This is a genomic window from Mesorhizobium sp. WSM4841 (assembly GCF_055811515.1).
Map to the genome: position 1 here is coordinate 1 of NZ_JBVVQC010000019.1, position 57671 is coordinate 57671.

The following is a 57671-nucleotide window of genomic DNA, read 5'->3' on the forward strand; positions in this document are numbered from 1 at the left end:
CCCCCGCCCCCCAAGGGGGAGGGGGACGCGCTTCGGCTCCCAAGGCTGATGCCAAATCTGTCGCGCGCCCGTCCGCAAACGTCTCCGCGCGTGAGGATGAATCTGCCATGGCGACGGAATCCCCCTCCCCCTTGTGGGGAGGGGCTAGGGGTGGGGGTACTGCGGTCGGTGGTAGTACTGCGCCCGTCGCCGCGCCGCGTCCCGAAGGCGAAAAGCCGCTGGCGTCGCCGGCCATCCGCCTCAGGGCAAAAGAGGCTGGCGTCGACCTTCGGCAGGTAGCGGGCAGCGGCCCGGCCGGACGTGTCCAGCATGAGGACATCGACGCCTTCCTGGCACGCGGACCGCAACTTGCGAAGGTCTCCGGCCTCGCCCGCAACGAGGCCGTCGAAGACATCAAGATCCTCGGGCTCAGGCGAAAGATCGCCGAGAAGATGACGCTGGCCAAGTCTCGCATCCCGCACATCACCTATGTCGAGGAGATCGACGTTACTGCGCTCGAGGATTTGCGCGCGGCGCTCAACAAGGAGAAGCGCAGCGGCGCGGAAAGGCCGAAGCTGACGCTGCTGCCGTTCCTGATGCGGGCGATGGTCAAGGCGATCGCCGACCAGCCCAATATCAACGCGCTGTTCGATGACGAGGGCGGCATCGTCCACCAGCATGGCGGCGTCCATGTCGGCATCGCCGCGCAGACGCCTTCTGGGCTGGTGGTGCCGGTGGTCAAGCACGCCGAGGCGCGCGACATCTGGGACTGCGCCGCCGAGCTCAACCGGCTCGCTGAGGCGGCCAGATCCGGCACTGCGACGCGCGACGAGCTCTCGGGATCGACCATCACCATCACCTCGCTCGGCGCCATGGGCGGCGTGGCGACGACGCCGGTGATCAATCATCCGGAAGTGGCGATCCTCGGCGTCAACAAGATGATGGTGCGGCCGGTATGGGACGGCACCCAATTTATTCCGCGCAAGATGATGAACCTGTCCTCCAGCTTCGACCACCGGGTGATCGACGGCTGGGATGCCGCAGTGTTTATTCAACGGATCAAGACGCTGCTGGAAACCCCGGCGCTGATTTTTGTGGATTGATGAGATGAGAACGGTCGCAAAGGCCCCCTCACCCGGCCTCCGCTTCGCTACGGCCACCCTCTCCCCGAGGGGAGAGGAGGTCTCCAGCGCCGGCGCCAGCCTCTTCTCCCCGGTGGGGAGAAGGTGGCCGCGAAGCGGCCGGATGACGGGGCCTTTCTTCGCCAAAAAGAGCATATCGACATGAAGGAAATATCCTGCAAGCTGCTCGTCATCGGCGCCGGGCCCGGCGGCTATGTCTGTGCCATCCGCGCCGGCCAGCTCGGCATCGATACGGTTATCGTCGAGTTCGGCAAGCCGGGCGGAACCTGCCTCAATGTCGGCTGCATTCCGTCCAAGGCGCTGATCCATGCGGCCGAAGAGTTCGAAAAGGCGTCGCACATGGCCGGCGGCAAGAGCCCGCTTGGCATTTCAGTCGCAACACCATCCATTGATCTCGAAACGACCGTCGCCTGGAAGGACGGCATTGTTAGCCGGCTGAACAGCGGCGTCGCCGGCCTGCTCAAGAGGGCCGGGGTCAAGACCGTGCATGGCTGGGCGAAATTCCGTGACGGCAAGACTGTCGAGGTCGAGACAGAGACCGGTACACAGGTCGTCCGCGCCGAGACGGTGGTGATCGCCACCGGCTCGGCGTCGGTCGAGCTGCCGTCACTGCCGTTCGGTGGGCCGGTGATCTCGTCCACCGAAGCGCTGGGGCTGAGCGAAGTGCCGGAAAGGCTTGCCGTCGTTGGTGGCGGCTATATCGGGCTCGAGCTCGGCATCGCCTTCGCCAAGATGGGCGCCAGGGTGACCGTGGTCGAGGCTTTGCCGCGCGTACTGGCGCAGTATGATGCCGAACTGACCCGGCCGGTGGTGAAACGGCTCACTGAGCTCGGCATCGAGGTGCTCGTGAACGCCAAGGCCAAGGGGTTGTCGACCAAGCGCGATGCGCTGCTGATCGAGACGGCCACCGGCAAGAATGGCAAGATCGCTGCCGACAGGATTCTGGTCACCGTCGGGCGCAAGCCGGTGATCGAAGACTGGGGGCTGGAGCAGATCGACCTCGACATGGCGGGGAAATTCATCCGCATCGACGACCAGTGCCGCACCTCGATGCGCGGCATCTTTGCCATTGGCGACGTCACCGGCGAGCCGATGCTGGCGCACCGGGCGATGGCGCAAGGCGAAATGGTCGCCGAGATCGTCGCCGGCCACAAGCGCAGCTGGGACAAACGCTGCATTCCCGCCATCTGCTTCACCGATCCGGAACTGGTCACCGCAGGCCTGTCGCCGGAGGAGGCAAAGGGGCTCGGCGGTGAGATCAAGGTCGGGCTGTTTCCTTTTGCCGCCAATGGCCGGGCAATGACCAAAATGGGTGAAGATGGATTTGTCCGGGTTGTTGCCCGCGCGGACAACCATCTGGTGCTCGGCATCCAGGCGGTCGGCCAGGGCGTGTCGGAACTGTCGGCGGCGTTCGGCCTGGCGCTGGAGATGGGCGCGCGGCTGGAGGACATCGCCGGCACCATCCATGCACATCCGACACAAGGCGAGGGTTTTCAGGAAGCCGCGCTGAAGGCGCTTGGGCACGCGCTGCATGTTTGAGGGCAGGTGATCTCCCCCCTTGAGGGGGAGATGGCCGGCAGGCCAGAGGGGGTCGGTTCGACTGGATGCGACCTCCCTTGCGACAGATGGAGGTTAGCGCTCTACGCGAGGCGACCCCCTCTGTCGCCTTCGGCGACATCTCCCCCTCGAGGGGGGAGATTACACAGCTCACCCCGCCAGCCGGCTAACCATCTCGTGCTGCGCATAGGCGTGGCCGAAGCGGTTGGCAAGGAAGGCATCGAGCGCGATGTCCTCCTGCTTGATGAAACCCTTCGCCGGCAAGGTGCCGTCGGCCAGCATGTCGAGCACCGCGCAGATGGCTGAGCCCGTGGTGATCTGGATGGCGCTACGCACCGTATCGCCGACACGCCTGGCATAGATCTTGTTGGCGTAGGTCTCCTGCAGCAGGCGGCCGTTCTTGCGGCCGCTGACGGTGACGAAGACGATGACCACGTCCTGCAGCGTTGCCGGCAGGGCGCTCTCAAAAATGTCCTTCAGCACGTCGCGGCGGTGGCGCAGGCCGAGATCGTTGAGCAGCGCCTTCATGATCGCGGCGTGGCCAGGGTAGCGGATGGTGCGATAGTTCAGCGTGCGCACCTTGCCCTTCAGCGTTTCGGCCAGAGTGCCGAGCCCTCCGGACGTGTTGAACGCCTCGTAGGTGACGCCGTCGAGCGAGAATTCCTCGCGCTCCTCCAACGGCGGCACTTCGATCAGTTCGCCTTCGACGATCGCCTCGCAAGGCTCGCAATATTCGTTGATGACGCCGTCCGTGCTCCAGGTCAGATTGTAGTTCAGCGCATTCGAGGGGTACTGCGGCAGCGCCCCAACCCGCATGCGCACGCTCTCCAGCGTGTCGAAGCGGCTGGCGAGATCGTTGGCGACGATCGAGATGAAACCCGGCGCCAGCCCGCATTGCGGGATGAAGGCGCTGTTGGCGGAGCGCGCCAGTTGCTTGACGCGTCGGGTCGCGACGACGTCCTCGGTCAGATCGAGATAATGCACGCCGGCGCTGGCCGCCGCTTCGGCGATGCGCGTGGTCAGATGGAAGGGCGCTGCGCTGAGCACCGCGAACTTGCCGGCCAGGGCCGCTTCGAGCGTTCCGGCGGCTTCGATGTCGAGTTCCAGCGTCTCGACCGTGGCAGGCAATTCGGCTGCGCTGAGCTGTGCGGCCGAGCGGTCGACGAGGGTGACCTGATAGTCGCCCGTGGACGCCAGCATCTCGGCGATGGTCGAGCCGATCTTGCCGGCGCCGACAACTATGATTTTCTTCATGACCGGTTCCCTCGCCTTACATTTGCTCAAGACGATAGAATCGCAGCTTGCCTGTCGAAAGGAAGCGTGGAATTGTTCGAAACGAAGTGTCAGATTGCTCAGTATGCCGATGAGGTTCGTCGAAAGTGCTTAGCAACGCCGAACAGGCCCTGCTCTCCCTGCTGCGCGTGAATGCGCGCGCCTCGACAGCCGAGCTGGCGCGGCGGCTGGGCGTGTCGCGGACAACGGTGCAGAGCCGGATCGAGCGGCTGGAGCAGCGCGGCATCATCACCGGCTATGGCGTCAGGCTTTCGCCGGATTACGAACAGGGACTGGTGCGGGCGCATGTCCTGCTCACCGTCACGCCCAAGCTCGCCGACAAGGTGGTGCGCAGCCTGCAGGCGCTGCCGCCGGTGCGGACGCTGCATTCGGTGAGCGGCAATTTCGACATGATCGTCATCGTCGACGCGCCGTCGATCAGGGATCTCGACACGCTTCTCGACCAGATCGGCGCGATGGACGGGGTCGAGCGGACATCGTCTTCGATCATCCTGTCGACGCGGATTGATCGGTGACTGGCTTGGCGGGAGCATTGGGCCGCTTCCCTCCCAGGGCGAAGCAAAAACTCTTAGGGTCCCTTCCAAATGCTGCTGTCGAGCGGAACCTTTCGGGGCGTCGGCGGGACAGCGCCCCGTCTGTCCTGCCGGACATCTCCCACTTGGGGGGAGATCGGCAGTTTCGGCACTCCGCTCACACCTCCGATGCTCCTGTAATAAAGCAACATGAATTCTAAAAAATGTTGCTTTCCAACACGGCCTGTATGAGAATCGCCGGGAGGCATAGCCTTCCGCCGGGAACGGGCAAACCGGCGCAGCGAAGAGCCCGCGCGGAGCTTCGCGGCGATTGCCGGACAGCACGGCAACGCACCAATGCTTTTTGAAGGAGAACAGACCTTGCCCAAGCAGTGTTTTGGAACATCGCATGTGCCGCTGTCGCCGGCAGTCCGGGCCGGCGATATGGTCTATATCTCGGGCCAGGTGCCGGTTGGCAGCGACGGCGTGGTGGTCATGGGCGGTATCGTAGAACAGACCGAGCAGGTACTTTCGAATGTGCAGGCAGCCCTGGCGCTGGCCGGCTGCACCATGGACGACGTGGTCAAGACGACAGTCTGGCTCGAGGACGCGCGCGACTTCGGCGCCTTCAATGCCGTTTATGCCAGGCATTTTGCAAAGGATCCGCCGGCGCGGACAACCGTCGAGTCGCGGCTGATGATCGACATCAAGATCGAGGTCGAGGCTGTCGCCTACAGACCGGTTTGACGAGAAGACACAACGGAGCCGGACGCCGATGCAATTTGATCTCCTCCTGAAGGGCGGCCGCCTCATCGATCCGGCGTCCGGCCTCGATGCGCAACGCGATCTGGCCATCGCCGGTGGCCGCATCGCCGCGATCGATGCCGACATTCCCTTCGATCGCGCCGCGCGCGTCATCGATGCCACCGGCTCCATCGTCGCGCCCGGCCTCATCGATCTGCACAGCCACGTCTATTGGGGCGGCACCTCGCTCGGCGTCGATGCCGACCGCCTCGCCGCAAAAAGCGGCACCACCACGTTCATCGACGCGGGAAGTGCTGGGGCCGGCAACTTCCTCGGCTTTCGCCGCCATGTCATCGAGCGCTCGAAAGTCCGCATCCTGGCCTATGTCAACATTTCCTTTGCCGGGATTTTCGGCTTCTCGCAGACCGTTTCGGTTGGCGAGTGCAGTGATCTCCGGCTCTGCGAACCGCGCGAGACGGTGGCGGCGGTGCGCGAGCACGCAGACATGATTGTCGGCGTAAAAGTCCGCTCGGGTCGCCATGCCGGCGGCAGCAGCGGCATCGCGCCGGTCGATCTGGCGCTCGAGGCCGCCGACCAGGCCGGCCTGCCGCTGATGGCGCATATCGACGAGCCGCCGCCGGGCCGCTCGGAAGTGCTGCCGCGCCTGCGCAAGGGCGATATTCTCACCCATTGCTTCCGGCCGTTTCCCAACGCGCCGATCTTCGCATCCGGCGCGGTGCGGCCCGACATGCGGCTGGCGCGCGAGCGCGGCGTCATCTTCGATATCGGCCACGGCATGGGCTCGTTCGATTTCGAGGTCGCCAAAGCGATGCTCAAGGAGGGGCTGGCGCCTGATGTGATCAGCAGCGACGTGCATCTCTACTGCGTCGACGGACCGGCCTTCGACATTCTGGTGTGCATGTCGAAACTGCTGGCGCTCGGCATGCCGCTGGTCGAGATTTTGCGCGCGGCAACACAGCGGCCGGCCGAGGCGATCGCAAGGCCCGAGCTTGGCGCGCTGGCAGTCGGTGCCGTCGGCGACATCGCGGTGCTGCGGCTGCGCCCGGGCAGTTTCACCTTCGTCGATGCGGTCGGCGCCTCGCTGGTCGCCGAGCAGAGGCTGGTCTCGGACGGCATTGTGATTGGCGGCATCTGGTGGCCGAACGAGGCGGCTAACGATTTTGGCGATACCGAACGCTTCGAAGCGCATGCGCACGAGACGCATGTCGATGTTGCTGTCCGGCATTTCGGGCGTGGGTGATCTCCCCCCTTGAGGGCCCTTGAGGGGGAGATGTTCGCCGAAGGCGACAGAGGGGGTCGGTTCGACCGGGCTCGCCTTGCAACGGATGGAGGTTGGCGCTCGACATGCGGCGACTCCCTTTGGCCTGCCCTCTTTGCCAGAACTTGGCATCTCCCCCTCAAGGGGGGAGATCGCAGCTTCACCCCGGCGCCCCATAAACCGGCGTCGCAACGCCTTCCATGCGCGCCTTGATCTGCAGCGCGACGAATTTCGAGTAAAAACGCGACAGTGCGAGATTGCCGCCGTGGAACCATAGTGTTTCCTGCGCCGTCGGCTTCCACATGTTGCGCAATTCACCTTGCCATGGGCCTGGGTCGCCTCTGGTGCCCGAGCCGAGCCCCCAGCACGGGCCGACCTTGTCGGCGACCTCGCGCGAGACGATCACCGCCACGGTCTCGTTCATCGACTGATAGCCGGTGCAGGAGATGATCGCGTCGGCCGCCAGTTCGGTGCCGTCGTCGAACAGGATCCCAGTCGGCGTCAGCGACTTGATCTCGACGCCGCTGCGGACGCCGATCTCGCCGTCGATGATCAGATCTGAGGCGCCTACGTCGATGTAGTAGCCCGAGCCGGTGCGGTAGGCCTTCATCAGCAGCCCGGTCTCGTCGTCGCCGAAATCGATGGCGAAGCCGGCGCCGCGCAAGCGGTCGTAGAAGGCCGCGTCGCGCGCCTTGATCACGCCGTAGAGCGTCCGCTGGCTTTGCGGCAGCAGCGCGAACGGCGTCGAGGCGACGATCATGTCGGCCTTCTCGGTGGTGATGCCGCGGGCCAGCGCCTTCTCCGAAAAAATCTCGAAGCCGACCTCCATCAGCGTGTCGGATTTGACCACCGTCGTCGGCGAGCGCTGGATCATGGTCACCTCAGCGCCGCTCTCCCAGAGATCGACGGCGACATCGTGGCCCGAGCTTGCCGCGCCGATGACGGCGACCGCCTTGCCACGGAATTTTTCGCCGCTGGAATACTGGCTGGAATGCAGGATCTCGCCCTGGAACGCCGTGGCGCCCGGTAGGTCGATCTGCCTCGGCGGGCCATAGGCGCCGGTTGCGAAGACGATGTGCCTGGGTTTGAGCGTGATGCGCTCGCCGGCTCGATCGACCTCGACCGTCCAGATTTTTTCGGCTTCGTCGTAGGACGCGCGGACGCATGTCGTGGAGGTCCAGTAATTGAGCTCCATGACGCGCGTGTACATTTCCAACCAGTCGCCCATCTTGTCCTTGGGCGTGAACACCGGCCAGTTTTCCGGAAACGGGATGTAGGGCAGATGGTCGTACCAGACCGGGTCGTGCAGCACGAGCGAGCGATAGCGGTTGCGCCAGGAATCGCCGGCTTGAGCGTTCTTCTCGATGACGATGGCCGGCACGCCGAGCTGCCGCAGCCGCGCACCTAGCATGATGCCGCACTGGCCGCCGCCGATGACCATGCAGTAGGGCTGCTGGCCGGCGCCGAGATCACGCATCTCGCGCGCCCTCGCCTCTGCCCAAGTCTCGCGGTCCGGATCGGCCTTGTGGCGGACACCCAGCGGCCGCGCCGGCCCCTTGCGCTCCTCAAAACCCTTAAGATCGCTCATCGCCGTGAACAGCGTCCGGCATCGGCCGTCCTGCAGGCGCATGATGCCCCGGCCCCACGCCGATGACGTCTCGAAGGTGAACCAGGCCTCGACGATGCCTTCGTCCGAGCTTGCCTCGCCACTGAGCTGCCAGGCAGTCGGCTTGGTCGTAGCCAGTGTGGCTTCCAGCATGTCGCGGATCGCCGCGCGGCCTTCCATCGTCCTGATGTTCCAGGTGAAGGTCAGCAGGTCGCGCCAGTAGCAATCCTCGACGAACAGGTTGGTCGCGGCCGCTGCGTCGCCCGTCTCGAGCGCGCGGGAGAGGGAGGAAAACCAGGTGGCCGCCTGTTTCGATGGTTCCATGTCGAGCATCTGTTTTTTCTCCTTCAAGTCGCCGCCGCCCGGTCTTCCTTCTCCCCTTGTGGGAGAAGGTGTCGCCGAAGGCGACGGATGAGGGGTATTCCAGCTTGGCGCTACGCGCCAATCCACCGCCCGGGGCGAGTCACGGGCCTCGCCCGCCCTTCACAAGGGGAGAACGAGAGCCGCGCCTCTCAGTCCCCCAGCGGCTCCATCTCTTTGCCCGTCCTGTGGATCTGGGCGTTGTATTTGATGCGGCGGACCGTTTCGCGAGCCGAGCCGTCAAGTTTGTAGGCGGCCGCCACCGCCATCAGGTCGATCGCGGCCAGAAAGGCAAACCGCGAGGCGGTCGGCTTCAGCGTGTCGGGATATTCGGGCACCGCCACCGTCAGCCTGACGTCGCAGGCGCGGGCAAGGTCGGTGTCGGGCGCGGTCACGCCGATCGCGTTGGCGCGGTAGTGCTTGGCCAGTTCGACGGCCTCGATCACTTCGCGGGTGCGTCCGGTCGCCGAAATGGCGATCACCAGATCGCTGGGCTTCAAGGTCGAGGCGGTCATCCGCATCAGATACGGGTCGCACTGGGCGCTGACGGTGATGCCGTAGCGGAACAGCCGGTACTGGGTTTCCTGCGCCAGCGCCGAGGAGCTGCCGCCGAGGCCGAACACCGTAACCTGGCGCGCCTTGGCGATGAGCTCGGCCGCCTTCACCAGCTGTGCCGGATCAAGCTGCCGTTCGGCCTCCTGCAGCGCCCGGCGTGCTTCGCCGAACACGGCATTCCAGAACGGCATGCCGTTGTCGCCGCTGGTGGGCGGCGGCTTGCTCAGATAGAGCGCGCCGACGACGAGGCTCTGCGCCAGCTTCAGCTTGAAATCGCGCACGCCCTCGCAGCCAATGGCCCGGCAGAACCGGGTCACGGTGGGTTCGCTGACCTGGGCGCGCTGGGCAAGTGCTGCGTTGGAAGCGTCGACCGCGAATCTGACATCGTCGAGCACGACATCGGCGACGCGCCGCTCCGCCGGGCGCAATTCACCGTAAGAGTCCTTGACCAGCGAGATGATGTCGGGGATGCGCCTGACATGATCGCGCCCATCGGGTTCGTCGCCCGAGGTCAATCGTACATGGCCTTCAGCTTCGGTCATGAATCTTTCCCATGCAGTTCGTAGAACTCGACCTCTACCATGTTCGCGCATCGCTTGCCTGCTCGCCTCACGCGGCCGGTTTCCGAAGTATGTAGGAAAGCAACAAGCTTTTCAAGAAATAGAAAGCTCAATTAAAACAAACACATGCTGCTGAGAATAGCGATCTTGCCAGCGAGAGCCGCGGTCGCCGCTTGGCAGTAAAGTAGGAGAGTTACAGGCTGATTTCTGCGGGATGACCGACTGGAACCGCAGACCGAAGGTGAGCTGGTAGGTAGGGCAGAGCCGCAGCGTTGCGCCGCCCCGTCTTCCCTTCTCCCCTTGTGGGAGAACGTGTCGCCGAAGGCGACGGATGAGCGACTATCTCTGATGTCAAGTTGCATTAGCGAACTCTTTGCGCGCATCGCGTGCTTTTGCATTGAGAATGACGAGCAGCTTTCTGGCGAGTGCGATGCGGATGACCATCTTTTCCTTTCCGGCGGCCTGCAACCGTTGGTGGAAGGCGCCGAGGTGAGGATCGTAGCGGGCAACGATGCGGGCAATGAGGAAGAGGATGGAGCGCGGTGCTGCGCGCCCGCCCCGCACCGGCCTTCGGCCACTGCGCTTGCCGCTGTCGTTGGCGATCGGCGCCAGGCCGGCCAGCTTGGCGATGGCCTTGTTGGAGAGCAGGCCGATCTCAGGCAGTTCGGCCATCAGCCGCGCCACGGTGCGGGAGGCCACGCCCTTGAGCGAGCGGAAGGCCTGGTCGAGGCATGCCACAGTGGATCGTCGTCGATCAGCGAGGCGATCTCGCCCTCGAGCCGGCGGCCCTGGCGCTTGAGCACGGCAATGACCTCATCGAGGCTGGCAATGGTCTCGGCATCGGCGGCAGCGCTCTTGCGCTGCTTCTGAACGGTGAGATCGTCCGTCACCTGGCAAAGCCGGGCGACCAGCGCCTTGAGCCGCTGCTGGGCCGCACTCGGCGGCGGCGTCGGCTGCAGCCGTTTGACCTGCGCATAATGGGCAATGACGGCGGCGTCGATCCTGTCGGTCTTCTCCAGATAGCCCATCGCCTCGGCGAAGCGGCGCACGCGCGCGTTGACGATGCCGCAGGGCTGATCCATCTCCCACAGAAGCAGGTAGGCAAGACGCTCGTAGCCGCCGCTCGCCTCCATGACCACGAGCTCGACGCCGTGAGACCGACAGAAGGCGGCAAGCTCGGCTATGCCTGCCGCGTCATTGCCGAAACGGCCCCACGCGCCGCTCGGCACGACATGGGCGTCGAGCCAGTCCTTCGAAATATCTATTCCACAGATGGTCTTGTTCACGGTAACCTGCCTTGTGCGTACGATTGGAGCCAAGCGACTATTCGGTCGTGCGTGACGTTGGCGAAGATCCCAAGCTCATCCACGGTTGTAACCGGAGGGGTAACGGGCGACTTCGCCGTGCCTCGGGCCGGATGGCCATCCGACCCGAGGCACAGTCGCTTCCATCGCACAAAAAACCTTCCGTGCAGATACAAGGGGTGCTCCAGCTTGGCACCGACGGCACTCCGTCCAGCACCCCTCTTCCGTCTCGGCGCTGCGCGCCGATCCACCTTCTCCCACAAGGGGAGAAGGTGGAAGGAAGCTCAGCCCGTGCGGCGCGCGGGATGCTGGTCCGAACCGCCATCCAGCCACGCGATGTCGTCAGGCGAAAGCGCAATGTCGAGCGCCTGCAGGCTGTCCTCCAGTTCGTCGAGCGTGCGTGGTCCGATCAGCGGGACGGACGGGAACGGCTGGGCCAGGACATAGGCGAGCGCGACATGGATCGGGCTCTTGCCCAACCTGTTGGCGAGCTCGATCGCCCGGTCGCGGCGGCCGAAATTTTTTTCCGAGTACCAGACCCGGACCAGCTCTTCATTGTCGCGCTGGTCGCGCCCGGCGCGACCGGTGAAGAAACCCCGGCCCTGGCTCGACCAGGCGAAATTGGGCATCTGCCGGGCGGTCAGCCAGGCCTTCCATTCATCGCTCGACGATGTGACGCAACCCGGCCAGATCGGCACCAGCATTTCGGCCAGCGAAAAATTGTTCGAAAGCGCGCCAGGCTTTTGCTTGCCGGTCCGCTCGGCATAGGCAATGGCCTCGTCCATGCGTTCCCTCGTCCAGTTCGAGCCGCCGAACGGACCGCGGATGCGGCCAGCCCTGAACTCCCTGTCCATTGCGTCGACGAATTCGTCGACCGGCACGTCCGGATCGTCGCGGTGCATGAAATAGACGTCGACATGATCGGTCTGCAGCCGGTCGAGCGACTGGGTGAGCTGCTTGCCGATCACATCGGGATAGCAGAGCGGGGTGTGCGCGCCCTTGCCGATGACCACAGATTGCTCACGCACGCCGCGGTTCTTCAACCACTGGCCGAGCAGCGTTTCGGTGTAGCCGCTGCCATAGATGAAGGCCGTGTCGAAGACGTTGCCGCCGGCTTCGAAATAGGCATCGAGCAGGATCATCCCCGAGGAGAACGTGCGAAAATCCTCGAAGCCGAGCGCCAGGCACGAGGCCGGCGGCGGCAGGCCTGGAATTTCGCGCTTCGGGATGGTGGTACCGCCGGAGCGCAGCCGCCGGCCGGAGATGGTGTTGACGCGTTTTTCGGGCTTCTCGATCTCGTATTCGAGCCCGATGGCGGCACGCCATTTGTCGAGCACGCGCAGATTGCCGAGGCTGTCGGCCCAGCCCATGCCCGGCCAGGCAAACTCCTGCTTTCCGGCCACGATCGCCTCACCGGCGGCGTCGGCCTCGAAAGCGTAGAGCCAGCGGTCTTCCCTGACCTCGATCACCTCCTCACCGCCCGGACGGATGATGCGAATCTCGCCGGTGCCGCCTTCCCTGCCGCTCGCATACCAGAAATCCGCGACCTCGATGCGGCCCTTGGTGCCAAGGATGCGCAGGACATTGTCCTGCGCCAGCGAAATGCCGCAGGAGACTTCGGCGACGATGCCGCTGGGAAAATGCAGCAGCGCCGAAGCCCATTCGTCGACGCCGGACTGACCAAGATGTGCAGCACCCGCCACCTTGTCCGGCTCGGCGAAGGGTTTTCCCAATGCTGCCCCGGCAATCAGCCGCGCCATCGAAACGGGATAGCCGCCGACATCCAGAATGCCGCCGCCGGCGAGATCGTTCGCGTAGAGCCGGTGTTCCGGCATGAAATCAGGCATGGCGAAGCCGAAGCTCGACTTCACCATGCGCACCTCGCCGATCGCGCCGGACCTGATCAGTTCGACCAGCTTTGCCGTCTGCGGATGCAGCCGGTACATGAAGGCTTCGCCGAGAAAGGTGCCGGCCTTGCGCGCTGCATGGATCATCGCGTCCGCCTCGAAGGCGGTCAGCCCCATCGGCTTTTCGCAAAGCACATGCTTTCCGGCCTCGGCCGCCCTGATCGCCCATTCGGCGTGGCTCGGGTGAGGTGTCGAAATATAGACCGCATCGACGTCCGGATCCGCGAGCAGAGCCTCGTAGCCGTCGAGGATGCGGGCACCGGGGAAGTTATCGGCAAGGCCTGATTTGCCGGGATTGCGTGCGCCGAGCGCAACCAGTGTGCCGGTATGCGAATGGGCCACACCGCCGGCAAAGGCTTTGGCGATGGTGCCGGGCCCGAGAATGCCCCAGTGGATCTTTCGTGGTTCGGACGTCATTTCAAATCTCCTTGGGGACGCCTCGGCGTCGCGAGTTGGTAAAAGAAAAATTGCGTGTCTTAGTTTTGTGCATGTCGTTGTCCCAAACCGCTGCGCATCCTCGGTTCACGCCCGAGGGCATGCTTTTGGGCGACATGCATTAGCGAATGCGTGCACCTGATTTGTCGAAGAGAAGCGACCGGCCGGCCTTGATCGACACCGCCATGTGGTCGCCATTCGCCCGCTGCCGCGATGCCTCGCGCTCGATAATCAGTTCCTCTGGCCCGGCATTGGCATAGATGTAGCTCACCGATCCGAGGTGCTCGGCGACGTCGGCCTTGACAGCAATGTCGCAATCGCCTTCGCCGGCCTCGAAGAAATGCTCCGGCCGGACGCCGAGCACGACCTCGGCACCGACCGCAGGCGGGGCACCCGAAAGCGGCTTCCGCAGTTTGGCGCCACAATGGTTGGCGAGTTCGACGGTTATTGCGCCGTCGTCGTTTCCGACCACGTTCGCCGCCATAAAATTCATCTTCGGCGAGCCGACGAAACCGGCGACGAAGCGGTTGGCGGGGTCGTCATAGAGATCGAGCGGCGCGCCGATCTGCTCGATATTGCCGGCGTTGAGCACCACGATCCTGTCGGCCAGCGTCATCGCTTCGGTCTGGTCGTGCGTCACATAGATCATGGTGACGCCGAGCTCCTTGTGCAGGCGCGAGATCTCGACCCGCATCTGCACCCTGAGCTCGGCGTCGAGATTGCTCAGCGGCTCGTCGAACAGGAACACTTGCGGCTCGCGCACGATGGCGCGGCCGATAGCGACGCGCTGGCGCTGGCCGCCCGACAATTGCCGCGGGCGCCGCTTCATCAGCTCGGCGATGCGCAGGATTTCGGAGGCCCGCTTCACCCGCCGCTCGGTGTCGGCTTTCGGGTTGCCGTTCATCCTCAGCCCGAAGCTCAGATTCTGCTCGACGCTCATATGCGGATAGAGCGCGTAGGACTGGAACACCATGGCGATGCCGCGGTCGGCCGGCTCGACATCGTTCACCAGTTTGCCGCCGATGGCGATCTCGCCGCCGCTGATGTCCTCGAGCCCGGCGATCATCCTCAGCAGCGTGGATTTTCCGCAGCCGGAAGGGCCGACGAAGACGACGAATTCGCCGTCATTGACGTCGATGTTCGCGCCGTGAACGATCTCGAAGACGCCGAAGCGCTTGACGACATTCTTGAGTGTAACCGCTGCCATGCTGATCCTATTTGATGGCGCCGGCGGCAATGCCGGCGACGAAATGGCGCTGCAAGAGCACGAACACGACGAGCATCGGCACGGTGAGCATCACTGCGCCCGCCATGATGCCGCCCCACGACACTTTGGTGAGGCCGATCAGCGTGCCGAGCGCTACCGGCGCCGTCATCGCACCGGGCTTGGAATTGATCAGCAGCGGCCAGAGGTAGTTGTTCCAGGAGGCAAGGAACAGGATGATGGCGAGCGCCGCCAGCATCGGCCGCGCCAGCGGTAGTGCTACGAACAGGAAGATCCGCCACTCCTTGACCCCCTCGACCCGAGCGGCGTCGAACAGATCGCCCGGCATCATCGAGAAGCTCTGCCGCATGAACAGCACGCCGAGCGAATTGAAGAGCGGCGGCACGATCAGCGCCACCCACGTATTGGCGAGCTTGAAGTCGCGCGCCACCATGATGAATTGCGGGATCAGCACGACCGCATAGGGAAGCGTGATGGTGCCGAGGATGATCGCGACGACCACGCCCTTGCCGAAGAACTGGTAGCGCGCCAGCGCCCAGCCGGCCATCGAGGTGAGCAGCACCGACAGGAACGTGTAGGTGACCGCCACCGACACGGAGATGCCGATGGCGCCGATGAAATTCGTGTCGCGCTGCAAATTGTTGACATTGTCGAGGAAACTGCCGTGCGGCAAAAGCTCGATGCTGGGACTGAAGATGCCTCTGTCGGGCATGGTCGAGAAGATTACCATCATCCACAGCGGAAACAGCCAGATCAGCGCCAGCGGCGTCAGGAACAGATGCAGCGCGATGCTGCGTCCCAATCTGGCGGAGGAACGGCGCGAAGAGGAACGCGAGCTCATTTCGGGTCCCTCGTCAGCCACAGTTGCACCAGCGAGATGGCGATCGCCAGCCCGGCCATGGTGTAGGCGATGGCCGAGGCGTAACCGAAATTGAGCGACCTGAAACCCTGGCGGTAAAGCAGCAGCCCGAGCGTTTCGGTGCCGCCGCCCGGTCCGCCGCGTTCGGTGATCAGGAACGGTTCGGTGAACAGCTGCATGGTGCCGATGATCGACAGCACGGCGCAGAACACGATGATCGGCTTGAGCAGCGGCAGGGTGATGTAGAAGAACTGCTTGAGCTTGCTGACGCGGTCCAGCGTCGCGGCCTCGTAGACATCCTGGGGGATGGACTGCAGGCCGGCGAGCAGGATGATGGCGTTGTAGCCGGCCCAGCGCCAGGTCACCGCGATCATGATGACCGCCATCGCCGGCGTGACGTTGGAAAACCAGTCGATACGGGGCAGGCCGACGCTGTTCAGCAGCTTGTTGATGATGCCGTAATCGAGGTTGAACATCAGCCGGAACACCGCCGAATAGGCGACTTCGCCGACCACGACAGGAGCGAAGAAGGCGAAGCGGAACAGGCCTCGGGCCTTGAGCAGCGGCGAATTGAGCAGCACGGCCATCACGATCGCCAAAGTGATCATCACCGGCACTTGGATGACGAGGATGAGCAAAGTGTTTTTCAACGCGTTGAAGAAAGCCGGGTCGCCGATCAGCCGGCCCCAGTTGAAGGTCGGCGCGAACCGCCACGGCACGGTGCGCGTCGCCTGGAAGGAGATCAGGAAGGAGCTGATGATCGGCCATAGCCAGAAAATCGAGAAGATCAGCAAATAGGGCGCGAGGAAGCGATAGGCCGTGGCGTTCTGATAGCGCATCATTGCCTCCTTCGTTTCCCGTTTCTAAGTTTACCGGCCCACTGTCGAGGTCGGCCTTGTCTTGCCTTCTCCCCTTGTGGGAGAAGGTGGATTGGCGCGCAGCGCCAAGACGGTTGAGGGGTGCTGGACGGAATGCCGTCCTGCCAAGCTGGAACACCCCTCATCCGTCGCCTTCGGCGACACCTTCTCCCACAAGGGGAGAAGGGAGAGCGGCGCTCAGCTCACTCTTCGACCGGCAGGCCGGTCGCCGAGGCGATCTGGCTTGCGGCATCGTCGAGCGCCGCCTTGGCATCGGGATAGCCGCCGCCCAGATATTTGGTCTGCACCGCGCGGACGATGATTTCCGCGTCGCTCTGGAACGGCGTGCCGCGGCTGGGGACGACCTTGGGCAAGGTGCCGAGAATATCCTTCCACACCGCCTGGCCGCCCCAATAGGGCTGGCCTTCGGAGACATAGGGGTCATCGAGGGCCGAGATCAGCGACGGCACGAGGCCAAAACCCTTCAGCATCGCTATCTGGCCCTCATTGGTCGCAAGCGAGTATTTCAGGTAGGCGTAGGCGGCCTCCTTGTTGTTGGACACCGAGGTGATGGCGAGCGAGGAGCCGCCGAGATTGGCGGCGCGCGGGCCATCGGCGGTGAGGCTCGGCATCAGATAGACGCCCCACTTGCCGCTCCCGTCGGGCGACTCGGTGCGTATGGTGCCCTCATACCAGCCGCCATACATCTGGCTGGCGACAGTACCGGCGGTGTTGTTGGTGATCTTGGTGCTCCAGTCGGCCGAGGTGATGATGCCGGCGTCATTCATCTCCTTGATCTTGGTCATCGACGCCACACAGGCCGGCTGATTGACGGTGATCGACTGCCCATCGGCGGCGAAATAGGCGCAGCCCTGCTCGTTGGCGATCATGCGGAAGAATTCGGAGTCGCCGTTGAAATCGGCATTGGTCATCTTCACACCAGGATTGGCCTCCTGGATCTTCTTGCCGGCGGCAATGAAATCGTCCCAGGTCTTGATCGAGGTTGGATCGACGCCGGCCTTCTCGTAGAAATCGCGGCGGTAGAACATCGCCACCGGGCCGGAATCCCATGGCATCGCATAGGCCTTGTCTTCCACTTCGAGTTCGGTGCGCTTGAAGTCGGGGAATTTCGCCTGGTCTTCGGCCGTATAGCCGAGCGTATGGAGGTCGACGAAGCAGTCCGGGAACTGGCTCCAGTAGTTCTCGGCCTCGCCGTTCTCGATCGTCACGATGTCAGGCAGCCCCTCGCCGCCGGCGGCGCAGCCTGCAATCGACTTGTCGTACGTCGGGTTGTTGCCGAGATCCTGGACCGTGACCTTGATATCGGGGAACTGCTTGTTGAAACCTTCTATGGTGGCCTTCAGCGACGAAGCGGCGACGTTCCAGCTCCAGATCGTGATTTCGCCGGATTGCGCAAAGGCCGGGGCAGAGCCCAGGGCAAGCGCGAGCGCGGCGCAGGTCAGTATGGTGCGCATTGAAATCCTCCCATTTCATTTGCTCTCTCATCGCGAGCGTGCCTAGACTAGGCACTGGGGAAGGCTTGTCCGCGACAAAAGGAATAAAAAATTGGCGGAAAGTAAGATGCCGGAAAGGCCGTTTTATCAGCCTGGCGCTAGCAGCGTGGAGGGTCTGCCGCTGCTGCTGCAGATGTTTCACACCCAGCCTCTGGTGATGCTGAAGCCGCATTGGCATGCCCAGGTCGAGGTGAATTTCATCGTCCGCGGCGCCGTGCACTACCGCATGGATGAGCACGAGATCTCGCTTTCGGCCTGCGACATGTGCCTGTTCTGGGGCGGCCTGCCGCACCAGATGGACGATGCGTCGGAGGACGCCGTCTATGCCGGCGCGCATCTGCCGCTGGTGCACTTCTTCCGGCTGCACCTGCCCGCGGACGTCCGCAACCGGCTGATGACGGGCGCGACACTGGTGACCAATGCCACCGACCGGTCCGACAGCGACAATTTCGAGCGCTGGAACCGCTACGTCCGGTCAGGCGATCCGGGCAAAGCCGAGCACGCCGTCAACGAACTGCTGCTGCGGCTGGAGCGGGTGCGCTTCGAACCTTACCGGCTGGTACCCGAAACTCCGATCGAGCAGGAAACAGGCAGCCCCTTCGATCAGCAATCCCTGCGCAATGTCGGGCGCATGTGCGACTTCATCGCGGAGAATTTCCTATACGACATCGACTGCGTGGACATCGCGGCGGCGGCCGACATCCATCCCAAATACGCCATGAGCATTTTTAAGAAATCGACCGGCATGACGCTCAACGAATATGTCAACCTGTTGCGGCTCAGCTACGCGCAGGCGCTGCTGATGCATCAGGACGCCAACGTGCTGCGCGTCGCCATGGACTCCGGCTTCGGCTCGCTCAGCGCCTTCAACAAGTCGTTCCGCAAACTGGCCGGCATGTCGCCTTCGGATTTTCGCAGAGGTGCAGGCGCCAGATAGTCCCAGTGAATCAGATAGTCCAAGTCAAATAGAGCCACGCCGGTCGATGCCGGCGCTACAACGCCCTGCGCCGGTTGAAATGCCGTCACGGGTTGAGCTATCAGCAGCGGATGAGGCTCAAAGAATTTTTTTACCTGCTTGGATTGAAGCCAAGAACACGCGTTTACGGCCACTCGATACAGGTCATCGATCTCCCGAAAGACGGGAAGATTGAATTCGCTCGATGGAAGAACCCGCGCGGGGCAGATCTCGATCTCGCCCAGGGCGAGGTCGATGATCTCCGGACGTTCCTGAGCGATGGCGACGTGGCGATCGATGTTGGCGCCCAGGTCGGCGACAGCACGGTACCGATAGCGCTCGCCTGCGGACCGCAGGGCCTGGTCCTCGCTTTCGAGCCGAACCCTTATACCTTCACGATCCTCGGCGCCAATGCCGCGCTCAATCCTTCCCGATTGAACATTTTTCCGATTCCCTACGCGGCAACGCCGGAAGATGGGTCGTTCGTCTTCGACTACGGCAACCCGGAGTTCGAGAACGGCGGCGACCACACCGGGGTGTCGCGGTGGCAGCACGGCAGCGCTTTCAGTATCCCGGTCGAGGGGCGGCGGATCGAACCGTTGATCCGTGCCCGGCTTGGCCAGCGCATCAAGCGCCTGCGCTACATCAAGACCGACGTGGAGTCGCACGACCTGTCGGTTTTGATCTCGATCGGCGCGCTGATCGACGAATGCCGGCCCTACATCAAGTCCGAGGTCAATCACAATCTTTCGGTGGACGAGCGGCTGCGGATGCACCGGTTCTTTGCCGACAAGGGCTACGACGTCCACCTGGCTGGGCCGACAACGCTATTCGGTCCGAAGCTCAACGAAAACGACCTCGGCAGCAGGAAGAATTTCGACATGTTCGCGGTTCCCCGCTAACGCCGCCGGTCCTTCCAGTGCGTCGCCTTGGAGGACGGTAGAGGCAGGCGCTGCGCCTCAGGTCAGCATATCCCCGCCGAGCCTGCCCGCCTCGCGAAGCCGCCTTCCGAGCCCGGCACCAAAACGGCCGCGGTTGGGGCCAGTTGAGCGCCCACGCAAAAACGCACCACCGGCCGAAGCCGGTGGCGCTCTCTGGATCAGTCTGTAGGGGCAGGACCGTCCAGGGATCCCTGAGGATCGGGCTCAAATGTCGGCTCTTCCTTGACCCAGGGCATCGGCCGAACAGATGAAAGAGCCCGCCAACGGGCTAAGAATCTCGATGGTGCGGTGCGCCGCCGCGCAGCGGACGGATTTGCAATTCTATTCGGCTGCGTCAGGAATTTCGCCGGAGGTGTCGTCGGAAGACTCTACCGGGTCATCCGCGGCCGTTCTTGCCAGGAACTTGTCCAAGGCTGCCTGCAAGGACAGGGTGGCCTGCGGCGAGGCCGGCGTCGTCGAAACGACAGCCATCGCATGGGCAATTCCCCGAGTGGACTTATCCCTGGCCGCCGCAGACGTTGCGGCTCCGTGTCCCTGCGATCCGGCCGCGGCCGAGTTGCCGCCGTTGCCGTTGCTTGCTCCGTTACCCTTCCCGCCGCCATTGCCGCCGGGGCCGGCGAGGACTGGAGACGCGACAAGGGCGAGAGCGGCGACCGTTGCGAACAGACTGGTTCGAGTTTTCATAATTCCTCCTTCGAGCCGCCCTCCCGCCAGGATGATTCCGGACTATAAATATGAGGACTCACTAATATGATGGTCCACTGCTTAGCCAGTTTGGTTTAAATGCACCTGTCCGCAAGGGACCTTGGTCCGAAATTGAAAGGCAAAGGTCCTAACTCTATTGGGGGTATTCCGAGCGGCGAACAAAGCGCCTGCAGGCCACAGGCAGCCGGCAAGCGACAAACTCGCTTCGTCTGCTGGGTGATGCCGTGCTGCCCAAAAACGAAAAAGCCGCGGCGAACCGCGGCTTTTTCGATGCTTGATTCCCCTTGGGAAATTGGAGCGGGTGAAGCGATTCGAACGCTCGACCCCAACCTTGGCAAGGCAGAAATTGCGTTGTCCGCGCAGTGGTCCGCCGTTCACTTGAGTGCGCGAGATTGCGCCGCAGAATGGATGTCGATGTTCCCCGGTTTTGAACGGCGCACGGGCCGGGTGGATTCCAGCGGATTTTCGTGCACCCTGAAGATGGTAACCGCACGGTAACCCGACGACATCAGGATGAATTGTTACTCGGGAATCCGGTCGGCGGACAATATGCCCAGAACCGCGGTACATGAAAGCGCCCAATACTCACACGCTGGCCAGCGGCTTTTTGCGCACAGCGATTGCTTTCAATGACACAGACGAATGAGGCAAATTCAAAGCCCGATGACCCCGGGGCGTCTCCAGGCAAGTTGGAGGGGCACGCGGTAGACAAGCGCTCGCAGCGCTCGGGCGGCGATCAGGGCAGTAATTCCGACAACTCACCCCAGTGCTGGTCTTGCATTCTCGAAGGTGGGCCGCACGTTGGTCGGTAGTGTCAGCAAAGTCGATGCCGCATGCGACAAAGTATTAAGTTTGGGTTCTACGGGCATTGTGCGAATGGCGATCGTCATCGCGACGGTGCTCGGGGCACTGATTGCCCTTATGACATTTATCCAAGTGATTGCGGACTTGAGCTCATTGAGAGAGGACCGCGCAGCGCGTCGCGACGAGGCCATCCAGAAAGCCTGGGAGCGGCTACTCGCACCCGCCGCAGGCAACATCGGCAAGGGTGCAGCACGGAATATTCTGTTCAATAACGGCGTGTCGCTTCTGAATGCAGATTTCTCATGCGATGTTGTCGGGGTTTGGGATTCCGCCTCCAGCACTTGTCTCAGGCGCCCCATATTTGACTCTGTAAGGTTCGCCGCTCGACCCATTGCAGTTCTGGTGCCTGGCCATTCAACAGCCTAGAGGTGATCGCCAATGCGATAACAGGGATCGACGATACTCCGCCGAGCGAGGAGTTCGGTGCTCACCTCGATGTGCAATTCGGAGATCACTTTGCGACAGTGATTGGGCGGTATGGGGTTCCAAGCCCGGGGGCAGTCAAGTTTGCTGCATCCGGGCTGGCCATGAGGGGCGTGATCTTGAACTTGCCTTTTTGGGAGGATGTATCATTTAAGGCGATTGATCTGTCGAATGCCTGGATTATTGGCGGTTGGTTGCCGTTTGATAGAATGGTTGGTCAATTTTATGGAACAAATATAGCCGACACGGATCTCTCGTCGTCTATTATTGAGGGTAGACTGAACGACATGACAGTAACACGTTCGAACGTCAGTAAGACGTTGTTCGTAAGTTACACAATGGACTCGATGCATTTGGCATTCCAACATTTGTTGACGCCTGGGCAAGGGCAGATTCACCGCCTCTAGTCGCTTTCAAGTCGGATGGAACTGCGTCAGCGGCGGTCACGAACGCCGCTATTGAGCGCCTGCCACAACTATATAGCCAGATTGTGCTGTGCGACCCCAAGGATCGAGCGTCGACAGAGGGCACCAGCGACGCGTACCTCGAACTTTTGAAGTACACTCATCGCGCAAAAATGAACAATCTTCCCGAGCCAGTGGAGCGTTGGTCGATATCTGGGGTAAGACCCAGGATGAAGGAAGTATCGAACTCCGCGGGTACCGCCGCCATAGCTTGCACGCCCATCGCCTGGGACGTGGCAGTAGACCTATACCCAGATAAATACCAGTTTCAGTTTCAGCCGCAGGTGCTGATCGAAAAAGGCCTGCAGATTGCGCCGAAGCCCCAGGCTAGCGCACCACCAGGGGAGAATCGCAATGTTTTGCGGCAGACTGCTTGCCTTCTTCAAGACCGTTCTCTGGTCAGGATCGGGAATTACACGTACTACACGCCGCGTATCTTCTATCACAAGTCTATTGGATCGGATGGTGTGCTGTACGAAGCCTAATCGTCCACACCCTGGGAAAATCATTGTTCGTCCCAAGATTCAGGCGTAGATTAGACGCAATGGGAGGAACGAAAATGAAAGTTTTTTCATTCATCGCTCTGGCCTCTCTGCTCACAATACAACCGGCCATAGCAGACGACTGCAATACCGACTGCAACTCTGAGTGTTGTACCCATATCCAAATTACCCCGTGGGATAGCAATGATGTGTGTGATCCCGGTTGTAAGCTCACCTGTGAGGCGACGAAGAGTGCCTGTACGGCGACTGGCGGAGCGATTCCCGAATTCCACCCCCCTAGCCCGATAAAGGTCGTGGTCGACGCAATGGAAGACTATTGCGCGCTCGGCTTTCAAGCCATTACGAATGGCGTCATCCTCTCCCAGGGTTCTTACTCAGCTGGTAGCGAGCAAATGCTGATACAGGCAAGGGATATATTGGTTCAGAGTGGCGCGATCCCCTCGCAAGCATTTTCCGGTGTCACTGTACGTTGGGGGCGACTGCTTGGGTGGGGGATAACAGCGGACAGAGACTTAGTTTTCTTGAACGAGAAGTACCTGCGAGACGGAAATGTGACCGGTGCCGCTATTACCCTGGCTCATGAGATGGTGCATGTGGCTCAATACCGTCGGATGGGCACTGACAGCTTCAAGTGCCAATACTCAAAGGCTTATGTCAGTTGTGGCGGATGTCAGGATATGCGCCATCCATTGGAGGCAGAGGCCATGACGTTTGAAAACCAGGTGGGACCGACGATAGCGCAGTTTGTGAATCAGATTGTGCCTCCAACAGCCTTTAGCTGTGAGACTCCGCAAGGGACGTGCCAATACCAGCACCCCGTTCAGCCTGGGGGGCTTTGTCAGTGCATGCTTTCCAGTGGCATAGCCTGGGGAACTACCCGCTAAGTCGGGGGCACATGGCGGCACGGTTGTACACAGAAGCGATCCGGTGGGGTTCCGGCGCCGGTGGTATACTTACTACCTAAGCTACTATGAACGACCAAATTCAGGATTGTTGGCGCCCGTTGGCTACCGCAGTCTGATCAGAAATCAAGCGGTGGTTTGGGCCGGAATTTAACATAACCTGCGCCACGCTCAATCTCGACCACGCCGTAGGGCACTTTTGAATCCTGCTCAAGAATGAAGGTTTTGCTGTCGAAAAGAGTTAGAGTTAGCACATACGACGCGAGGTCAGCAGGGAGAGACATCTTAACATCCTTCATCCACTCGATCTTCCCCTCGATTGTATCGCCATCAACCGTCATTTGATTTACCTTGATAAGCGGCACTGCGATTGAGCAACTTTTATCACCATCCGACTTGTGGCCAAAAGCATCAGTCTTGTGACCGTGTTGAATCCGAAATACAAACTTCTCTCTCGTTAACGTTCCCGCAACAAGGCCAACACAAGACGCGTCGTGTCCTCCGGTATCCCTAAACGTCAGCCCGGCTGCCTTTATATTGTCGGCATCAATGAGCCAACCGGCTTCCACATCAAGCGGTTCAGGCTTTATAGTGAAGTCCATGGGCTTATCCTTACCGTGACCGCCAACGGGTTTCGCGAAGGTCTTTCGTTCGGTCGTGCTGGAATTCAACTTCGTGGATATTGAGAACGTGCCCAACGTCTGCGGCAAAAGAAGAATCGTCATGTCGCGGGTGACTATGTCGCTGGCGAACCAGCTCCATGGACTCCACCACGTTGCCTGCCCCTTATCGTAGGTGATCCGCACGCTTTTGTAGACCGGTTTAGTCGGGTCAAAGGGCAACTTGGAGCGATCGAGTTGCGCGATCAACTCTACATCGCGGGCCTTGTCCAACGGGAGGAGCCCTCCTTCGTACGTCATTTCAGGCCCGCTCGCCGCGAGTCTCGGGCCTATGACATGTAACGGCACGACAGCGGGACCTTGCGAGACGAATACGCGTGGTTGATAAAGCATAACCTCGGGAGCATGGTTGGTAAAAGGTATGTTCTTGATCTGGTCGGAAATCGTTGCGGTCAACGTCGTGATGTCCGTGAGCGCGACCTTCTCACCCTCGCGAGCCTGTTCAAGTACAGTATTGATATTGTCGAAAACCTTGCTCTGGGCCTCAAGGACGGCCTGCTTGGCGTCGCCTATCGAGGCGTGCACTGATTCCCGCAAAGCCTTGATCGCCATCAGAGCCTGTTCGCCAAATGCCTTGGCGATGGCATCGCCAGCCTGTTCTGCGCGGGCAATCACGTCCTTTGCATTGTCTTCCGCCTTGTCGAGTAGGGCGTCTGTAACCGGTTCAAGTGTCCACCCAGGTACTGAAGCTGCAGCAACAAATAAAACAGCAATAAATGCGCTCAGTATCGATCGCCTCATAGTGAATACCCCCTTCTCGTAGCCCAATAAGCTGTATTCTCCGAACTATTATTTGTTTGACCACAGTTACGGCGTGAATTGTGAAATTAGAACGCGAACAAGTCGCTGCCCCGGGAAATTGGATAAATGAAGCAGCTTCAACAGAAGTGGCGGGAGCACCACAACGTTTTTGAGGTGTCATTAATATTCATCATTCCACCTATCGCTGGTAGGGAAGCCAATATCACAAGAGTCCGCGTGATCTCATTACGATGCAGACAGCTATTCTATCGGAATCGTTATCACAATTCCTGGCGCTGAGGGCGACGGAGCCTGAGAGGGATTGGTTGGACCGGTGTTAGGATTAACTCCCGGTTGCTCTGTACCGCCGACGCCGAGGCTGGGCCTGATGGTTGTATTGCTCGGAGCGGAAGATGGAGGTGGGTTGGGCGCACCGGCTGGCCGGGCCCCAGCCTCGTCAGCGAAGGCGCCATCTCCAACCAAAGACCCCATAAACGCAAAGCAGATGACAAGATATTTCATGTGCACACTCACTCTCGTTAGAGGGATTGGCCATGCTATCTGATATTCTTGTTGTCTAACTGAAGGTCCAGCGGGTTCGCATTGCGATTGCGTCGACCTGCACCTTACGAAACGTACCCTATCTGAATCAATGGCAATGGCAAGAGGATGTTCAGGTTCAAGAGATATGAGACAGGTGGTTGTTCCGCTACTGAGGTTAAGGGATACTCGGCGGGGGGGTGTCCGACGAGAGCATCTGAGCCCGTGGTGATTGTATAGGGTGGGTTAAAGTGTCCACGAAGGGCTGCAGGCGACTGGACCCTCGAAATCATCAAGCGATCCGACACCGCCAACGGCCTCGAAGTGCTTCCACGTCGATGGGTCGTGGAGCGCACCTTCGCTTGGTTCGGTCGCAACCGCCGCGTCTCGCCAAGGATTTCGAGGCCACCGTTGAAAGCTCAACAGCTTGGCTCCTCCTCGCCTCAACTCAGCTCATGACCCGGCGCCTCGCAAGCTCATGATTTCTAACAGAAACCGCACAGAATCTGTTTCCCCAAATCTCGAACGGCACCTACGGGATTTGTAGCTGCTTTGGTAACAGACTTGGCCACTTCACCTGCCGCGCGCCCAATGTCATTGTTCTTCGGGAAAGCATTCCTTGCTGCGTCACCTATGTCTCCAGCCAATTTCTTCGTCGCGTCATCGTAGTCCTTGGCCGCGGCATTGACTCTGTCCAGCAGTTTAACTATCTCGTTCTCCTTGCCTGGTCCCTGCGTTATATCTTTCCAAGCATTGCTGATGAACTTTATAATTTCATTATTTGGCCCGAATTCAAGATCCCCCACCAAAACGCGCAGAGACGGCTTCTCGGGACAGCTGGGCTTCATTGCATTGCTCCAGTACACCTTCGCGGCCATTGTTAAGCGCTGGACGCGATCTTGCAACGCCTTGACGTCTGGCACCTCGTTACTCAGGAGCAACGAGAAGTCACTGGAGAGCCGGTACTCGGCAGCAGCGGGTTCGAAACTTAGGCCAGTTGCCTCGAGCGTCAGATATAATCCGTCTTTGATGACCACCTGGTCCGTCGATATGTCCGCATCGCTCTTGGCCACAACCGGAAGCGCAACAGGGATTCCGGAAAGGATCGTCGGGTCAAGCGGGTCTGCACCAACGAGTTCCCCCGTAATTACACCGATTGAGGGGACGGTGGTCCAGCCTGAACCGAGCTTGAGCTTTCCGTCCGTCTCAACCCTTATCTCGACAGCCGCGCAGGTCAAAACCGGTGCAAGAAGCGCCACGTCATTGCCTTCAAATCTAAACGTCGAGACCCCAACTCGTGCGCTGATATTGGGATTCGTAGAGCCCTTGAGTTTCACTGTTGTGCCCACGCCACCACCAACCAGCGGGTCTACATGAACATGAATATCTGCATCCGCGGATATCGAGAGGCCCAACTTTCCCTCCAGGCCTTTCCCGGGCACGTAATTGAAGTTAGCGGTTGCGACAGTTACAGAACCATGAACGCGATCTCCGCCAGCGGCTTCAGCGTAGAAACCGCCGTCACCCAAAATTTTGTCGGACCAACGCTTGTTAAATAGACGCCCTGAAATCTCGGTGCTTGCTAAGGTGAATGATAGCGTTCGAACCGCCTCTGAAATTGCCGTCGTCACGGATGAGAGTGCGCCCGTGTTGAGGGTGATAGTAAGCTGCTTATCAGAATAGTACTTCTCGGCGCCAGGTATGCGTCCAGCAATTTTCTGCTCAAGCTCTTCTATTTGCGTTGATGGATCGGTGATCTCCTTGGATGCTTCTAGCACAAATGGCCGTGCGTCCTTCTGATCCACAGTTGCGGCGAGGAGCACTCCGCGGTCAGAGAATACCGGCGCAATCACGTGAACCCAACGCTCGATCGAGATCGGCGCATGGGACACGCGGTACTTAAAAGTGCTCTTGTTGTCATCACCAAATTTTTGTTCGAACTCCTTGTTCTCGTCGAGGGTGTATTTCAGCTCGGGCTGATACGGAGCAGAGAGAGCTAGTTTTTCGGATAACGCATTCACCACATTACCAGTAATGATATCGCTGACAAATTCCCTTCCAACAATGTTGATAAAGCCGAATGTGATCTTCGGCTTGATGGATATGGGTAGAAGCTTGAAATTCGCGCTGAAGACGATCGGCTGGTCTGGTGTTGCGGGCGGGACTTGACTCACTCCCGAAAAATATAATGCGGAATCAACGCCCAGACCAACGGAGAAGAACCTCTTGTCGCTTGCTAGGTCGAGACTCAAACTGCTGATGAGTTGTCCCATTTGGGGAGTGAACGACATGCGTTCGATGGTTGCAGTCAGCACCTCTCCCGGCAGAGAAGGATGGGTAAAGACGATTTTTTGGCCAACCAGTGCGGTGCCAATTTTCTGAAACAGAGCGGTATCCAGCGCAACCGTGATTGCGTTCTGACCTGCGCGATCTAAAGCGTCTAGCCCATTTGATGTCTGCACAAGGGAGACAAGGCGCGCACGTTCATGCTCGGCGATAAGATAATGGGATTGATACGTCGCGTAGAGGCCAATGCCGGCTGCGACAATCAAACCGAATACTAGTAAAATCACTTTGCTCCGCATAGCTGGTTTCCCCGACGTAATAGTTGAACAATTCTCCATTTTCCTGCGAGAGTCGCGTGGTCCATCGCACGCGCACCTTGGCGCCTTGTTGGAGGTCCGTCTTGGCCTTTCCGGGCCGGCCCTATGAGCGCCGCTAGCGCCGTACGATTGCGACTGCTCCTGAGTCTCCCGGCTGTCCTTGCAACCCATTCGATCCGAGCGAACCAGGACCGCCCGGTCTTCCTGGGTCTCCGCCTCCGCCGCAGTGTGATCGTCCCCCAGGATCACCGCCGGGGCTTCCATCGCCACCAATGCCCGGATCGCCGCCCTGGCCCCCGAAGCCGCCTGGTGCGGCAAGCGCAAGACGCACGGATGGATCAAGCCCCAAAGCGACCCAAGGGGCATCCAAATCGACGATGGCCGCCATCTGTTCGGTCGTGAGCTCAACGGCGTGGACGTCAGTACCGAGAGTGACCTTCAGTTGAGCACCCGCCCCCCCTTTTCCGCCAGTCCCGCCAGGGCCCCCTGGGCCGCCCGGTCCGCCATCACTGCCATTAAGCTGACTATTCTGACCATTGCAGAAGGCATCCCCACCGCGGTTGTCCCCCTTTATTCCAAGACCACCTGGACCGCCCTTGCCTCCTTGTTGGGCCTTACCACCTGTCTGGCCATTGCCCAAAACGACGAGCAAGCCATTTCCCTCGATCTGGCCGATAGTGAGCTCAATTGGATTTGCAGGGGTGCCAGTCGTCCCTCCTGCACCTGGACCTCCAACTCCGCCAACCTGCCCTTGGCGCTCGCAGAGGTTAAATTTGATCTTACCGAACGGCGTTTGTAATAGTTGGTCATGACACCCCCACGTGTTGCCTCCTGCACCGTTGGGTCCAGTGGGACCGACGCCGGCGATCACCGGCAAACTTGAAGCCGCTGGAAAAGAGTGGAAGACGGAATTCGCGTCCACTCTAACCTTGTCAGCGCGGACGATTATCCGCTTGCCGTCGAGGTTAAAGGATCCGCCGCTGAATACGAGCGTATCGTCACGTCCGATCTCGATAACGATGGTTTGATCAGTGACGTTCGAAAAGGCTGCAGCGAAGTCGATATCCGCGGCCTGTGTGGCGGTGATTTGCGCTGTCGCAAAGAGCGAAATCCAGGCGAGGGGCATAGATCTGATCATTTTCATTTTCCTCCCACCGAAATGAACTCGAGATCGATACGCTCGATCTGCGGCGCAGTGCTCCATTCATCGCGGTTGGCTACCTCAGCGTGCACCTCGTATTTCGTGAGTAGCGGCAGCATCGTGTCCTGGATCTTTGCGAGCTCCTGAACGAACAGGATCCGCTTCTGCCAGTCAGGCTCAACGTCGTTTGGAAGGCGCAGTGGCCAGTAAGCGGGTTTTAGCGCGCTGTTTTTGCGATCCCTGACGAAGTCGGTGAAGAACTCGTCGCCGCCGTTCCGAGCAAGCTTGCCGAATCTAGGATGACCCACATAGAGGGTGAATTCCCCGTCTGGCACCTTGTTGTCGGCCAATTCCAGCCTCGCGATATTGATGCCCAGCAGGAAGGCGTTGACGGTGTGTTGGGTGTCGCCCGGGTTGAAGGGGATCGGGATCGGTTGCGATTTCCCCTCCCGAATTGCGTCGGCAATGATCCTGTTTAGATCGCGCACAAAACCTTCCATGCGATCCTTATGGACCTGTGTACCGGAATTATTTTTACTGCGCGCCGATACCGTAATTGGCGACGGGATATTCCAGCGGTTCTCCTCAAGCAGTGAATCCCGCAGCCCTCGGGCATCAAGCAGCAAAGTTCGGTACGTCGCCTCCCGCTTTTTTGCGACCTGCTGGAGTTCCGCTTCGGTTTCGACAGAACCGGTGAAGAAGCCGGAAGCCGCGGTCTGAGCCTCGCCCTCCGCGTAGCCCAACAGGTCGCGCGACATATCGGAAGCCGGTGCCCCCGCGTAACGCAGCGAACGGTGCAGCAGGATCGCTTCCTTCGCTATGCTCTCGACGAGGGCGCGCCGAGCCCAATCAGCTAGCATCCTGTAGCGAGCCCGATCGTCGTCGTTCACGAGGACAAGCTGCTGCATCTCCGCAAGGATCGCCTCAAGCTCGAGAACGCGGGCGCTTTCAGCTTGAAGCTCTTGGGCCATAGCAATTTGCCTGTTGAGCAACTCGCCCTGTTCCCGAACGCGCTCATTGCGCTTGAGGATGATTCTCCTGATCTCGGGATCGTTGTTTACCGCGGCAGTCTCGTCCTTCAGTTCGGCCGATGGAGGTGAGCTTTTGAGCATGCCGGCTATCGTCTTGACCTGGTTCCCAAGCGAACTAGCACTGGCCTTCCACTGCTCCACACGCTTCTTTTCGTCTGCCGTCAGGGACTTCTTGTCAGTGACCGAACGACGCGCCAACCCAAAGTCTCCGGTTACCGAATCCCAGTCCTTGCGCAGTTGCACCGAGACCTTCATCAGCTCGGAATGGTTCTTGACGATTTCGGCTATGTTCGTCACATGGGAGGCGAAGTCGCCGTCATTGTTGCTCATTTCCATGGCTGCCGAGACGATGCCGGAGGCCACGATTAGAAACGGCGCGGCTGCGGGAAAAACGACGCTTCCGACCGCGGCTATAACGCTGACGCCCTTTGCGATGCCGTCATTGGCGCCTTTCTGCTGATTGGCCATCTCCTGTTGGGCCAGAAAAATCTTTCGGTTTTCCAGCTCTTTGTCGGCCTGCTCGATCAGTCCTTCCAGCGTTTGGAGCCGTCCGGAGATTTTCGCTCCTTCGGCCGCGATCTGGTCGAGCTGGCGGACCGCAGCTTCGCGCGTTCCGGCGACGTCTTGAAAGCGCACGGCGTCAATGCCGGCGGGATTGGCGGAAGTGATCGCAATAGTGTCCCAAGTCGAGAGCAAGGCCTCGTCGAACAAGGTCTTCACCAGTCGATCAGTGCGCTCGATCGATTGCGAGAGGCTAGACATCGGTGTGTCGTTCTCTCGAAGGCCCAGCAGGTCCGATCGATTGCCGATCGCGTTGGAAGTGCGCTGAACAGCGGCGCCGACCAGTGGCGACTGCGTGCCTCGCAGAGCGGTGAGTAGCGCCCCAACTTTGCCGCTTACAAACGCTCGGTTATTTTCGCTGTAGGGGTCGTTGCCCAGAAAGCGCTGAAGCTTCAGTGTCGAAGCCTCGGGCCATTTCGCATTTGCCAGGGTACGTTCGTACGCGCTCACTGCGGCATCGCCGAAGCTGATGTCGGGGCGAACGCCGCCCGCGTCTCCAAGCGTCTTCTGCGCGATGAATTGCGCAAACTCGTGGTTCGGAGTGGCGGTCGGCGCAAAACCCGGAGCAGATAGGCATCTGATTGTAATGCTACGGCCCTCTACGCCGGTGCTGAAGGCGAATGGAAGGCTTCGAGCCCGAGTGAAGTCGATTACCTCGGCGTTCATTGAGACTCCCTGACCGCTGCCAGGTGGCGAGACGAACCCAGCGAGACCATCGAACCCAAACTCGATCGTCTGCGCATCTATCCGCAGCCTGCCGTCCGCCATGCGAAGCGGCAAATTAAAGATCACATAGCGAGCGTCGACGTTGAGTTCAAAAGTCTTCGATAAATATTGGCCGTTATCGCGGAAGAGTGACGGGAACGTCCCAGCGGAGAGCTCGACAATATCCCCGATGATGAAGAAGCGTTGGATGCTCTCTGTCGACCGGTCGAGCACAAACACCCGCCTATCGCTGTTCCAGGCATCGGAAAGCTGCGCCGCCTCCTGCGCGCCCGCCGGGGCGGTTTGCACCAGCAGAGGCACAAGTGCCGCACCTTGCAATAGTTCAAGCACTTCCCGTCGGTTCAACATCCCCCCATCCTTCCTACCAGATGCTACTCTTCCGGGAGGACGATAACACTTCCCGTGATAGAGGCGCCCGTTAAACAGTGGTAATCGGGCGCATTTCCGAAATGATCGGCCTGCAGTCTGATCGAGAGATCTACACACTTAGGATCGTCAGTTGAGATAGCCCATTTAGGGTCGCCCCCGATCCCAACTTTGTTGTCAACCGTTACCTTGACAAACCCGACCCGTCGGTCTGGAAGGCATATCTGCATAGTCTTGTCGTGCGGCTCTACGCATTGTTGTCCAAATGCATAGGGATATAAGCCGGAGTCAATGCGCAACAGTTCCATTTTGCCGTGCCGATCACGCACGCAACGAGATATCTCGAGATACAGCCCGGACACAGTTTTGAAGATTGGAGTCTTACAATGGCCGGCAGTCAGCAGGTCGTCGTATTGGGACCTCACATAGATATAACGCTCTTCATCTTGACCTGACCTCTCCTGGGGCCTGTAGTCGTCGCGCAGAAAAACGCAGCGAGTACAACGACTTGTTTATAACTATTCACAGACCACATAGGAAGTAGAAGCTTTCTTACACGATTAAGAGTACCGCGTTCGCTTATCTCACTCAATTCCCCTCGTGACATTATTATTTCCGAACGAAACTATGCCCCGCTTGGCGAACATGCTACACTCGCATCCGGACGAGTAGACGCCATGTGTTCCAGGTTCTTTGGCCCGGTATGCTCTTAACGATACTGCGTTCACCGGGGTACTGGCGGGGCGAGAGACTCGAGACTCAGGAATTCCCGCCTGTCGCTGCTCACGAGTGTCAAGTCCCAGCAGTGACGACCGATATGTTACCGCAAAGCTCTTGGGTAGCGGAAACAGGACAGGCGCGAGGGAACCAAATGAGCAAGTATCGACAAAAGAGGGCGCTACTAGCGGTCGCCATCGTAGTATTTTTGAAATCTGAGCTTTCAGTGATGGCAGAGGACTACGACACCTTTTGGATTGAACCAGGAACCAGCGTTGACGTGTACTGGAACGTCAATCTTTCCGGCCGGGTGTATTTGGCTGCCGACATTGGCGGAGGACCCGCTTGCCTCGATTATTGGTGGATCGTTTGGCCGTTTACACAGATCAAGAATCTCGGTCGGTTCTGTGGGCGTGCGGCGTTCGATCTTCCTGGAATAAGTGACTTTGCAATCGGGGGAAAGTTGAGGGCGGGCGGCGCTACTGCGAAAACCAGATTGCGAGGAACCGCAGATGAGTCAATCGCCCACAGGTTCCCCGAAATCAACTTCTGACTTCGACCATCTGAATTGTAGATGCCATGTTGAGACACGTCGTGCGCGCCCTGTATGATATATTGTTAGATAACGGGCCACTGCAAAGGGCCATGTACTGCGCTGATATCTAACAGATCGAAAACAAGATTCCAGACTAAGAAATAATCTGTGCAACCTTTTTGAGGAGGCTACGATGAGAGGGGCTCTTACGTTACTGATTTGCATAGTTCTTGCAGGCTGCTCCGACCCGTTGGCTAAATATGTGGCCGAAAAATTCCCTCCCATTTCCCTGGACGATCAGAGGCAAAAAGCAGTCGACTCTGCGGCCGAGGCAATGCGCACCTTGAACACGCCAAATGTTGCGTTTGGTACATCTCTTTCCGCCGTTGAGGCGGTGATAAAGTCCAAAGACCTTACAGAGCAAGGAGTTACTGATGTTTCACTCTCAACCGATAGACAGTTGCTCAAAGTTGAGATCACTTTCGACAGGACGTTCGTCTCCAACGACGCTGGTCCGGCCGATCAAACCCTCCTGGGCACACTGGCACCGCATATTCGTGGCAAGATCGTCGTATACTGCGGAATCACTAGCAGCACGTTAGAAAAGGATAGCGGCAGCACCGTGCTACCGCTGCAGCTTCTCCCATATATTGGGACGGTGGAGGTCGCGTCCGTTGAAGTTGCCGGGAAATACGATGTCACTCCCGCCGGCGACCTCATCGCTCGGCTTCTGAACCGATATTCCGATAACATTTCTGGCGCTATATCCAAGATGCCGATCATGACTGTAAATATCCCGACAGTCATGGTCGATAAGTCGAATTTGTCCCGTGTGATCACCACCAATGACACCGCAGTCAACGGAAAGTTCACACTTCGGGCAGATGACATTACACCTCCGATAAAGTTGTATGGCGTCGTTTCGTTAATTGATGACTCGCAAATTATGGGCATCGCCCAGCTTGTCCCTTTGAACTTTGTTCCGGGCTCTCCAACCTCGGTTCAGTCAACTTTTGAATTCGTTAAAGAGGTATTCGGCGCTCATATCCAACGAGCCTTCGAAATTGAAAAGGCCCCCTCCGAGATCTGGGTAGCGATCCGAAAGGACATAGTTGCTTTCGCCGTAAACGACGCAATTCGGCAAGCCTCATTTTGCGTCGGCGGAGACGTAGACGTGGCGAAGCAGAGCTTTTCTCAGAAGGTAGAGTTCCCTGATGAGACGGGTGTCGACTGCACGCCAACTAGAGATTGCTCGCCGACGAGAGACTGCACGATTGCGAGGAGCCACGACGACCGGGATTGCAGTGCATGCATTCTATATCGCCCGGAGGTCAAGGTCTTCGGAAAGGTGGTAGTAAGCGGAGGCTGCGTTCAACACGGTAATGATCCCACATGCGAGTTTAATAAGGCCGCCCAGAATAAAATTTACGACGCTGACTACGCTCTTAGGAAGGCGGACTGCGAGCGGCTCAAGACCCAGGAGAGAGTGCAATGCGAAGCAGAGAAGGCGGGGGAGAGGGCGCTTTGCGAAACCGGCAAGGAGGCGCTCAAGCGAATTGCTAGAACAGGAAATTTCGCGAACTTGGATGGATCGTTTCAAGGGCGCGGCAAGTTAGGTGTATGCTTGGAGAGTTTTCAGCTGGCAAACGATCTGAGCCGAGTTGACCTTACCGTAGGCGCTACAGGACAGGTAAAAGCAGACGTTTCTCTAAAGTTCACACCGCTCGACATAGTGGGTCACCTCACTTGTCAAGCTCCGTGGACCGAGAGACAGACTTTTGACGCAACTGTTCCAAATACAAGTATTCCGATATCGTCAACAATAGAACTTAATTCCTTGGAAGGGGCCAGTACGATTGGCTTCAATGTCGCTGAGATCAAGTTCCCGCTTCAATTGAACCCAGGACCAACGGAGTTCTTGCTAAAGAGCACCAATATGACTTTGGCCTGTCAGGGCCTAAACCTGCTCAAGCCCCTGTTGATTTCGGCAACGCCATTCATTCCTGAATTAAAGGGAAACTTTGAACACGTGGAGAAGGCCCGACACCTTGACATGCATGTGGAGCTCCCGTCCCAGGAAATAGGCGGAGTCGCGATCCAAGCGAAACTCTCTACGACCCCGCCAGCATTGTTGGTTTCTGGCGGCGTCAAATAGGAGGCGAGACTGGTGTGTAAAAACTGCGAGAATAACTTCTTCGATTGCACGACGGAAGCCTTTTTCGCGCCTTCCCTGGCGCAGAACGTGAGGTCGCGTGTGAACCGGCACCACTCGACATGGTCAATGGTCCTGAAGGTTGCGTCGGGTGATCGGGCGCTCGGCGGGTAGAGGTCGCCCAAAGGCAGGTTGGAATCGCCCTGACCTGCCACGGAACTGTCATCCAGCGTCGATTAGAGCCTTGGCAGTTTCTATTACGCCATGGGGCGGCGCGGAGGAACCGGCGGAGGCGCGGAGCCTTCGATCAGCGCAGTCGGAGCCGGTTGCGGTTATGACCCCGGCATAGGCCGCTGGGATCTGGTATCCCAGCGGGGAATGCAGCCTTGCGATTTCGTGTGGCACGGTTCTTGCTTCCAACACTTCAGACATGCCGGGCGCAAGACGCTGTTCCACATCGATACCGGCGTGTGAGGTTGGGACAATGATGTCGCGTATGTTCGGCCTTCCCGCAGCGTTTTTGGCCGCCGCCCTGGGGCTAGCCTTCTGGTCGTCCGTCACCTCGTGGGAGTTTTTGACTGCGACCCAATCCGATTCGGTCTTTTGTTCAAGCGGTCCATCATCCGAGACCGTATCGGCGACGGAGTTGCGGACTTTGGCATCATGTCCGCCGGGCGTCACAGGGTCATAGGGAGCGCCTCCATGGCCGCGAGACAGTGGATGTGGTCGCGCACAGCATTTCTGAAAGATGCGGCCGCTGCCCATACGCCCTCGGTCGGCGGAACAGTCGTCGTAGCGCAGACAAATATCGGAAACGAACAGCCTCCTGCAGCGGCGTCTTGCAGTTACAGGAAACGGCTAAGAGTGACCCAAGGGAAAGATTGTGTCATGGAACATTGGGCCTTGATCACTCACTTGGCATCGGCCTTTCGCGAATTCGTTGCACCGCGCTACCGGCCGGAACTCTACTATATGCGTGGCCCCGGGCCGGCCTCCGCGCGCCGCGCGAGCACGCGTTGAAGCCGTTCAGTAAGATTACCGGCATGCCGCCTGAGATTGTTAGTCTAATCGAAGAGCCATATCTGCTGATCGTCGCCCTCTTGGTTGGCGCCTTTGCTGGTATGACCGTCGAGCGTTTCCGTTCCAAAACACGACGGCAGGCATGGCGGGAAAAGAATCGTTGGCGCTGGGAGAGGAAGCGCGATTGGAGCAAAATAGATAACGGGCCGTTGGCGCCGAAGCCTGATCCAGTCCCGCCCAAACAACCCGATGCTGCCGATCAGTTGCGCATCGTTATGGGCGCTCACTTCACGATACAGCCGCTCCTCAGCAAGAGCGAAGCGCGCGTGTTCCGGGAGCTCGACAGCATTGTGATAAGCTGCAATCCCGGATGGCAGGTGATGGCACAAGTGTCGTTAGGCGAAATTCTGCGCAGCAAGGACGCGGACGCCTACCGCTGCATCAACTCGAAACGAGTCGATTTGCTTCTAGTGAACGAGGACTGCCAGCCTCGACATGCGATCGAATACCAAGGCGCCGCCCATCACCAGGGTCTCGCCGCAGCGCGCGATGCTGTCAAGAAGGAGGCCCTACGAAGGGCAGGTATCGGTTATCACGAGGTTGTTGCCGGGCACACTACCCCTTCCGAGCTCAGGCGGCTGGTCGAGAAACTTGTAGACAAGCCAAAAGACGGCTGAAAATCTGCTACGCCACTCTGAGTAGAGCTCAACACTATGCGGGTTGGAATCGCCCCCAACGAGGTATCGGCTATTGCGCTCAGGGCCGACTTGCCGCCATGTCCAAGGGCAGCACGCCATTTCAAACGATCGCGCGTGTAACCACGGGGATAACCTCCCCGTAACCCTGTTGAGTCGGGACCCAATTCCGGGAAGTTGAAGAACCACTCGGTAGTTCGTAAGATCCGGCGGAGCAATAGGCGTATCGCCTTGCCCGGCCGCAAGCTCCTCATCTAACGACAACACCTCACAGAAGGGGCGGCAGACTTTCTTTGGAGAAGTTGGCATGGATCAAACGACGGAATTGCTCCTTACAAAGGATCCTCGTGCCTTCCTGGATGTGGTCCAAAATGATAACCCCGAAGTGCGGGTGAGGACGCTCAAGACTTTTGACGATTTGATGACCTGTGAAATTCTTCGGCACGGTATCTTCAGAAGCGAAATGGAGTTGCCAAGCCTTAAAGCGCTTTACAATGAATACTTCCTGCCGGCTCCATTAGACCGACGAAAAGAGGTTTTCGAACACGTCAAAGGGATGGTGACCGCTCTGGGCGGCGATGTCGCTTGCGCGTTCAATCCATTCATGCTCCTCGACGATGATGTTGGCATCGTTTCGACAGCTGTCATCGACTATTGCAGCTTCTCTCCGTTGATCGATGGAGATCCGATGAGTCGGCCTAAAGACGTGGCGATGATGATTAGGAGAGCCATTCCGCGTAATCCGGCGGCGGCCTTTGGGGGGTTGCTTGTGCTCGGCGATCCGAGGGTCTGCAAGCTGATCCTACCACTACGAGGGCATTTGGACGTCAACCAAGTTCAGATAGTCTCTAACTGCCACTCGGGCTTAACCTACAAGTGCAATGTGGAATTCTATCTCGATTGGCTTGAGGAGTTTGTGGACCGCGTAGACCAGGAGGGCCTGGCAATGTTCGGCCACATCGCCGCCGGGCTCTATCGTTTGAGCAACTCCCAAGTGCGCAACATCCTTGACGGTCAACGTCCCTTTCCGTTCCGCAGTGATGACGCCTCTCAATTTTTCATAGATCGCCAAGAATTTGCGAGTTCGATTTCCGCGCGACTTTATGCTCTTGAGGGGCAAGAAAACGCGCCAAAGGTAATGCCTCACGTAATCCGACTTTTCGGAATGACACCGAGGACGGCCACGAAAGACACCTTCAAAATCGATATGAACTAGTTCGTGCGCCTGTTTACGTGACCGCCTAAGCCGGAACCCAGCCAAGGGGTAGACTACAGTTCAACGCGACGTGCAATCGCTGTGTCGCACCAGTTTGGCAAGCGTAAATTGAGCCGTCTAAGCAGTTCAACAGAGTTGCCGGCAATACGGTCGGCTCCGTAAGAGTGCGCGTTCTCCGGCATTCACTGCTTTGAAGGGGGTTAAACGGGGATATCCCTTTGAAATGGAGTGAACCACAGAGAAATTGGGAAATGGTGACCGCGCGGTGACCGCAGGAGCTTAGAAGAGGACTGCTTTGCCACTGGTATCGATCCGGACTGCTGACCCAACTCTGGTATAAACCGTTGAGGTTATTGAAAATCGACCGCGTAGTTGCTGCGCGTGGCTGACGTCGAGAAGAGTGAAGGCTGCAGTCTCTGCCGGGCCTACCGCTGCAAGGCCGGGGCCAATCATCAAACCACCTACCTCCGTGAGAAAGAAGCGGTCGTGGAAATCCTCACCTCCGGGAACTTCGGACCACTCATATAGCTCCAACGTGTGTCCAGCGGGGATCATGCCATTTGTTTGGCCAGGTGCATCCCGCGCAACAATGTGATCCGGCGGGCGAGATTTATGCGTCTTGAAATGAACTCTCACAACTCTTGTTGCGGGTCCTGAAGCAGCAAGGCTTGCAAGCAGAGCCGACAGGGGTCCTATGAAGTCACCTTTCGCCAGCCGCAAATCAAAATACGGATCTACGATATCGATCTCACGGGCGACCATGGCGAGCGGAAACACGGCACCAGCAATGTTGGCGGCCGTTCTTAAGACATCCCGACTGATTGGCGCGCCGTGAACAGGCCATTGTCGTCTGAACATTCATCGGGGACAATCGAGTCAGCACATGGCTTCTCCCCCCCACTGTAGATTATAGCGCGGAACGGTTTCAGGCCGTGCTCGCGAATAGCGTTTTCGATCCAGCTTGCCTCGTGGACATATGCCCGACCAAAATCTGCAACCCTGACTTTGGTGCTGCGTAAACGTTCGACGATGCTGGCCATCCGAATATCTGGCACCCCTGCATCCTTCGCAGCTTGAATGACCTTCTTCTCCCACCTGGTCGGCAATCGCGAAATTAGCCGACCTTTATCGACCCCGAACTTCTCAATCAAAAATCGAAACGTTTCCCAGTTTGCGCCAATTGCGGCGGGTTCGACGGCGTATTCCGAGAGCATTAAAATAGCTCCTCGGCGCGCTCTTCGAAGAAGCCCCTTCGGCCAGCGGTCAAGAAACTCACCCTCGCGGTCGACGCGGAGTGGGCGGAAGCGCACGCCGTCATCGCCGCTTTCCACATAGATCACCGACAGGTCTTCTGGCGAAAGGCCAATCGCACCGGGCGGCACTTCATTCTCGGTCGTTTCGCGAATGCGCCGAAGAAGGCGCAGCATGATGTGCTCGCTATGGGTTTCAACAAGCAGGGTCTTACCCGCGCCGACGATGCTTTCGCGCGTTTGAACCGCTTGAATGAACAGATCGCCCAGGCCGACCTGAATGGCCGGATGGACGTGCAGCTCCGGTTGCTCGATTGCAAAAACGCCCTGTTGGCTTCGAAGGCAGCCCACGATCACTGGGATCATTTGCGATATGCCGACGCCCACGTCACTTGGCGCGACGATGATGCCTTTGTCAAAATCGAGCAGGGCGATTTCTGTTCGTCCGCCCAGCGTGGCGTAAAGCTCTTGCAACTCGCCAAGATCGTCTTCGGAAACCCCGCGCTCGAAAAGTTGGTGAAACCGGCCAGGAACCGGAACTTCCTTGAACTGTAATTTCTCAAGCCGATAGCCGGTCTTCAGCCTGTCTTCGCCGCCCAGCCAAGCATTGACCTCATCTAACAACTTGCCCGAATGGTCAGTATAGAGCAGGTCCCAAGCGGCCAGGCCCTGCGCCCAGCGTGATTCATCGGGCGAAAGGCGCGGGCGATACTTGCGGCTCGGAATTTCGCGCAACGGCCCGATATATGTCATGGCGTTGAGATAATCGCGCACCAGTCGCAGAGGGCCCACAATCACTTCATCCAGAAGCGCGTTCAGACCGCGCACCCGGGGCGTCTTGCTCTCCAACTCGAACTTCTTGACTTCCGGGTCCCGCAGGTCGCTCACCAGCGGCCTGTTCAAGTCCGGCAGCGCACCCAAAACTGTTTCCACACCAACGCGGTAGTCATGCGGTTGCAACTCGTTGACTCTGGACATCTGCCGCGACAGATCGAGGATCTCGTCCGCAAGGGGATACTTGGACAGCTCCTCTTCCGGGTCCGGCAGCTCATCCGCGTCGCGAAAGCGGCGGAACAGATGATGATCGAAGTTGATCTTCGATAGTATCGCCTGACCTGTCTGCGCCGGTGACGTGAGCGTGGCGACATCGTAATCGTCCATCATCACGGTGATCGCCGAAACATATGGGCCGACCAGCAAATCGCTCCACGAGATCGACAGGCTGACGCCGATGGATTGCACCACCGCGTAGTCCTTCAGGTCAGTGTTCTCACCCACAAGGTAGCGGATCGGCAGGCTTTCGAACTCCGCAGCATTTAGAGAAGCACCTGAATTCAGGGGCAGCCGCTCCGAAGCGTAACCGTCCACATCGTTGATCACTATCTTGATTATGATGGTCCGACTTAGGTCGTGCCCATGGACAAGCGTCGCAAAGCCTCCCAGATCAATCAGCCCGCCGGCGATAGTCTGATCCGGGTCGGCATTCCGACGCTCAAGGATTTCGCGTAAGTAATGCAGCGATTGCAGGATCGTGCTCTTGCCGGCGCTGTTCGGGCCGAACAGCAAAGTGATCGGTTTCAGGTCGATCATCTGCGCGGTGCCGATCCCCTTGAAGTTTTCGATCTCAATCCGGCTTAGGCGCATGTGGCGATCCTACAGTTCGCCGCGAAAGGCGCGTTGGGAGAGCGTGTCGAACAACCGTGCCGCATCCTCTTGATGCTGGGACACATTACGATGGAGAACTCGAGTTCGCCGGTAGCACTCGCCGAATTCCTTTTGAAGCGACAAGTCGGGGATCGGAACACATAATTCGAGTAGCCGCCCTTTGCCGATATTCGGCATCGACGCCGCAGCACCGCTAGCAATGCTCCGGAGCTTCGTTCTCATAGAAGGATGAACAAGCATCGCCCACAGAAACTCTTTGGTCACTTTCTTCGGATTATTCACAATTCTAAAAATCAAATCTGGCATCGCGAGATTACTGACTTCGCTTTCCACCAAAGCCGCCGCTCCGACTAGTTCGTAGGTGTTTTTCCTAGAAAACAGAAGATCACCGGCCTTTATCAGGTGGTTCGCATTCGGACTGTATCCATCAAGGACGGCTTTGTTTTCGCCTTCTCTGAAAACCGTTGAAGAAATTGAACTGACCTTCAGCACACCGTATTCCCCTCGTTCGGCTCGGCGTGCTTCACATCTTGGACTATGACCGCTATCAATGCGCGTAAGTAGTGCGGAAAAGGGCAGCATTCGAAAATTTTTCGGATTAGCTACCGGATCGCCAAACATCTCCAGAAATACCGACTTCAGAAAATCATCCGCCAGGGCGAGTGCCTGTTCGCGCTTGCGGCGGATGGCGTCCGCTTTGTCGAGGATCGTCGCGATCCGGCGTTGTTCATCCGGGCTAGGGAACGGTATCTCATAAGAGTCGAGTTCCGACTTCCTGATGTTCTTAATGCCAACCCCGGAAGAGTTTCGTGTCCAGTCACGAAACTTCGGCGTTTGGAGGTAGTGAAACAAGTATCGAGGATCACATTTACCGGCCTTGGGCCGGACCACTGCGCAGAACGCACCGAACGATCCGCTCCAATCCTGATCAGCGAACGCAGTTTTCCCGACAATCTCGGCACTACCCGAGGACGTACACATGACGATATCGCCATGACGGAGCCGCTGTCTTTCCGATACCATCTGGTCCGGGATATAGACCAAATCACTATCCACGATCAGATGTCCCTGAATGTTGCCTGCCCGCAACACAGGGGTATAGCCTTCCCTCGGCTCAGCAACTGCATCGCCCTTAGAGAAGGTGACGCCTCGAACTACGTCGGCCTTGTCGGTTAGTGGGGATGGGGCCACATCACTCATCCGAGCATTTCCTCAAGGTCGGCGAGATCGATCGCGATGTCGTCGTTCAGCTTCTTCATCCGGTCCAGAATGATCGCCGGCGCTTCGTACTCCTGTGCGACGTGCGGCCGAACCTTATACTTGCTTAGCGACAGGTCGTAGTTCGCCTCTCTGATCTCCTGCGCAGGCACGAAGAAAGCCTTCTGTGTCCGATCAGCGTCGCGTCTTGCATCCCGGTCCCGCCATGCGGCAAGACAACCAGGCAGATCGTTGGCATCTATCGGATCGCGCTTGTCATCGAGCGAATAACCGTCTGCCTCGATATCGTAGAAAAACACATCATCTGTGCGCCCGCCCTTGGTGAAGACCAGAATGCCGGTCGACACGCCGGCATATGGCTTAAACACGCCGCTTGGCAGGGAGATCACGGCTTCCAGCTGGTTCTGATCCAGCAGCAGCTTGCGCAAGGCCACGTGGGCGGTTGAGGAGCCGAACAGAACACCGTCAGGCACGATCGTCGCCGACCGCCCGCCGTTCTTCAGCATGCGTAGGATCAACACGAGGAAGAGCAGCTCCGTCTTCCTGGTCTTCACCTGACGCAGCAGCGACGCGTGGACATCCTCGAAGTCGAGGCTTCCCTTGAAAGGCGGGTTGGCCAGGATGATGTTGAAGCCTTCCGCAGCGGCTTCGGGGAATTTGTCAGTAAAGCCCGCGCTCAGCGTGTCCTGATAGTGGATGTCAGGATCGTCAACGCCGTGCAACATCAGGTTCATGGCGGCGATGCGGAGCATCGTCGCGTCGAAGTCGAACCCGTAGAACATGCCGCTGCGGATATGTTCGCGGTGCGCTTCCAGCAGATCGCCGGTGAAGATCTTTTCCGTCTTGCCGGTTTCTCGATCGGTTTCTTCCAGCACGCCCTCGGGCGATGTGTAAGTTTGCAGAAGATATTGCATCGTCTGGACAAGGAAGCCGCCCGTTCCGCAAGACGGATCGCCGATGACATCGGTGGGCTTAGGCTCAAGCATGTCTACCATCAACCGGATGATATGGCGCGGCGTGCGGAACTGGCCATTAATGCCCGCTGTCGTCAGCTTGCTCAAAAGATATTCGTAGAGATCGCCCTTCGCGTCGCCTTCGGTCAGCGGCAGCTGGTCGATCATATTGACAGCTTTCACCAGAAGGCTCGGCTTCTGGATCATCAGCTGGGCGTCCTTCATGAACTCGGCGAAGGCGGTGCCGCTGGTCGAGGCTTTCCGAAAATGCGGGAACACCTTGTCGCGCACCAAGGGCAGCATGGCATCGGAGCCGAGATGGCGGAATTGCGACCAGCGCAGGTTCAGTTCATCGTCCGAGAAACGTCGCTGGAACGACTTACCCGTCCGCTTCAAGCGGTTCTCGTCCCGCGTTTCGTTGATGTCGAGTAGGCGCGCAAACATGAGGAACGTGATCTGTTCGATCACGGTCAACGGGTTGGTGATGCCGCCCTGCCAGAATTCGGTCCAGAGGGCATCAACGCGGCGCTTCAGGTCACCCGTAATCATTGGTGTTTTGTCCTTTCAGGGATTCTTCTTTGCCCGCGCTGGTTCCTGCGGGCGGCGCGAAGACGCTTAGGATGTCGAGGAGATCATCGATCTCCTCGGGTTTTTCGAAGACGCCATCCAGGCCGTCAGCGTCCACCACGGTGAACGGCTGCTCATAAAGGCGATCCAGCGTGACCGATCCAAAGCGGGCGATGTGGTTCTGAAGCAACCCGAGGAAGCGTGTCTGCTTCGCCGTGAGGCTGGGGTGCCGGCGCGCGAATTCAGCGAACCGCGCGCCGACCGCTTCGGGATCCAGCCCAACAATTGACCGGATAGCGAAGTCCAACGGAAGCGCTGTGTCCGCGAAAAACTCTTTGAGCACGTCGCGACTCGCATTCGGGCTTTGGGTCAAAACCAGCGAAACAAGGGCCTGAATGTCGGCCTCGGATACGGCTTCGCCCGCTCGAATCTTTTTCAGCGTCGGGTTCGTATAAAAGTGCCGCGTCAGCTCGGCCTCGACGATTTGCTGGTATGCCTTCATGTCGACGGTCTTCAGGCTTGTCGCCCGGCGATTTGTTTGGAAGCCGGCTGCGTCTTCCGTCACGTCAATGATCTTCGCGGGCAGCGGCATCGCTCCCTGGCGGTCGCGGTGATGCATGATTTCGCGCAGCGGTTTGCGAACCGCCTCAAGGTCGGCGACAGTCACGCCGTTCCAGAACTCATCAGATTTGACCCGCTTGATGACTTCAGCCTTCTCGCGCACTGGGTTGAGGTGCATCTGGAGTGCGGAGAGTCGATCGAGCAGATCGATTTTGAGATCACCGACATCAGCGGACTTTCGCAGCACCGCGATTTGCGCACGAGCCATCAACAGATCCAGCGCATATGCATCGCTCAATCCGCGAACGTTTCGCCATTGCATCAGGGGTGCGATGACCTGTCGAAGCATGGCGACGGTGGCGGGCGCGAAGGCTTTGAGCGTTGCCGGAACTGAAACCGCGCGTTTCTCACGCCATTTTTCCCGCACCGACACGGACTCCTCCGGCAGTGCCTCGATGTCTTTCGCGATGAGCTCAATCACCTCATCGAAGATCGCGACTTCGCTCATGCGAAGGGCCGTCTCAGCGAGCAATACGCGTTCTTCGAATACAAGCTGGAGCAATGGCTTAGACTGGGTCGGTTCCGCCGGCCGGTAGCCCATTTCGAAGCGTTCGAAATTCCCCCAGTGATCGAATATCCGGAAGATTTTCTTGTCCTTGCCCGGGCCGAACAAGTCCGGCTTCAGGCGTGTTCCGCGCCCGATCATCTGCCAGAACTTGACAGGCGAACGGACTGGCTTTGCGAAGACAAGGTTCAGGATTTCTGGAATGTCGATGCCGGTATCGAGCATATCGACCGAGATCGCGATGGTGAGCTCGGAGTTTGCTCCATCACCCTTGAAATCGTCGATAAGCTGTTCGGCGCGCGGATCGTAATTATCGATCACTTGGCAGAAACGCCCGCCATACTGCGGATACATCTCATCGAACATCTGGCGCATGAGCACGGCATGTTGATGGTTCCTCGCGAAGATAATGCTCTTGCCCGGAAGCTGATCGGTCGCGTCACGCAGCCCGTTCTCCATCAGGTTGCGAAGGATGGCCCGGTTGGTGTCCTTGTTGTAGATGATCTTGTCGATCTGCTCTGAGGAGAAATCGTACTGAGCCGGGTCTTCGCCCTGTTCCTCAAGCTCCTGAATTTGCTCGTTGGTCAGGATGTCGAGCCTGATCCCCTCGCGCAAAAACTGCGTCGTGTGCTCGAAGACTTCGAACGGAGTCAGGAACCCGTCGTGCACCGCCTGCTCAAGATCGTAATTGGCTGTCGGCAATTGGCCTTCGCACCCGAAAAGGCTGAAGGTGTTTCGCGAGACGAAATCAATGGGCGTAGCCGTCAAGCCGATCTGCAGGCAATCGAAGTAGTGGAACATGTCACCATAGACATTGTAGATGCTGCGATGCGACTCGTCGGCGATGATCAAATCGAAGAACCCGGCATCGAAGGACTGGTAAACCTTCTGCATGGCAGGATAGGTCGCGAGGAAGACGCGTTCACTTGCCGATTGATTCACCCGCGAGCTCACGATGCGAATGGGTTCGGATAGAAAGTCACCGAAGGCGTTCTTGGCTTGCTTGCGCAGTTCGCGACGATCGCACAGGAACAGTACTCGCTTTACCCAGCCTGCGCGAATGAGCAGTTCCGCTAGGGCGATTGCGACGCGCGTCTTTCCCGTGCCAGTCGCCTGGACGATCAGCGCCTTGCGATGGCGATCGGAAAAGCGCTCCGAAACGCGCTTGATCGCCTCAATCTGATAGAGCCGGTTGATGATCTCGGCCTTCGGTTCTAGCGAGTTCAAGGCCTTCCGACTGGCGCGCTGAAAATTCACAAGATACTGAAGGCTGTCCTTTGAATAGTAGCCGAAAATCTTGCGGGGCGGATAGCCCTGGACATCGTCCCACATCCAGATGTCGTACCCATTGGTGTAGAAGATAACCGGGCGTTGCCCGTGCATCTTCTCGAGGCCATCGGCATATAGTTTTGCTTGCTGGCGACCTCGCTCAGGATCGACGGCTGTCTTTTTTGCTTCGATCACGGCCAACGGATTGCCGTTATCGTCCAAAAGCACATAGTCCGCGAAGCCGAGACCGGATGCGGTTGGCTGGTATTTGACCTCAACCTCCTTGCCCACCTCGGTTGTGCTCTGCGCTCCGAGGGCAACGTTCCAGCCGGCTGTTGCCAGCAGGCTGTCGATTATCCTGACTCTGGTTGTTGTCTCGTTGAATTCGAGCAGATTTGCCGTGGCAGCACCTGACGATGCCAACGCCCGGATCTCTTCGACCTTCTTTTCGGCCGTAGCTCTAGCTAACCGAGCCGCCTCCAGCTCACTTAGAAGCGTTTCCAGTTGAGCTTCCTGAGCAGCGAGCTTTTCAAGAACCTGCCGTTTCTCGCGCTTCAACTGGCCTTTGCTATCGTCACCCCCCTCTGGCAACGGCTGCTCGAAGGCCGGAATATCCGCGGCATTGCCTCTGCCATACTGAACAAACAGCCATCGCCCCAGATCGAATGCTTCCTGCAACAACCAAAGCGCGCTTCGGGTCGTCGCAGGCTCACCGTGCGCTGCTTTGTTGCCGTGAATTCGAAGGGCGTGGAGTTTGTCGAGAACCACCTTCGGGGTGATAGCCGCGAAGGACTGATTACCTAGCAGATCGACAAAGGTCGCGTGCTCGGGCTTAGGCAAACCTAAGTCACGATAGATGTCCTTGGTGAGGTTCTCTGCAAAGAGCCGCAGCTTTACGAGTGCACTGGCAGGGTCATTGTGAGCATACGCCTCGGCAAAGCCGCCGAGAGATGCGAGTTCTGGCCAAATACCGCGAAGGATTTCGAAGTTACGAGACTTCATCTCGTTGCCTCGGCAAGGGCGGAGTCAAACTCCTCACGATTGGTAACAACAACCGGCGTTTCTCGTGGATCACTTGAGGCCAGATCGAGGCGCAGTCGCTTGCTGAAATAATACAGCATGGCATGGCGAACCGGTACGACAACGCGCCCATTCACCATTGCAAAATCCTTCGCGATAACGCCCTGCTGACTTGGAGTCAGCTTCGGGTTGGGAACCAAGACCACTGAAAAATGAGCATTCCAAAACTGATCGGCACTAGCGACGCTCCCAGAGTCGCCAGGATTTCGGCAGTCGAGGCATCGCGACAGGATGAAGTCCTTGAACTTCTGGTCGATGTGGCAATAGGCACGCGTGTGCCAACGCAGCCCATCGCTGGCGAACGCATGAGGCGTCACCCGCCTCCAAATTGGTTCGGGGCGCGTAGCGCTCATTGACTGGTATAAGATCTCAATCGAGCGAGTTCCGCGCGCGGCTGCTAGTAGCGTCCGCAGGACGCCAGACGCGACTCGACGATGGGGGATAGGCAATTTATCTGCAAAGAGTGCGCCCTGACCGGCACTTTCCGGCGCGCCGAGTATTGCCAGTGGCCTTGGCGCCAAGCGATCAAGGTATGCGCCAGCGTCCAGTTCGATGAACTTCGGTCGAAATGCAGCGGACGCAAAGTACCGTTTCTCACTGCGATCATAGACAATGTTGTCTGGGGCCTGTTCCTGGTAAAGGGCGAGGTCCTTGGATGCCTGGGGAACAGACACCCCAAACTCTTTAACGATGTCAGACCGGTTGACGCCACCCTCCCAAAAAAGGCGGAATTCGACGAACTCGAGCCTACGCTCGATGCCCCATCGGAATCCCTTTGCGTCCGCCCCGACCATCGATTTCCGCGCCCACTGCGTCAGATGTGTTTCTTTATCCGTCGTGTTTCTATACGGATAACTAGAAGAGTGTCAAGGCACCCACCACATCTTATTTTGAGCTCGCCGGGCTATGACGTGCCTCGATGCGTCGTCTTCCGCAGCAGCGCATTCTGGGGCATGTGTGTCTGATACGCCGTGCGTCTCCATGCCAGCGCTACGCATATATCGCGCCTTTCAGCGGCGGCGCAGCTACATGGGCGCGCGAGCCTGTTTTGGCGCATCGGGTGACCACGTTCCGTGAACGCCTCCGAAACAAAGCGGGGGTGGACGGGTGACGCACGCCAGCCTAAAAGAATATCAGCAACACCGATGAGAAACGCTGACGCGCGGCTAACGCTGCCTCATGGTGTAGTGCTTCAGACGTAGCAACCAAAAGCGCAGGCCTGCTAGGCCGAAGTCGCTAGGTTGGAAAGATCTGCAGAGCGCTGCCGGTTTGCATTTTCACCCCCAGTTCAACGGGGCGGAGATGCATCGCGCAGCCGTTCTCGGCTCCGTCATCTCTGCTCCTTTTAGGAGAAACAGAGTTGGTTCCGGATTTTCCCGAAGATCGAATCCCGCACCCGAAGCGGCTGATCACCATCCACGAGGCGGCCGACGCTATCGGCGCCAAATACTGGCAAGTCCAGCGTGCCGTCCGGCGCGGCGATATTCCGAGCTATACCCCCTTCAATTCGCGGCCTTTGGTTAGGTTGTCCGAGGTGGTCGCATACATCGATTCTTGCCGTAAGGGAGGAACCGATGAGCGCTGAATTCTCCCTCAAGGATTTCATCCCCGCGTTCTGGGGTTCGCTGTTCGAGGGCGAGCTGAAGCTCTGGAGCCTGAAGACCAAAAAGACGAGTTCTTACGGGCAGGCGGAGGTCGTCCGCCTTGTACGCGATGTCGACAGGCGGAAGCACGCCGAGGATTTGTATTTCGGGCTGAGCACGCAACCAAGGGACCTCGGCCCGAACGGTCGCGGCTCGAACGAAACGGCAATCTTGCTTCCGGGTGCGTTCGCCGACATCGATTTCGCTACGGCGAAGGACAGTGTCAAACACTACCCACCCGACAGAGAAACCGCGCTCGATCTTATCCAGTCATTCGAGGCCGCGCCCTTCCTGGTCCAGCACAGCGGCAACGGTCTCCACATCCTCTATGCGTTCGACAAGCCGCTGGTGATGCGCAATCGTGAAGAAAGGCGCAGGGCACAAGCCATCTTGAGGCGGTTCTATCAAAAGCTGGCGGATCATTTCAAAAGTGCCGGCTACGAGATCGACAATGTCAGCGATCTTGCACGCGTATATCGCGTGCCGACGACCTTCAACCATAAGTCGGGCACGCCGAAGCCGGTGACGGTCATCGAGTACAATCCTCGAAATCGACTGCGGCTGGCCGATCTGGAACGCGAGCTGCCCCAGGCTGACGGCAAGTCGTCGAAGCCGATCCCGGCCAATCTCGCCGACCATTCCATGATCCAGCAAGAATGCCCATGGTATGGCCACTACACCGGTGACGGGGCCGCGTCGGCCGACGAGCCCAACTGGTACGCCACTGCTTCGATCACGGCGCGCTGTAAGGACGGCGATCGGGTCTTCCACGAATATAGCGGCCTGCATCCCAGCTATAGCGGGCGGGAGGCTGATCATAAGCTTAGGCGAGCGCTCGAGGAAGCTGGGCCACGGACCTGCGACTCGGTCAGGTCGGAGCTTGGCAATGAGCGCTTCTGTGATGGTTGCCCGCATCGTGGCAACATCACGTCGCCAATCCAGCTTGGCCTAGGTTACGACCCTGGCCCCGCCGGCCCCAGGCCGCTAGGCTTCACGAAAGAGGGTCACTACGCTCTGCTCGACCCAGTGCGGAAGATCGTCATATTGGCGTCCGCGCAGCAATTGCTGGCGGAACAATATCTGATCGGGTTGGCTGAGTCCGGATTTTGGGCGCAGCGGTTTCCGGGGAAGAAAGGAGCCACAAACTTCAAGGCTGCCGGGGAGACGCTTATAAAAGCGTGCCGCCGCGCTGGGCCCTTCAATCCCGCACGCATTCGTGGGCGCGGCATCTGGCTCGAGAACGGCAAGGTCGCCGTCAATCTCGGTCAGCCGGTTGGAAGTTCCAAGTTTCTCTACCTTTGCTTCGAGGGCATTGCGCTGGACGACGGAAAGACGTTCGACGCAAAGCGCCTCAGGGATCACTTTGGGCACTACAACTGGCGTAATCCGCAGGATGCCGGACTCGCGTTCGGTTGGCTCGCGATGGCACCGATCTGCGGCGCTCTCGTGTGGCGGCCCCATGCTTTCATCTACGGCCCCGCGCGGTCGGGTAAGACAACCATCCACACTGTCGCCTCCGTCGTGCTGAGTCCGCTTGCGATATCTGCAGATGGCCAGAGCACCGAGGCCGGTATCCGCCAGACCCTTGGGCCTGACAGCCTGCCGATCCTGCTGGACGAGTTCGAGAGCGATCAGAACGGCTCGATGCTCCGGAACATCCTCCGACTCGCCCGAAGCGCCTCGTCGGCTGACACACCGGTCTTGAAGGGCACGCCTGAGGGTAAGGCTATGAGCTTCAGCCTGCGCACCACCTTCCTGTTCAGCGCTATTAACCCGCGCGGCATGTCACCAGCCGACCAGTCGCGCATTTCGATGTTCGAATTGCTGATGCACGAGAACGACCGAGACGTGGCAAGGCGTATCGCCGAGGACGAGGCGTATTTCCGTACCACTGGCACGGCATGGTGTTCCCATATGATCGGGCTCGCCCATATGGTGCAGCCGGCCGCCGACGCAATAGATATTCACCTGACGGGGGATCGCCGGCATCGCCAGAACATGAGCATCCTGATTGGGGCGGGCTTTGTCGCCCTGAACGGCAGGATTCCCACCGATGAGGAAGCAAGGGCACTCGCGGCCGAGTATGCGCCAGCCATCGAGCGGCATGCCCTCGAGATCTACCGCGACGATGCTCAGGAATGCCTCGACCATCTCCTGTCCCATGTCGTGGACGGCTATCCCCTCGGGCACTGGCTTGCCTGCGTCCGGGATGAGCAGCAGCGGCGCAGCAACGACTTCGCGGACGCCGAGCGGATCGTCACGAACTACGGCATGCGGGTGAATGCCGAGAGCGAGGCCGAATGCTTTCATATCGCCAACGGCGCTCCCGCGATGGAAGTGGTGTTCCAGGGCACGCCATGGGCGCAGCAGGCTTGGGGGCGCGCCCTCCGCAAGCTGGAGGGTGCCTTTACCCCGCGAGATCCCGTGCAGTTCAAGGTGCTGGGGAAGAAACGGTCTTTGGGCATTCCGCTATCCTACCTTCCCGAGGAGCCGCTACCGCTCGCCCCCAAGGGGCCGTTTTGATGCCGCCCGGACGGACGGACACCTACACACTATGGGAGGGAGAGGGGTAGGTATGCCCAAGGCAGCACGCGCAGCCCCTATGCCGGTGCCGTGGGGCCGTCCGTCCGTCCCGCCGCTATGGTTGTGGAGGTCGCTCGAGACTGCGATTTCAACCTCGGTGGCCGAGGAATCCGAGATATTTGGGGCCGCGTCGTTTCGCGGCCTCGATATCCACCCACAGGCTGAGGTTACGCGTCTGGTTACAGTTCGAGCCGTTTCACGGGCTCGCTGGCCGCTCCAGCGATTACTTGTGCCGGTTACTTCCGCGTGTTTTCGTTTCCGTTTTTTTCCTTTTGGACGAGTAACGCCATGAACGACTTCACCGTTTCCATCACCACCGCGACCCGTCGCCGCAAGCTCAGGGACGGCAAGGTCGCCCTCTATCCGCAATATTACTGTGAGTATCGCGAGCCCCTCACCCGGAAGCGTCGCCGCCGTGCTTTCAATCGCAAGAAGGACGCTGAGGCGTTCCGCAACTCCCTGTTGCTCAAGGTCGCGGGAGGCGCCTATGTGGACGAGCGTACCGCTCCTACCGTTGCGCAGGCCATCGAGCATTGGCTGGCGACGAAGGATGGCAACGTGAAGCCTTCGACGCTGATGGGCTACAAGGTGGTGGTATATGGTGCAATCCGGGGGCCACTGTTGATAGGAAGCCGGCAGGAACGTGCCGACTACACCGAGACCGGCAAACAGCCCAAAAACGCCCGCTTCATCAAATTGCTCGGACAGATCAAGCTGTCGGACCTAACAACTGCCGTGATCCGCGTCTGGCACAAGACCGTCACCGAGCAGTGCGGAAACTATACCGCCAACCGGGCGAAGTCGCACCTCAAGTCGATCCTGGCGCTGGCCGAGGAAGATTTTTCCATCCGTGCGCCGTCGATGCCGACCGGGCTGGCGCGGACACGGCACAAGGCCAAGAAGGCCATCCTGACGACCGAGCATATCGCCAAGCTTGTAGCAGCGGCCAAGAACGATCTAGAGCAAGGCATCTACTATGCCTTCGCCTTCCTCGCCGGCACTCGGCCCTCGGAGCAGTTGGGTTTACTTTGGTCAGAGGTGGACTTCGATCGGAACGTCATCAGCATCCGTCGCATCCAGGAGCGAGACGGCTCGCTCACCGAAATGACCAAAACGGAAGCCGGTACCCGCGATATCCCCATGAGTGCGGTGCTGCGTGAGATGTTGTTGGCGTGGCGCATCCGTTGCCCACGCAACGGCAAGGAGTTGCACCGCGTCTTCCCCGGCCCCGGCCGGCTGCAGGAATGGCCGAAACCCCGCATCGGCGGTGGCGGTCCGCTGCTCTACCAGAACTTCCGCAAGCGCTATTGGGCCCCCGTCTTCAAGGCGCTTAGTCTGCCCTACGTGACGCCGCACTCGGCGCGTCATTCGTTTATTTCTACCCTGCAGGCTCAGGGCATCGAGATCGGCCTTGTCGCCCAGATCGCCGGCCATGCCAATCCGACTGTGACGCTCGGCCACTACACTCAGGCCGTGCGAGACGGCAGCGCCGCTATAGCTGCGCTGGACCGGGCCTACAGCGGCTAGGCCGGCGCGGGCTACGCCTAGCCACCCGGACCGTACGCACAGCGCTGTGGGTACGGCCGCCTGCCAGCTGGCCCGCCAGGCCCCGCTAGCCGCGCCGTATGGTGCAGCCGCACACCAGCCCGCACGTCCCTAATACATTGATATCACTCGGATAATTGTGCCGGAGTTCTCGCCGTGTTTTACTGTCCTGTTGGACAGTAGGAGGCGACCGATGCACATCTTGGTCAGGGATAAGCGAACCGGCAATGAAGAATGGATGCCGCTTGAAGCCGCCGCGGAAGTCATGGAACTCGATCCAGCCGAGATCGAATGGGCGCTGGAAGAGTTCGGCGAGTGCGAGTCCGTCGGCTACATCGCCATCGAGCCGGAATAAACCGCCACGCACAGCTGCGCTCCCAGATGCGGCGGTCGTCTCTCGATCGCAGCATTTTCGCATGTGCGGCTCTCTCCGGGGCGGTTGTCTCGACCCTCCCCCCTTCGCAAAGGCAGTATTGGACGGGTCGATGGGACCCGTCGGCCCTCGAAAGGAACTGGAGCTAATACGCGCTACCCCGCTACGCCGCCCCCGAGGTCGGCGAGACGCGGATGCGCGGCGCGCCGACATATTGGCCCACGATGAAGCCATCGTCCCAGCGTCCACAGGCCTCTGTCGCGGCAACGGCCAATCGCGCGGGACTCTCTTGATGGACCACAAGAAAGAAGACCACATGGGCGGTGGTGAAGGTCCAGACCAAGGAGTTCGAAGCGACACTTCGCAACCGCTCGATGGATGAAGTTATAAAGGCCCGGCGCTCGACTCTGGGAAAGTGCTGGTAGATCAGCAAGGACTTTCCCGATGCGTAGAACGCACGTACCTCGTCCAGGTAGACGTACTTGCTTGAATTCTTCCGCCCTTTGATGAGCGTCGTTTCCAAGCCATTGTCCGGGTCGAAAAACACCAGGTCAGCGTCGCGAAATTCGGTCGCGCATCTGTCCATGAATGCCCGGCGACCGGCAGCGCTGTCGGACAGCTGCTCATTGAAATATGTTGCACTGGCGACCGCGCCGCTATCCTCAATACTCTGCAGCCGGCGACGATCCGGCTCGTCTGCAGCGTGTGCCAGTATGTCGAACAGTTCCGGGTCGAAGTGCCGATACCGATCTGGCTGCTTAAGATAGGCCAGCTTGCCGCCATCGGAGCTCCCGTCTGACGGTGTCAGCATCCAGGTCACGCCAATGCGATTAGCGCCGCCCCACGACAACGCCCGCAATAATGCATATTTCCGATAGTCGCTGACGTCCCCGACGTACTGATGCTTCACGCGCCCGAATCCCGTTCGAGCGAGCATGACACAATACCCGAATTTGGGGTACTTCAATTTCGGGTTCTATTGAAGCGCTGGTCTCTTGCACTGGCGTCTCCGTTGTCTTCACTCCGTTCCGATCTCTACCGGAAAATGATCGCCCTGCTTGTGCAGGCTCGCAAAGATGCGGGCATTACGCAGGTCGAACTCGGGGAGCGGCTAGGCCTGCGCCAGACCGTCGTGTCGAAGTTCGAACTGGGCGAACGTCGCCTTGATGTAGCTGAATTTGTCGCGGTAGCGAGGGCGATTGGTGCTGATCCAAAGCAGTTGATCGAGGCAGCAGACCGCGAGGGCCCATAACACCTGAGGCAGCGACCGCTGACGGAGATCTTGTAAGCGGCTATTATGCACTGAAATAGGGGCGGCACGGAGGTGCGCCGCCCCATATTGGGTCATGCGTAACGAACGAGCTGCCAAACGACAGCTGTGCCGCCGTAAGGAGGCATGCGGTTGCCCCTCGCTATTGGCGCGGTGGTGGTGTGGACGCCCACAACCTTCCAGACGCCGCTCTCGGGGCATGTTTCGCCTGTACGCGCTGTTGTACCGATCGGTTTCATTGGTTCGTTCTCCGGCGACGGTTGAATTGACGCCGATGCGGAGTATTTTGGACTTGGGGTGCTGGTCCGCAGCGGCTTTGGCCATGGCTGATGTCGCTGTCCAGCCAGACCGAGGGCGGAGCCGCTACAACGGCTCCGCCTTTCTCGCTGTGCTAGGCTGCAAGCAGTTCGGTCAACTCCGCCATCACCGAAGGTGTGAGTTGTTGTCTGACTGTGCGCCTAGCCCTAAAGGCGCGGACGCTAATCGCGGATGGAGTGGATCCGAACAGATTGGCCACTTCCCTGTGTGTGTGACCAGCTGCGACGGCAACCATCAGCGGCCAATCGTGTGGGACAATGACTTTCCTGACAAGGTTGCAGAGACTGCGCACCTCGATGTCGGGCACGGGGTTCGTGCGGGGTTCTCCGTGGGGCAAGTAACGCTGGCGGAGGACCTTACGGTGCCGCTCTCTGCGAGCAGCCGTGTTTGCGGCTGTGTCAACTGCCTGCTCGTCGAGGCCATTGCCACATTCGAGCATCTTGTTCATCACCGTTTCAAGCGCGGCTGTCTGATTGTTAATCTTGGTGCTGCGGGCAAGTCGGCCCTGGAGGCGCTCAAACGCCTCCCATTCCGGTGGAAGGGTAGCCAATCTATTCTCCTTTGTCTGTGCGGACCGATGTTGGCCGCTGGAACGCTACCCCTCTTGGAGACGGGGATCTCCAGCCGGGACGCTATGCCCGGCCGGAGCTTTCCGGCCCCTCTGAGGAGTATCAATCGTTAGGATACCAAGTCGCAGAAATATTACAACGTCTAGACAGCCAACTGGATCCGGTAAGCATCCGACCATTCGCGCCGGAAGTTTTCGAGTACTTTCGCCGCGTCTTCATTGTGGGCCACCATGCGGCTCTGTGTCCGTGCCAGAGACAGCAGCAGCAGCTCCAGAGCGGCAAGAGGGCCACGCGCGTCATCCTCTGCGGGCATTGCGTTGCCCTCACCATCATCGTCACCGCCGGTTTCCAGCTTTTGCAGAGGCTCATAAAGCTCGGCGAAGAACGGGTGAGCGGTGTTGATGGTTAGGATGATGCGGCCGAACTTATGTCGGACATCATAGAATGGCCAATACTCGTCGTGCTTGAGGTCCAGGATGTACCGCGACTTTTGAATGCGCTCGAACGCTTCCTCGTCGGTTTCGTCTTGACGCCGCAGGGTGCTGGCAAGGCCACGCAGATTGGCCTCTAGGTCGGCCTTTTCCGTATCGGTGAGCTTGCTATCAACTTCGGTGGGCTGAAATCCTTCGGCTTCGTTTGCTCGGGCTTCGCTTGCTGTCGGCTGGGCGGGCTTCCTAGCCGCTGACTGAGCTGCCTGGAAGCGTTTGATTTCGTCGTTCAGGGTTGTGATGTCATCCCCGATTGCTCGCTTAATGGCTTCCTCCACATAGCCCTTCAGACGAACGCCCTGTTTATTGGCCGCCACGCCAAACGCTTCATCAAGTTCGCCGCCGAAGTCGATCTGGATGCGGTACCAGTGAGTGACCGTGTGCCGGGTGGTCAGCTTTGGCATTGGCCCGGCAAACACCTCGCGGTCGTTTCTAAGAATGGAGACGGTGAGTCCGCTGAAAACCTGAAGGTCATTCTTCAGCGTCTTTTTCGTCAGGTGATACCAATCCTCAATCGGCAGCTTGAAGACTTTGATGGTGATGGGCCTGCTGGTCGGGCTGTTCTCCTTCAAGGGGATGGGCACCTCCCGAGAGAAGAGCAGACGGCTGGCCTTGGCGATACCGGAATCGAGGTACCTCTGATGGCGCGCGCCAGAAAGTGAGTAAGTCGGGTCAACCGACTCGACGAGGCGGTTGTTGACGTAGAGTGAAAGCCCCAGGGCAATATGGCGCCGATACACTCGTCCCATCTCTTTCACAGCATGATCAACCAGAGTCTGGACCTTCCGGTAGGTCAGGTGATCGCAAGTGGGCATGTAGACGATCGTCCCCGACGGCCCAAGCCGTTCTTCCACGTCGTCGTTTCCTTCCACGAGCAGGGTCTGCTCGGAACGGGACTTGGGAAAAATCATTGCCTGTCGGAACAAGTCAGCGATGTCGTCAGGCAGCTCCGTGGAGAGAGTTGGCTCGGGCAACCCAATCAAGTTGGTGCGCTCGCGACCGATCGCATCCACGTCCAAGGTCATATTGTAAAAGGCACGAGGCTCCTGCCAAGAATACACGTCGAGAACGGGCGACATGCTTAATGCGGCGGTCTTCATGCCCATACCGAAACGTGCGATTCCGGTTCGATTGCCAAAACTCATCGACCCGCCAAATGCCATGGCGACTTTGAGCGTCGTCGGCGCCATGCCTGAGCCGTTGTCGTATACGGCGGCATCGATCACAGCGTCATCCCGGCTGCCCGACTGTCGGAAATAGACCCGAACTTCGGTCGCTCCCCACTGTATGGAGTTGTCGACATGCTCACAGAGCGCTGACGTGGTGTTGTTGTACCCTACGTCGCGTAGGGACTGGATAAGGGTCTGGGCAAAGAAAAGAGGGACGGTTGCTCTTTCTTTGATGATACGATTGAGGACAGCCTTGCCACCTCTCGGAGCATCATTTCCCCAATTCAGGACAGGGGGTTCCTGTTCGATGATATCTTCTGCCATTTTCGTCTCCGTTTTTTTGACGCCAGCTGTTGGCGCCAGAGACGGCCACTGTCGGCCGATACTCATTCGGCGACGAGGTTCACAAAATCTTA

General features: G+C 59.1%; 40 protein-coding genes and 2 pseudogenes. 20 read left to right on the forward strand and 22 right to left on the reverse strand.

Features of this window, described 5'->3' with window-relative positions; translation table 11 throughout:
• Both AC0L14_RS21255 and lpdA read left to right on the forward strand, forming a co-directional pair.
• On the forward strand, positions 1 to 1082 hold a 1082-nt coding region (locus AC0L14_RS21255; protein ID WP_473750635.1), incomplete at its 5' end, for a dihydrolipoamide acetyltransferase family protein.
• Positions 1083 to 1262: 180 nt separating this feature from the next.
• Positions 1263 to 2660 carry a dihydrolipoyl dehydrogenase gene (gene lpdA, locus AC0L14_RS21260; protein ID WP_123148726.1) on the forward strand — a complete coding sequence of 466 codons (1398 nt, stop codon included), beginning with the start codon at positions 1263 to 1265 and terminating at the stop codon, positions 2658 to 2660.
• Positions 2661 to 2828: 168 nt separating this feature from the next.
• Here the strand turns inward: lpdA and AC0L14_RS21265 are convergent, their stop codons facing one another.
• Complete coding sequence (locus AC0L14_RS21265) at positions 2829 to 3932, reverse strand: saccharopine dehydrogenase family protein (protein ID WP_473485811.1); 1104 nt, start codon at positions 3930 to 3932, stop codon at positions 2829 to 2831.
• 125 nt (positions 3933 to 4057) lie between these two features.
• On the opposite strand from AC0L14_RS21265, the gene AC0L14_RS21270 reads away from it, so the two are divergent.
• The 3 genes from AC0L14_RS21270 to AC0L14_RS21280 all read left to right on the forward strand — a co-directional run bounded on the left by AC0L14_RS21270 (position 4058) and on the right by AC0L14_RS21280 (position 6488).
• Positions 4058 to 4486 (forward strand): Lrp/AsnC family transcriptional regulator, encoded by a 429-nt coding sequence (locus tag AC0L14_RS21270; protein WP_455839200.1) that lies wholly within the window; start codon positions 4058 to 4060, stop codon positions 4484 to 4486.
• 354 nt (positions 4487 to 4840) lie between these two features.
• Positions 4841 to 5230 carry a RidA family protein gene (locus AC0L14_RS21275; RefSeq protein WP_473485812.1) on the forward strand — a complete coding sequence of 130 codons (390 nt, stop codon included), beginning with the start codon at positions 4841 to 4843 and terminating at the stop codon, positions 5228 to 5230.
• 28 nt (positions 5231 to 5258) lie between these two features.
• Positions 5259 to 6488: an amidohydrolase/deacetylase family metallohydrolase gene (locus AC0L14_RS21280; protein WP_473750636.1), complete on the forward strand. Its 1230-nt coding sequence runs from the start codon at positions 5259 to 5261 to the stop codon at positions 6486 to 6488.
• A gap of 178 nt (positions 6489 to 6666) precedes the next feature.
• On the opposite strand, the gene AC0L14_RS21285 is transcribed toward AC0L14_RS21280, so the two are convergent.
• The 8 genes and pseudogenes from AC0L14_RS21285 to AC0L14_RS21320 all read right to left on the reverse strand — a co-directional run bounded on the left by AC0L14_RS21285 (position 6667) and on the right by AC0L14_RS21320 (position 17649).
• Entirely contained in the window at positions 6667 to 8445 is a 1779-nt protein-coding gene (locus AC0L14_RS21285; RefSeq protein ID WP_473750637.1) for an NAD(P)-binding domain-containing protein, read from the reverse strand.
• Positions 8446 to 8624: 179 nt separating this feature from the next.
• A complete protein-coding gene (locus tag AC0L14_RS21290; RefSeq protein WP_473486002.1) occupies positions 8625 to 9569 on the reverse strand; it encodes a MurR/RpiR family transcriptional regulator in 945 nt (314 codons plus the stop codon).
• Positions 9570 to 9938: 369 nt separating this feature from the next.
• Positions 9939 to 10873: pseudogene (locus AC0L14_RS21295) on the reverse strand (IS110 family RNA-guided transposase).
• Between the two features lie 302 nt (positions 10874 to 11175).
• Positions 11176 to 13215, reverse strand: coding sequence for an aldo/keto reductase (locus AC0L14_RS21300; protein ID WP_473750638.1), 2040 nt, complete (start codon positions 13213 to 13215; stop codon positions 11176 to 11178).
• A 139-nt stretch (positions 13216 to 13354) separates the two neighbouring features.
• A complete protein-coding gene (locus AC0L14_RS21305; protein WP_473486000.1) occupies positions 13355 to 14440 on the reverse strand; it encodes an ABC transporter ATP-binding protein in 1086 nt (361 codons plus the stop codon).
• Positions 14441 to 14447: 7 nt separating this feature from the next.
• A complete protein-coding gene (locus AC0L14_RS21310; protein WP_473485999.1) occupies positions 14448 to 15299 on the reverse strand; it encodes a carbohydrate ABC transporter permease in 852 nt (283 codons plus the stop codon).
• Positions 15296 to 16156: a carbohydrate ABC transporter permease gene (locus tag AC0L14_RS21315; RefSeq protein WP_095495801.1), complete on the reverse strand. Its 861-nt coding sequence runs from the start codon at positions 16154 to 16156 to the stop codon at positions 15296 to 15298. Before AC0L14_RS21315 ends, AC0L14_RS21310 begins: the two co-directional genes overlap by 4 nt.
• Before the next feature lie 221 nt (positions 16157 to 16377).
• Positions 16378 to 17649, reverse strand: coding sequence for an ABC transporter substrate-binding protein (locus AC0L14_RS21320; protein ID WP_473485998.1), 1272 nt, complete (start codon positions 17647 to 17649; stop codon positions 16378 to 16380).
• A gap of 106 nt (positions 17650 to 17755) precedes the next feature.
• Between AC0L14_RS21320 and AC0L14_RS21325 the strand changes: the two genes are divergently transcribed.
• Complete coding sequence (locus tag AC0L14_RS21325; protein WP_473750641.1) at positions 17756 to 18625, forward strand: helix-turn-helix domain-containing protein; 870 nt, start codon at positions 17756 to 17758, stop codon at positions 18623 to 18625.
• A 110-nt stretch (positions 18626 to 18735) separates the two neighbouring features.
• Positions 18736 to 19545 (forward strand): FkbM family methyltransferase, encoded by an 810-nt coding sequence (locus tag AC0L14_RS21330; RefSeq protein ID WP_473485996.1) that lies wholly within the window; start codon positions 18736 to 18738, stop codon positions 19543 to 19545.
• A 360-nt stretch (positions 19546 to 19905) separates the two neighbouring features.
• Here AC0L14_RS21330 and AC0L14_RS21335 read toward each other — a convergent pair whose 3' ends face one another.
• Positions 19906 to 20268 carry a hypothetical protein gene (locus tag AC0L14_RS21335; RefSeq protein WP_473525952.1) on the reverse strand — a complete coding sequence of 121 codons (363 nt, stop codon included), beginning with the start codon at positions 20266 to 20268 and terminating at the stop codon, positions 19906 to 19908.
• Between the two features lie 897 nt (positions 20269 to 21165).
• On the opposite strand from AC0L14_RS21335, the gene AC0L14_RS21340 reads away from it, so the two are divergent.
• The 3 genes from AC0L14_RS21340 (at position 21166) to AC0L14_RS21350 (ending at position 22525) form a co-directional block, all read left to right on the forward strand.
• Positions 21166 to 21519: a hypothetical protein gene (locus AC0L14_RS21340; protein WP_473750642.1), complete on the forward strand. Its 354-nt coding sequence runs from the start codon at positions 21166 to 21168 to the stop codon at positions 21517 to 21519.
• A gap of 2 nt (positions 21520 to 21521) precedes the next feature.
• The gene (locus AC0L14_RS21345) at positions 21522 to 21983 is read left to right on the forward strand and encodes a hypothetical protein (protein ID WP_473750643.1); all 462 of its coding nucleotides are present in this window, start codon (positions 21522 to 21524) and stop codon (positions 21981 to 21983) included.
• A gap of 227 nt (positions 21984 to 22210) precedes the next feature.
• Positions 22211 to 22525 (forward strand): hypothetical protein, encoded by a 315-nt coding sequence (locus AC0L14_RS21350; RefSeq protein WP_473750644.1) that lies wholly within the window; start codon positions 22211 to 22213, stop codon positions 22523 to 22525.
• A gap of 1039 nt (positions 22526 to 23564) precedes the next feature.
• On the opposite strand, the gene AC0L14_RS21355 is transcribed toward AC0L14_RS21350, so the two are convergent.
• Complete coding sequence (locus AC0L14_RS21355) at positions 23565 to 24893, reverse strand: hypothetical protein (RefSeq protein WP_473750645.1); 1329 nt, start codon at positions 24891 to 24893, stop codon at positions 23565 to 23567.
• 783 nt (positions 24894 to 25676) lie between these two features.
• Here AC0L14_RS21355 and AC0L14_RS21360 point away from each other — a divergent pair.
• A pseudogene (locus AC0L14_RS21360) lies at positions 25677 to 25888 on the forward strand (transposase); the annotation flags it as partial.
• 3 nt (positions 25889 to 25891) lie between these two features.
• On the opposite strand, the gene AC0L14_RS21365 reads toward AC0L14_RS21360, so the two are convergent.
• The 3 genes from AC0L14_RS21365 to AC0L14_RS21375 form a co-directional block, all read right to left on the reverse strand.
• Positions 25892 to 27991 (reverse strand): hypothetical protein, encoded by a 2100-nt coding sequence (locus tag AC0L14_RS21365; RefSeq protein WP_473750646.1) that lies wholly within the window; start codon positions 27989 to 27991, stop codon positions 25892 to 25894.
• A gap of 133 nt (positions 27992 to 28124) precedes the next feature.
• Entirely contained in the window at positions 28125 to 29147 is a 1023-nt protein-coding gene (locus AC0L14_RS21370) for a hypothetical protein (protein WP_473750647.1), read from the reverse strand.
• Between the two features lie 2 nt (positions 29148 to 29149).
• Entirely contained in the window at positions 29150 to 31816 is a 2667-nt protein-coding gene (locus tag AC0L14_RS21375) for an AAA family ATPase (protein WP_473750648.1), read from the reverse strand.
• A gap of 889 nt (positions 31817 to 32705) precedes the next feature.
• Between AC0L14_RS21375 and AC0L14_RS21380 the strand changes: the two genes are divergently transcribed.
• The 4 genes from AC0L14_RS21380 (at position 32706) to AC0L14_RS21395 (ending at position 38169) form a co-directional block, all read left to right on the forward strand.
• Complete coding sequence (locus AC0L14_RS21380) at positions 32706 to 33104, forward strand: hypothetical protein (RefSeq protein ID WP_473750649.1); 399 nt, start codon at positions 32706 to 32708, stop codon at positions 33102 to 33104.
• Between the two features lie 175 nt (positions 33105 to 33279).
• A complete protein-coding gene (locus AC0L14_RS21385) occupies positions 33280 to 35241 on the forward strand; it encodes a hypothetical protein (protein WP_473750651.1) in 1962 nt (653 codons plus the stop codon).
• A gap of 1040 nt (positions 35242 to 36281) precedes the next feature.
• Complete coding sequence (locus AC0L14_RS21390; protein WP_473750691.1) at positions 36282 to 36935, forward strand: DUF2726 domain-containing protein; 654 nt, start codon at positions 36282 to 36284, stop codon at positions 36933 to 36935.
• A gap of 325 nt (positions 36936 to 37260) precedes the next feature.
• A complete protein-coding gene (locus AC0L14_RS21395) occupies positions 37261 to 38169 on the forward strand; it encodes a hypothetical protein (protein ID WP_473750652.1) in 909 nt (302 codons plus the stop codon).
• An 803-nt stretch (positions 38170 to 38972) separates the two neighbouring features.
• Here the strand turns inward: AC0L14_RS21395 and AC0L14_RS21400 are convergent.
• Genes AC0L14_RS21400 through AC0L14_RS21420 form a run of 5 tightly spaced genes read right to left on the reverse strand, consistent with a single transcriptional unit; the run spans position 38973 to position 48091 of the window.
• Positions 38973 to 41063 (reverse strand): AAA family ATPase, encoded by a 2091-nt coding sequence (locus AC0L14_RS21400; RefSeq protein WP_473750653.1) that lies wholly within the window; start codon positions 41061 to 41063, stop codon positions 38973 to 38975.
• Between the two features lie 9 nt (positions 41064 to 41072).
• Positions 41073 to 42284, reverse strand: coding sequence for a restriction endonuclease subunit S (locus AC0L14_RS21405; protein ID WP_473750654.1), 1212 nt, complete (start codon positions 42282 to 42284; stop codon positions 41073 to 41075).
• Positions 42281 to 43804, reverse strand: a complete 1524-nt coding sequence (locus AC0L14_RS21410; RefSeq protein ID WP_473750655.1) for a type I restriction-modification system subunit M — start codon at positions 43802 to 43804, stop codon at positions 42281 to 42283. Before AC0L14_RS21410 ends, AC0L14_RS21405 begins: the two co-directional genes overlap by 4 nt.
• Complete coding sequence (locus AC0L14_RS21415; RefSeq protein WP_473750656.1) at positions 43791 to 47219, reverse strand: DEAD/DEAH box helicase family protein; 3429 nt, start codon at positions 47217 to 47219, stop codon at positions 43791 to 43793. Before AC0L14_RS21415 ends, AC0L14_RS21410 begins: the two co-directional genes overlap by 14 nt.
• Positions 47216 to 48091 (reverse strand): BrxR family helix-turn-helix transcriptional regulator, encoded by an 876-nt coding sequence (locus AC0L14_RS21420; RefSeq protein WP_473750657.1) that lies wholly within the window; start codon positions 48089 to 48091, stop codon positions 47216 to 47218. Before AC0L14_RS21420 ends, AC0L14_RS21415 begins: the two co-directional genes overlap by 4 nt.
• Before the next feature lie 566 nt (positions 48092 to 48657).
• Here AC0L14_RS21420 and AC0L14_RS21425 point away from each other — a divergent pair.
• From AC0L14_RS21425 to AC0L14_RS21440, 4 genes are all read left to right on the forward strand, one after another.
• Positions 48658 to 48882 carry a hypothetical protein gene (locus AC0L14_RS21425; protein ID WP_473750658.1) on the forward strand — a complete coding sequence of 75 codons (225 nt, stop codon included), beginning with the start codon at positions 48658 to 48660 and terminating at the stop codon, positions 48880 to 48882.
• Positions 48872 to 51463 carry a hypothetical protein gene (locus tag AC0L14_RS21430; RefSeq protein ID WP_473750659.1) on the forward strand — a complete coding sequence of 864 codons (2592 nt, stop codon included), beginning with the start codon at positions 48872 to 48874 and terminating at the stop codon, positions 51461 to 51463. The genes AC0L14_RS21425 and AC0L14_RS21430 overlap by 11 nt, the downstream gene beginning before the upstream one ends.
• Positions 51464 to 51811: 348 nt before the next feature.
• On the forward strand, positions 51812 to 53050 hold the full coding sequence (locus AC0L14_RS21435) for a tyrosine-type recombinase/integrase (RefSeq protein WP_473750660.1): 1239 nt from the start codon (positions 51812 to 51814) through the stop codon (positions 53048 to 53050).
• Positions 53051 to 53261: 211 nt separating this feature from the next.
• Positions 53262 to 53423, forward strand: a complete 162-nt coding sequence (locus AC0L14_RS21440; protein WP_473750662.1) for a hypothetical protein — start codon at positions 53262 to 53264, stop codon at positions 53421 to 53423.
• A gap of 181 nt (positions 53424 to 53604) precedes the next feature.
• Here AC0L14_RS21440 and AC0L14_RS21445 read toward each other — a convergent pair whose 3' ends face one another.
• On the reverse strand, positions 53605 to 54351 hold the full coding sequence (locus AC0L14_RS21445) for a hypothetical protein (protein WP_473750663.1): 747 nt from the start codon (positions 54349 to 54351) through the stop codon (positions 53605 to 53607).
• A gap of 135 nt (positions 54352 to 54486) precedes the next feature.
• Here AC0L14_RS21445 and AC0L14_RS21450 point away from each other — a divergent pair, with 135 nt between their 5' ends.
• Positions 54487 to 54693, forward strand: a complete 207-nt coding sequence (locus tag AC0L14_RS21450) for a helix-turn-helix domain-containing protein (RefSeq protein WP_473750664.1) — start codon at positions 54487 to 54489, stop codon at positions 54691 to 54693.
• Positions 54694 to 55102: 409 nt separating this feature from the next.
• Here AC0L14_RS21450 and AC0L14_RS21455 read toward each other — a convergent pair whose 3' ends face one another.
• Together AC0L14_RS21455 and AC0L14_RS21460 are read right to left on the reverse strand one after the other, a co-directional pair.
• Complete coding sequence (locus AC0L14_RS21455; RefSeq protein WP_473750665.1) at positions 55103 to 55579, reverse strand: hypothetical protein; 477 nt, start codon at positions 55577 to 55579, stop codon at positions 55103 to 55105.
• A 161-nt stretch (positions 55580 to 55740) separates the two neighbouring features.
• Complete coding sequence (locus AC0L14_RS21460) at positions 55741 to 57579, reverse strand: ATP-binding protein (protein ID WP_473750666.1); 1839 nt, start codon at positions 57577 to 57579, stop codon at positions 55741 to 55743.
• Positions 57580 to 57671 lie beyond the last annotated feature (92 nt).

Bases quoted from the DNA above. Each gene is read 5' to 3' on its own strand.
- lpdA (WP_123148726.1), top strand. From the start codon at position 1,263: ATGAAGGAAATATCCTGCAAGCTGCTCGTCATCGGCGCCGGGCCCGGC.
- AC0L14_RS21265 (WP_473485811.1), bottom strand. From the start codon at position 3,932: ATGAAGAAAATCATAGTTGTCGGCGCCGGCAAGATCGGCTCGACCATC.
- AC0L14_RS21275 (WP_473485812.1), top strand. From the start codon at position 4,841: ATGCTTTTTGAAGGAGAACAGACCTTGCCCAAGCAGTGTTTTGGAACA.
- AC0L14_RS21280 (WP_473750636.1), top strand. From the start codon at position 5,259: ATGCAATTTGATCTCCTCCTGAAGGGCGGCCGCCTCATCGATCCGGCG.
- AC0L14_RS21285 (WP_473750637.1), bottom strand. From the start codon at position 8,445: ATGCTCGACATGGAACCATCGAAACAGGCGGCCACCTGGTTTTCCTCC.
- AC0L14_RS21290 (WP_473486002.1), bottom strand. From the start codon at position 9,569: ATGACCGAAGCTGAAGGCCATGTACGATTGACCTCGGGCGACGAACCC.
- AC0L14_RS21300 (WP_473750638.1), bottom strand. From the start codon at position 13,215: ATGACGTCCGAACCACGAAAGATCCACTGGGGCATTCTCGGGCCCGGC.
- AC0L14_RS21305 (WP_473486000.1), bottom strand. From the start codon at position 14,440: ATGGCAGCGGTTACACTCAAGAATGTCGTCAAGCGCTTCGGCGTCTTC.
- AC0L14_RS21310 (WP_473485999.1), bottom strand. From the start codon at position 15,299: ATGAGCTCGCGTTCCTCTTCGCGCCGTTCCTCCGCCAGATTGGGACGC.
- AC0L14_RS21315 (WP_095495801.1), bottom strand. From the start codon at position 16,156: ATGCGCTATCAGAACGCCACGGCCTATCGCTTCCTCGCGCCCTATTTG.
- AC0L14_RS21320 (WP_473485998.1), bottom strand. From the start codon at position 17,649: ATGCGCACCATACTGACCTGCGCCGCGCTCGCGCTTGCCCTGGGCTCT.
- AC0L14_RS21325 (WP_473750641.1), top strand. From the start codon at position 17,756: ATGCCGGAAAGGCCGTTTTATCAGCCTGGCGCTAGCAGCGTGGAGGGT.
- AC0L14_RS21330 (WP_473485996.1), top strand. From the start codon at position 18,736: ATGAGGCTCAAAGAATTTTTTTACCTGCTTGGATTGAAGCCAAGAACA.
- AC0L14_RS21335 (WP_473525952.1), bottom strand. From the start codon at position 20,268: ATGAAAACTCGAACCAGTCTGTTCGCAACGGTCGCCGCTCTCGCCCTT.
- AC0L14_RS21340 (WP_473750642.1), top strand. From the start codon at position 21,166: ATGGCGATCGTCATCGCGACGGTGCTCGGGGCACTGATTGCCCTTATG.
- AC0L14_RS21350 (WP_473750644.1), top strand. From the start codon at position 22,211: ATGAAGGAAGTATCGAACTCCGCGGGTACCGCCGCCATAGCTTGCACG.
- AC0L14_RS21365 (WP_473750646.1), bottom strand. From the start codon at position 27,991: ATGCGGAGCAAAGTGATTTTACTAGTATTCGGTTTGATTGTCGCAGCC.
- AC0L14_RS21370 (WP_473750647.1), bottom strand. From the start codon at position 29,147: ATGATCAGATCTATGCCCCTCGCCTGGATTTCGCTCTTTGCGACAGCG.
- AC0L14_RS21375 (WP_473750648.1), bottom strand. From the start codon at position 31,816: ATGTTGAACCGACGGGAAGTGCTTGAACTATTGCAAGGTGCGGCACTT.
- AC0L14_RS21380 (WP_473750649.1), top strand. From the start codon at position 32,706: ATGAGCAAGTATCGACAAAAGAGGGCGCTACTAGCGGTCGCCATCGTA.
- AC0L14_RS21385 (WP_473750651.1), top strand. From the start codon at position 33,280: ATGAGAGGGGCTCTTACGTTACTGATTTGCATAGTTCTTGCAGGCTGC.
- AC0L14_RS21390 (WP_473750691.1), top strand. From the start codon at position 36,282: ATGCCGCCTGAGATTGTTAGTCTAATCGAAGAGCCATATCTGCTGATC.
- AC0L14_RS21395 (WP_473750652.1), top strand. From the start codon at position 37,261: ATGGATCAAACGACGGAATTGCTCCTTACAAAGGATCCTCGTGCCTTC.
- AC0L14_RS21400 (WP_473750653.1), bottom strand. From the start codon at position 41,063: ATGCGCCTAAGCCGGATTGAGATCGAAAACTTCAAGGGGATCGGCACC.
- AC0L14_RS21405 (WP_473750654.1), bottom strand. From the start codon at position 42,284: ATGAGTGATGTGGCCCCATCCCCACTAACCGACAAGGCCGACGTAGTT.
- AC0L14_RS21410 (WP_473750655.1), bottom strand. From the start codon at position 43,804: ATGATTACGGGTGACCTGAAGCGCCGCGTTGATGCCCTCTGGACCGAA.
- AC0L14_RS21415 (WP_473750656.1), bottom strand. From the start codon at position 47,219: ATGAAGTCTCGTAACTTCGAAATCCTTCGCGGTATTTGGCCAGAACTC.
- AC0L14_RS21420 (WP_473750657.1), bottom strand. From the start codon at position 48,091: ATGGTCGGGGCGGACGCAAAGGGATTCCGATGGGGCATCGAGCGTAGG.
- AC0L14_RS21430 (WP_473750659.1), top strand. From the start codon at position 48,872: ATGAGCGCTGAATTCTCCCTCAAGGATTTCATCCCCGCGTTCTGGGGT.
- AC0L14_RS21435 (WP_473750660.1), top strand. From the start codon at position 51,812: ATGAACGACTTCACCGTTTCCATCACCACCGCGACCCGTCGCCGCAAG.
- AC0L14_RS21440 (WP_473750662.1), top strand. From the start codon at position 53,262: ATGCACATCTTGGTCAGGGATAAGCGAACCGGCAATGAAGAATGGATG.
- AC0L14_RS21450 (WP_473750664.1), top strand. From the start codon at position 54,487: ATGATCGCCCTGCTTGTGCAGGCTCGCAAAGATGCGGGCATTACGCAG.
- AC0L14_RS21460 (WP_473750666.1), bottom strand. From the start codon at position 57,579: ATGGCAGAAGATATCATCGAACAGGAACCCCCTGTCCTGAATTGGGGA.